The sequence below is a fragment of the Ruegeria sp. YTSC003 genome (genome assembly GCF_059609785.1).
Genome location: NZ_JBXWMK010000011.1, coordinates 111951 through 167367, shown reverse-complemented (window position 1 = coordinate 167367; position 55417 = coordinate 111951). Strand labels below are relative to the sequence as shown.

Annotated in this window: 63 protein-coding genes (2 of these 63 only partly in view); 40 read left to right on the top strand and 23 right to left on the bottom strand. The window is 57.5% G+C overall.

Going from position 1 to position 55417, the window contains the following annotated elements; translation table 11 throughout:
• Together AC2FFH_RS18965 and AC2FFH_RS18960 are read left to right on the top strand one after the other, a co-directional pair.
• Window positions 1–618, top strand: part of the annotated coding region (locus AC2FFH_RS18965; protein WP_496845087.1) for a TniQ family protein (this coding region is incomplete at its 5' end). Its footprint begins 1217 nt before the window's first position; 618 of its 1835 annotated nt are in view.
• A 111-nt stretch (window positions 619–729) separates the two neighbouring features.
• Window positions 730–1548: a nucleotidyltransferase domain-containing protein gene (locus AC2FFH_RS18960; protein WP_496770923.1), complete on the top strand. Its 819-nt coding sequence runs from the start codon at window positions 730–732 to the stop codon at window positions 1546–1548.
• 100 nt (window positions 1549–1648) lie between these two features.
• Here AC2FFH_RS18960 and AC2FFH_RS18955 read toward each other — a convergent pair whose 3' ends face one another.
• From AC2FFH_RS18955 to AC2FFH_RS18935, 5 genes are all read right to left on the bottom strand, one after another.
• On the bottom strand, window positions 1649–1906 hold the full coding sequence (locus tag AC2FFH_RS18955; RefSeq protein WP_496770925.1) for a hypothetical protein: 258 nt from the start codon (window positions 1904–1906) through the stop codon (window positions 1649–1651).
• Between the two features lie 543 nt (window positions 1907–2449).
• Complete coding sequence (locus AC2FFH_RS18950; RefSeq protein ID WP_299665347.1) at window positions 2450–3340, bottom strand: DUF2950 family protein; 891 nt, start codon at window positions 3338–3340, stop codon at window positions 2450–2452.
• Window position 3341: 1 nt separating this feature from the next.
• The gene (locus AC2FFH_RS18945) at window positions 3342–4643 is read right to left on the bottom strand and encodes a DUF3300 domain-containing protein (protein ID WP_496740826.1); all 1302 of its coding nucleotides are present in this window, start codon (window positions 4641–4643) and stop codon (window positions 3342–3344) included.
• Between the two features lie 199 nt (window positions 4644–4842).
• Window positions 4843–7026, bottom strand: coding sequence for an esterase-like activity of phytase family protein (locus AC2FFH_RS18940; protein ID WP_496845086.1), 2184 nt, complete (start codon window positions 7024–7026; stop codon window positions 4843–4845).
• Between the two features lie 128 nt (window positions 7027–7154).
• Complete coding sequence (locus AC2FFH_RS18935) at window positions 7155–8630, bottom strand: NAD-dependent succinate-semialdehyde dehydrogenase (RefSeq protein WP_496845085.1); 1476 nt, start codon at window positions 8628–8630, stop codon at window positions 7155–7157.
• A 283-nt stretch (window positions 8631–8913) separates the two neighbouring features.
• On the opposite strand from AC2FFH_RS18935, the gene AC2FFH_RS18930 reads away from it, so the two are divergent.
• The 7 genes from AC2FFH_RS18930 (at window position 8914) to AC2FFH_RS18900 (ending at window position 16637) form a co-directional block, all read left to right on the top strand.
• A complete protein-coding gene (locus AC2FFH_RS18930; RefSeq protein ID WP_496779891.1) occupies window positions 8914–9993 on the top strand; it encodes a hypothetical protein in 1080 nt (359 codons plus the stop codon).
• A gap of 409 nt (window positions 9994–10402) precedes the next feature.
• Window positions 10403–11521 carry a hypothetical protein gene (locus tag AC2FFH_RS18925; RefSeq protein WP_496845084.1) on the top strand — a complete coding sequence of 373 codons (1119 nt, stop codon included), beginning with the start codon at window positions 10403–10405 and terminating at the stop codon, window positions 11519–11521.
• Window positions 11522–11574: 53 nt separating this feature from the next.
• Window positions 11575–13509: an AAA family ATPase gene (locus AC2FFH_RS18920; RefSeq protein WP_496845083.1), complete on the top strand. Its 1935-nt coding sequence runs from the start codon at window positions 11575–11577 to the stop codon at window positions 13507–13509.
• Window positions 13502–14374: a hypothetical protein gene (locus tag AC2FFH_RS18915; protein WP_496769594.1), complete on the top strand. Its 873-nt coding sequence runs from the start codon at window positions 13502–13504 to the stop codon at window positions 14372–14374. The genes AC2FFH_RS18920 and AC2FFH_RS18915 overlap by 8 nt, the downstream gene beginning before the upstream one ends.
• Before the next feature lie 2 nt (window positions 14375–14376).
• Window positions 14377–15714: a DUF6638 family protein gene (locus AC2FFH_RS18910; protein WP_496845082.1), complete on the top strand. Its 1338-nt coding sequence runs from the start codon at window positions 14377–14379 to the stop codon at window positions 15712–15714.
• The gene (locus tag AC2FFH_RS18905; protein WP_496845081.1) at window positions 15715–15981 is read left to right on the top strand and encodes a hypothetical protein; all 267 of its coding nucleotides are present in this window, start codon (window positions 15715–15717) and stop codon (window positions 15979–15981) included.
• Window positions 15982–15992: 11 nt separating this feature from the next.
• Complete coding sequence (locus AC2FFH_RS18900) at window positions 15993–16637, top strand: DUF1523 family protein (RefSeq protein WP_496845080.1); 645 nt, start codon at window positions 15993–15995, stop codon at window positions 16635–16637.
• A gap of 62 nt (window positions 16638–16699) precedes the next feature.
• Here the strand turns inward: AC2FFH_RS18900 and AC2FFH_RS18895 are convergent, their stop codons facing one another.
• The 6 genes from AC2FFH_RS18895 to AC2FFH_RS18870 all read right to left on the bottom strand — a co-directional run bounded on the left by AC2FFH_RS18895 (window position 16700) and on the right by AC2FFH_RS18870 (window position 23921).
• Window positions 16700–17794 (bottom strand): flagellar basal body P-ring protein FlgI, encoded by a 1095-nt coding sequence (locus AC2FFH_RS18895; RefSeq protein ID WP_496779905.1) that lies wholly within the window; start codon window positions 17792–17794, stop codon window positions 16700–16702.
• A complete protein-coding gene (locus AC2FFH_RS18890; RefSeq protein WP_496845079.1) occupies window positions 17791–18798 on the bottom strand; it encodes a flagellin in 1008 nt (335 codons plus the stop codon). The genes AC2FFH_RS18895 and AC2FFH_RS18890 overlap by 4 nt, the downstream gene beginning before the upstream one ends.
• Before the next feature lie 2 nt (window positions 18799–18800).
• Window positions 18801–20252, bottom strand: coding sequence for a flagellar hook-associated protein FlgK (gene flgK, locus AC2FFH_RS18885; RefSeq protein WP_496845078.1), 1452 nt, complete (start codon window positions 20250–20252; stop codon window positions 18801–18803).
• Between the two features lie 34 nt (window positions 20253–20286).
• The gene (locus AC2FFH_RS18880) at window positions 20287–21582 is read right to left on the bottom strand and encodes a flagellar hook protein FlgE (RefSeq protein ID WP_496845077.1); all 1296 of its coding nucleotides are present in this window, start codon (window positions 21580–21582) and stop codon (window positions 20287–20289) included.
• Between the two features lie 98 nt (window positions 21583–21680).
• Window positions 21681–22517, bottom strand: a complete 837-nt coding sequence (locus AC2FFH_RS18875; RefSeq protein ID WP_496845076.1) for a flagellar motor protein MotB — start codon at window positions 22515–22517, stop codon at window positions 21681–21683.
• Between the two features lie 84 nt (window positions 22518–22601).
• Window positions 22602–23921: a FliI/YscN family ATPase gene (locus AC2FFH_RS18870; RefSeq protein ID WP_496845089.1), complete on the bottom strand. Its 1320-nt coding sequence runs from the start codon at window positions 23919–23921 to the stop codon at window positions 22602–22604.
• Window positions 23922–24025: 104 nt separating this feature from the next.
• On the opposite strand from AC2FFH_RS18870, the gene AC2FFH_RS18865 reads away from it, so the two are divergent.
• The 9 genes from AC2FFH_RS18865 to AC2FFH_RS18825 are packed head-to-tail and all read left to right on the top strand — an operon-like array spanning window position 24026 to window position 28594.
• Window positions 24026–24412, top strand: a complete 387-nt coding sequence (locus AC2FFH_RS18865) for a FlgB family protein (RefSeq protein WP_496769612.1) — start codon at window positions 24026–24028, stop codon at window positions 24410–24412.
• Between the two features lie 12 nt (window positions 24413–24424).
• Complete coding sequence (gene flgC, locus AC2FFH_RS18860) at window positions 24425–24811, top strand: flagellar basal body rod protein FlgC (protein ID WP_496769614.1); 387 nt, start codon at window positions 24425–24427, stop codon at window positions 24809–24811.
• Between the two features lie 11 nt (window positions 24812–24822).
• Complete coding sequence (gene fliE / locus AC2FFH_RS18855) at window positions 24823–25113, top strand: flagellar hook-basal body complex protein FliE (protein ID WP_496845075.1); 291 nt, start codon at window positions 24823–24825, stop codon at window positions 25111–25113.
• Between the two features lie 4 nt (window positions 25114–25117).
• Entirely contained in the window at window positions 25118–25390 is a 273-nt protein-coding gene (locus AC2FFH_RS18850; protein ID WP_496769616.1) for a flagellar biosynthetic protein FliQ, read from the top strand.
• Window positions 25390–26100 (top strand): flagellar hook-basal body complex protein, encoded by a 711-nt coding sequence (locus AC2FFH_RS18845; protein WP_496769618.1) that lies wholly within the window; start codon window positions 25390–25392, stop codon window positions 26098–26100. Before AC2FFH_RS18850 ends, AC2FFH_RS18845 begins: the two co-directional genes overlap by 1 nt.
• Before the next feature lie 21 nt (window positions 26101–26121).
• On the top strand, window positions 26122–26907 hold the full coding sequence (gene flgG, locus AC2FFH_RS18840; RefSeq protein ID WP_496769620.1) for a flagellar basal-body rod protein FlgG: 786 nt from the start codon (window positions 26122–26124) through the stop codon (window positions 26905–26907).
• On the top strand, window positions 26907–27323 hold the full coding sequence (gene flgA, locus AC2FFH_RS18835) for a flagellar basal body P-ring formation chaperone FlgA (protein ID WP_496845074.1): 417 nt from the start codon (window positions 26907–26909) through the stop codon (window positions 27321–27323). Before flgG ends, flgA begins: the two co-directional genes overlap by 1 nt.
• Window positions 27323–28054, top strand: a complete 732-nt coding sequence (flgH, locus tag AC2FFH_RS18830) for a flagellar basal body L-ring protein FlgH (RefSeq protein WP_496769625.1) — start codon at window positions 27323–27325, stop codon at window positions 28052–28054. Before flgA ends, flgH begins: the two co-directional genes overlap by 1 nt.
• Before the next feature lie 12 nt (window positions 28055–28066).
• Window positions 28067–28594, top strand: coding sequence for a flagellar basal body-associated protein FliL (locus AC2FFH_RS18825; RefSeq protein ID WP_496845073.1), 528 nt, complete (start codon window positions 28067–28069; stop codon window positions 28592–28594).
• A gap of 18 nt (window positions 28595–28612) precedes the next feature.
• On the opposite strand, the gene AC2FFH_RS18820 is transcribed toward AC2FFH_RS18825, so the two are convergent.
• The 8 genes from AC2FFH_RS18820 to AC2FFH_RS18785 form a co-directional block, all read right to left on the bottom strand.
• Window positions 28613–28975: a hypothetical protein gene (locus tag AC2FFH_RS18820; RefSeq protein WP_496779921.1), complete on the bottom strand. Its 363-nt coding sequence runs from the start codon at window positions 28973–28975 to the stop codon at window positions 28613–28615.
• Complete coding sequence (gene flhB, locus AC2FFH_RS18815; RefSeq protein ID WP_496779923.1) at window positions 28975–30060, bottom strand: flagellar type III secretion system protein FlhB; 1086 nt, start codon at window positions 30058–30060, stop codon at window positions 28975–28977. The genes AC2FFH_RS18820 and flhB overlap by 1 nt, the downstream gene beginning before the upstream one ends.
• A complete protein-coding gene (locus tag AC2FFH_RS18810; protein WP_496726690.1) occupies window positions 30057–30830 on the bottom strand; it encodes a flagellar biosynthetic protein FliR in 774 nt (257 codons plus the stop codon). The genes flhB and AC2FFH_RS18810 overlap by 4 nt, the downstream gene beginning before the upstream one ends.
• The gene (gene flhA / locus AC2FFH_RS18805) at window positions 30827–32914 is read right to left on the bottom strand and encodes a flagellar biosynthesis protein FlhA (RefSeq protein WP_496845072.1); all 2088 of its coding nucleotides are present in this window, start codon (window positions 32912–32914) and stop codon (window positions 30827–30829) included. Before flhA ends, AC2FFH_RS18810 begins: the two co-directional genes overlap by 4 nt.
• A gap of 9 nt (window positions 32915–32923) precedes the next feature.
• A complete protein-coding gene (locus AC2FFH_RS18800; RefSeq protein ID WP_496845071.1) occupies window positions 32924–33613 on the bottom strand; it encodes a lytic transglycosylase domain-containing protein in 690 nt (229 codons plus the stop codon).
• A gap of 73 nt (window positions 33614–33686) precedes the next feature.
• The gene (locus tag AC2FFH_RS18795; protein WP_109311283.1) at window positions 33687–34115 is read right to left on the bottom strand and encodes an Lrp/AsnC family transcriptional regulator; all 429 of its coding nucleotides are present in this window, start codon (window positions 34113–34115) and stop codon (window positions 33687–33689) included.
• 34 nt (window positions 34116–34149) lie between these two features.
• Window positions 34150–35382 carry an MFS transporter gene (locus tag AC2FFH_RS18790; protein ID WP_496845070.1) on the bottom strand — a complete coding sequence of 411 codons (1233 nt, stop codon included), beginning with the start codon at window positions 35380–35382 and terminating at the stop codon, window positions 34150–34152.
• Window positions 35383–35385: 3 nt separating this feature from the next.
• Window positions 35386–35649, bottom strand: a complete 264-nt coding sequence (locus tag AC2FFH_RS18785; RefSeq protein WP_496769641.1) for a metal-sensing transcriptional repressor — start codon at window positions 35647–35649, stop codon at window positions 35386–35388.
• Between the two features lie 134 nt (window positions 35650–35783).
• Here AC2FFH_RS18785 and AC2FFH_RS18780 point away from each other — a divergent pair, with 134 nt between their 5' ends.
• From AC2FFH_RS18780 to AC2FFH_RS18750, 7 genes are all read left to right on the top strand, one after another.
• Window positions 35784–36398, top strand: a complete 615-nt coding sequence (locus AC2FFH_RS18780; RefSeq protein ID WP_496726685.1) for a ribonuclease D — start codon at window positions 35784–35786, stop codon at window positions 36396–36398.
• Complete coding sequence (locus AC2FFH_RS18775; protein WP_496779932.1) at window positions 36395–37357, top strand: KpsF/GutQ family sugar-phosphate isomerase; 963 nt, start codon at window positions 36395–36397, stop codon at window positions 37355–37357. The genes AC2FFH_RS18780 and AC2FFH_RS18775 overlap by 4 nt, the downstream gene beginning before the upstream one ends.
• A 15-nt stretch (window positions 37358–37372) precedes the next feature.
• Window positions 37373–37972 (top strand): LPS export ABC transporter periplasmic protein LptC, encoded by a 600-nt coding sequence (gene lptC / locus AC2FFH_RS18770; protein WP_058272998.1) that lies wholly within the window; start codon window positions 37373–37375, stop codon window positions 37970–37972.
• Between the two features lie 3 nt (window positions 37973–37975).
• On the top strand, window positions 37976–38467 hold the full coding sequence (locus tag AC2FFH_RS18765) for an LptA/OstA family protein (RefSeq protein WP_058272997.1): 492 nt from the start codon (window positions 37976–37978) through the stop codon (window positions 38465–38467).
• Window positions 38467–39225, top strand: a complete 759-nt coding sequence (gene lptB, locus AC2FFH_RS18760) for an LPS export ABC transporter ATP-binding protein (RefSeq protein ID WP_058272996.1) — start codon at window positions 38467–38469, stop codon at window positions 39223–39225. The genes AC2FFH_RS18765 and lptB overlap by 1 nt, the downstream gene beginning before the upstream one ends.
• A gap of 253 nt (window positions 39226–39478) precedes the next feature.
• Window positions 39479–40042 carry a ribosome hibernation-promoting factor, HPF/YfiA family gene (hpf, locus tag AC2FFH_RS18755; protein WP_058273067.1) on the top strand — a complete coding sequence of 188 codons (564 nt, stop codon included), beginning with the start codon at window positions 39479–39481 and terminating at the stop codon, window positions 40040–40042.
• Window positions 40043–40102: 60 nt separating this feature from the next.
• Window positions 40103–40567, top strand: a complete 465-nt coding sequence (locus AC2FFH_RS18750) for a PTS sugar transporter subunit IIA (protein ID WP_058273066.1) — start codon at window positions 40103–40105, stop codon at window positions 40565–40567.
• A gap of 61 nt (window positions 40568–40628) precedes the next feature.
• Here AC2FFH_RS18750 and dalA read toward each other — a convergent pair whose 3' ends face one another.
• Entirely contained in the window at window positions 40629–41144 is a 516-nt protein-coding gene (gene dalA / locus AC2FFH_RS18745) for a divisome-associated lipoprotein DalA (RefSeq protein WP_058276578.1), read from the bottom strand.
• A 169-nt stretch (window positions 41145–41313) separates the two neighbouring features.
• On the opposite strand from dalA, the gene AC2FFH_RS18740 reads away from it, so the two are divergent.
• Complete coding sequence (locus AC2FFH_RS18740; RefSeq protein WP_496736884.1) at window positions 41314–41913, top strand: L,D-transpeptidase; 600 nt, start codon at window positions 41314–41316, stop codon at window positions 41911–41913.
• A 140-nt stretch (window positions 41914–42053) separates the two neighbouring features.
• Complete coding sequence (locus AC2FFH_RS18735; RefSeq protein WP_496726682.1) at window positions 42054–42236, top strand: hypothetical protein; 183 nt, start codon at window positions 42054–42056, stop codon at window positions 42234–42236.
• Window positions 42237–42312: 76 nt separating this feature from the next.
• Here AC2FFH_RS18735 and hemH read toward each other — a convergent pair whose 3' ends face one another.
• Window positions 42313–43362: a ferrochelatase gene (hemH, locus tag AC2FFH_RS18730; RefSeq protein ID WP_496769646.1), complete on the bottom strand. Its 1050-nt coding sequence runs from the start codon at window positions 43360–43362 to the stop codon at window positions 42313–42315.
• A gap of 57 nt (window positions 43363–43419) precedes the next feature.
• On the bottom strand, window positions 43420–44250 hold the full coding sequence (locus tag AC2FFH_RS18725; RefSeq protein WP_496769648.1) for a methyltransferase domain-containing protein: 831 nt from the start codon (window positions 44248–44250) through the stop codon (window positions 43420–43422).
• Window positions 44251–44266: 16 nt separating this feature from the next.
• Between AC2FFH_RS18725 and AC2FFH_RS18720 the strand changes: the two genes are divergently transcribed.
• From AC2FFH_RS18720 to AC2FFH_RS18700, 5 genes are all read left to right on the top strand, one after another.
• Complete coding sequence (locus tag AC2FFH_RS18720) at window positions 44267–44995, top strand: ComF family protein (RefSeq protein ID WP_496769650.1); 729 nt, start codon at window positions 44267–44269, stop codon at window positions 44993–44995.
• A 37-nt stretch (window positions 44996–45032) separates the two neighbouring features.
• A complete protein-coding gene (grxC, locus tag AC2FFH_RS18715) occupies window positions 45033–45290 on the top strand; it encodes a glutaredoxin 3 (protein ID WP_108861637.1) in 258 nt (85 codons plus the stop codon).
• The gene (locus AC2FFH_RS18710) at window positions 45290–46120 is read left to right on the top strand and encodes a carbon-nitrogen hydrolase family protein (RefSeq protein ID WP_496726679.1); all 831 of its coding nucleotides are present in this window, start codon (window positions 45290–45292) and stop codon (window positions 46118–46120) included. The genes grxC and AC2FFH_RS18710 overlap by 1 nt, the downstream gene beginning before the upstream one ends.
• 14 nt (window positions 46121–46134) lie before the next feature.
• The gene (locus tag AC2FFH_RS18705; RefSeq protein ID WP_496726678.1) at window positions 46135–46575 is read left to right on the top strand and encodes a MarR family winged helix-turn-helix transcriptional regulator; all 441 of its coding nucleotides are present in this window, start codon (window positions 46135–46137) and stop codon (window positions 46573–46575) included.
• Between the two features lie 382 nt (window positions 46576–46957).
• Window positions 46958–47365 (top strand): hypothetical protein, encoded by a 408-nt coding sequence (locus AC2FFH_RS18700; protein ID WP_496845069.1) that lies wholly within the window; start codon window positions 46958–46960, stop codon window positions 47363–47365.
• Between the two features lie 72 nt (window positions 47366–47437).
• On the opposite strand, the gene ubiG is transcribed toward AC2FFH_RS18700, so the two are convergent.
• Complete coding sequence (ubiG, locus tag AC2FFH_RS18695; RefSeq protein WP_496769658.1) at window positions 47438–48184, bottom strand: bifunctional 2-polyprenyl-6-hydroxyphenol methylase/3-demethylubiquinol 3-O-methyltransferase UbiG; 747 nt, start codon at window positions 48182–48184, stop codon at window positions 47438–47440.
• 48 nt (window positions 48185–48232) lie between these two features.
• On the opposite strand from ubiG, the gene pip reads away from it, so the two are divergent.
• From pip to infB, 8 genes are all read left to right on the top strand, one after another.
• Window positions 48233–49210: a prolyl aminopeptidase gene (gene pip, locus AC2FFH_RS18690; protein WP_496769661.1), complete on the top strand. Its 978-nt coding sequence runs from the start codon at window positions 48233–48235 to the stop codon at window positions 49208–49210.
• Complete coding sequence (locus AC2FFH_RS18685; protein WP_472722370.1) at window positions 49207–50028, top strand: ABC transporter substrate-binding protein; 822 nt, start codon at window positions 49207–49209, stop codon at window positions 50026–50028. Before pip ends, AC2FFH_RS18685 begins: the two co-directional genes overlap by 4 nt.
• Window positions 50029–50160: 132 nt before the next feature.
• Window positions 50161–51039 (top strand): hypothetical protein, encoded by an 879-nt coding sequence (locus tag AC2FFH_RS18680; protein WP_496845068.1) that lies wholly within the window; start codon window positions 50161–50163, stop codon window positions 51037–51039.
• 9 nt (window positions 51040–51048) lie between these two features.
• Complete coding sequence (locus AC2FFH_RS18675; RefSeq protein WP_496726673.1) at window positions 51049–51219, top strand: hypothetical protein; 171 nt, start codon at window positions 51049–51051, stop codon at window positions 51217–51219.
• A 164-nt stretch (window positions 51220–51383) separates the two neighbouring features.
• Complete coding sequence (gene rimP, locus AC2FFH_RS18670) at window positions 51384–51974, top strand: ribosome maturation factor RimP (RefSeq protein WP_058276577.1); 591 nt, start codon at window positions 51384–51386, stop codon at window positions 51972–51974.
• Window positions 51974–53581, top strand: coding sequence for a transcription termination factor NusA (nusA, locus tag AC2FFH_RS18665; RefSeq protein ID WP_058276512.1), 1608 nt, complete (start codon window positions 51974–51976; stop codon window positions 53579–53581). The genes rimP and nusA overlap by 1 nt, the downstream gene beginning before the upstream one ends.
• Before the next feature lie 22 nt (window positions 53582–53603).
• Entirely contained in the window at window positions 53604–54227 is a 624-nt protein-coding gene (locus AC2FFH_RS18660; protein ID WP_496769665.1) for an RNA-binding protein, read from the top strand.
• Window positions 54228–54235: 8 nt separating this feature from the next.
• Window positions 54236–55417: the start of a translation initiation factor IF-2 gene (gene infB, locus AC2FFH_RS18655; RefSeq protein ID WP_496845067.1), read on the top strand. The gene runs 1302 nt beyond the window's last position; the window shows 1182 of its 2484 coding nt (coding positions 1–1182); its start codon is at window positions 54236–54238; its stop codon lies off the right edge, out of view.

Below are 55417 nucleotides of genomic sequence, written 5' to 3'. Positions count from 1 at the left end.
GCCCATCGTTTTGGAACGTCTCTGCGCTATGTGACATCCTCCTCTGTGCAGACCTTGCTGACTCAGCTTGAAGGCCTGCGCGTTGCATCACCGACGCGTCATAGGCTGCCACTCGCAGAATACTGCCAACAGAGCTGGTTGCCCCTGGCTCGCGTTGTTGCTGATTGGGCAGCAGGCCGACTGACCGGTGTATCGAGAGACCCGGACGTTGACGGATTGGCAGGAATTCTGATCGACTACACTGAGACCTTGGAAAAATCGGAGCGCGTGTTTTCCGGCGATCTGTCGCTTAAGGATGCGGCGGCACGCCTGAGGATTAGCGTCGGTTCTATCCGACGGTTAAGGGATGGTGGATATCTGAAGCAGATAAAAGCACGAAACCCGGACACGCAGCACTACCGGTGTTACATCACTGAAGAGAGCATTCAGGCGTTTGCAGAGGTGTATGTGACGCTTGGCCAAATGGCAGAGCACATTGAGCTCGCAGCGATCCATTTGGCTCGGGCGTTGGACCGAAGAGAAATCGAGACGATCCCCTGTGACGCCGGGTTTGTTCGCGCTTATCCGAAAGAGACACAGGGAATAGTTCGTGAACTGGCGAACAGAGTTACGAGTTAATCTGATCCGACGGTTTCAGTAGCCACAGCGCCGTGGTTGCTCCCCCAGGTCTTGTTAACAAAACCATGATGTACCTTTCCAGATGGCCGTCTTGATACTGCGAGAAACCCAATGAACCGTCTAACTTTCGCGCCCAGCGTTTCGCCTGAGATCGAGCAGGTCATCCAATCTAAGCTTACCGCTTTAGAAGCGGATCATGATGTCCGAGTGCTGTTCGCCATTGAAAGCGGCAGCCGTGCATGGGGTTTCCCGTCTCCCGATAGCGACTACGATGTACGCTTCATCTATGTACATCGGCCAGACTGGTATCTGAGTATTGAGCCCGGTCGCGATGTCATCGAACTGCCCCTTGAGGGCGATTGGGACATAAACGGGTGGGATATTCGTAAAGCACTTGGTTTGTTGATCAAACCTAATCCCGTGATGTTGGAATGGTTGTCCAGCCCTATTAGGTACAGATGGAGTGACGCGGCATGTGAAAGGCTGATTGCCTTCGCAGCCAAGACGACTTTTGGAGAATCCTGTCTGCACCACTATCGCAACTTGGCACAGAAACAGTGGGACAAGCATGTTGGTGAGAGCCAGGAGGTGAGCTTCAAAACGTATTTCTACATACTGCGACCCGCTATGGCGATCTCGTGGATCCGGCAGATACCCGACACGCCACCGCCCATGAACCTGCATGATCTCATGAAATATCAGGACCTGTCTCCCAACCTAGTAGGGCACATTGACAGGCTTTTGACTTTAAAAAGCAAAACCAAGGAAATGGGTCGTGGACAGCGCATAGCGGTCATTGATGAATTCATACACGATCAAATAGCGTGGGCAACTGTGATGAAAAAGAACGAAGATCGCCTCGACCTTAGGGCCGAGGGCAATGACTTGCTGCGGCACATAGTGAGAAAAGACGCGGGACTCGGTTCGTGATCTAACGATGGCCGCAACGGGCCAAACTGCTTCGGTCGTCTCAACGGCCACCTGAGCCAAAGTGCGCGGCGGAGTTATGGAATGCTTCCGCCGCACATACTCACCAATAATAGTGGTGGGGCTTGCGCCCATCGGGCCAGACTAGGTCGTCAGGATCAGCGCCTTTCAGGATGCCGAACGCAAGAGCCTTGGTTTTGCGTCTCGTTGGACGCGTGTGACAGGTGATGTCGTGATAGCGTGGCCAATTGCCAAGCCACCGGACATCATCAAGGTCTTTTCCGAGACGACGGCTCAGACCTAGGCGTGAGTACCCGTTCCCAAGCACGGTACGGGGACGTTTGCGTTTGTAATGGGCCATGTCATTGGCCTTTCATGCAGTTTCTGAACTACATGGCACCCTCCATCGGTTGGCTCGTTGGTTTTGGGCTGGGCTCGGATAGACGGCCGAAAACGCAGCCGGTCTGAATATCGGACTGGGCGAACAAGATCAATGGGGCGGAAAAAAGCCGCTCAATGTGGTGTTAGGTGATTGGGCCGGTAGGCTGTGGACGGACGGACCACTCAACCAGAGATCGCTTCACATAACACCCGTACTGCGACGTTCGTGGATTGTTACGTCGCTGCAATTCATGCGGTGGTCGCGAAACCTGCCATTCGATATCCGATCGAAGAAGACCGCTCTGCGGACTTTTCAGTCTTTGACTCGAAACGTGTTAAGGCAGAAGAATGGATCAAACCGTAAGATGGGCAATTTGCTGGCCGTTACAATGTGTGTTGCAAGAGCGATCCAGGCTGAACTTGTTCGGGTACACGTAACCATCGAACTGAAGCTTGTTACACGATCCGCAAATAGTGGCCTCAGCAAAGCATCAGAGCTTAATCGCCACTATCAATCCAAACATTACTCGACCGGTGACCAATTAGTGTCTGGATCATAGGCAGTAATTTCAGCAGCAATACTGAGTGTTTCCGGGCCAAAATCTGCCTCGTAGACTATGCCGTTTTCGCCAACCAGAAAGGAATGGACACCAGTTTCTCCGTAGTCTGCCGGTATTGCCAGCAAGGCATGTCCTGCAACGAAGTGATCCCCGGCGAAATAAGGGTAGGCACCCCCGGGAGCGTTAGGGCCCTGCTCTTGCAGGATTGTGTAATAATAGCCAAGAAACGGCTCGGCTTCATAGTCAGCCTGACCGTCACTCCACCCCGAAGCTGCGGCGCGGGCAAGCGCCGCACCGACAAAGCTGTCTTTTCCAGGCCAGAAGAGACCGTTTTGCTCTTCGGGATCAGAAATGATCGTCTGAGCGAATTCCATAACGCCATTCCCATTATGGTCCACAAGCCGGAAAGCTGCCTGCAGATCAACATAGGCCTCAAGCAATTCGATCACTTCCAACTCATTCAAGCCTATTTCACGAGCTGAAAGTTCCTCGATCCCAGCTTCCAGGTCAAAGCGCCAACCATCATCTTTTCGCAAAATTGGGATAGGAAAAGGCCAACCGTCTTCACCCAGAAGAAGTACAACGCCATCGTCCTCAGGCCGGAAACGATACCCCTCGGCATACATGCCAAGCATTTCCTGCCTTCTTTCTTGATCTTCCGCCGGATCACCCGTTCCAACCAGATCCTCGGCTTCAGGCCCGAAAATTTCGATCAGCTTGCTCTGATCATTAGCCTTCAACGCATCAACAAAAGCATCCAGTGCGGTTTGCGGCGTATCAAATCTGGCTCCTTCAGAGAGAGCCGGGCTTGTGGTCGCGGCAAGCAACAAAATTGAAAATACTGATCTACGCATCTTACCGTCTCCGCTTGCCTTTAGCGGCGTGTCCACGATTGGACGCGCTTTGAGTTCTGCTGCCGGACGCCTTTTTCTTCATCGCTTGCCCTTTGGATGCCGCGGGCTTGCGCTGCGTCGATGCGGCTTTCTTCGCCTGCGGCTTTTTGGCGGTCTGCGGTCTTTGCGCGACTGGCTTTTTCGCCGCATCTGGACGTTTGGTACGATCAATGGCCTGTTGCTTTGCAGCGGCCTTATCCCGATTTGCGTTGCTCCGGTTCGCTAATGCCCCGCCTGCTACAGCCCCCGCACCGGCACCGACCGCAGCTGCTGCCGCCCCGCGGTCCCGGCTAATATCTGCAGCACCAGATTCTCGGCTCAACTTTGCACGCAGCTCATCCGTGCGACCGTCAGGACGGCTAACCGGCAAGTCGCCGCGGCCACCTTCAGGTCTTTTATGGTCCGCTATTTTGTTCCGGGCCTCCTGTTGCCGGTCAGGATCGGGGTTCCATCCGATATCCGTTCGGTCACCTAAATCTATATCATTGCCGATATTGACGTTGCCATCGACGTCTATGTCGATGTTTGGATTTCTGTAAATCGGACCACCGCCCCAGCCACCGCAATTTCGGCACCCCCAATAGTCATACCAATCATCGTCGTCGTCAAAAATTTCGTCGATCAGGGCAACGGCGCCAAACGTTAGTAGTGCTGCGCCCACAACATCCCCGGTTGACGGGCCAGTATAAACCGTCTCGGGATTGTATTGTGGGACGTATACCGTTTCGGGTTCTGTCGGTGTAATTACTACTGTGTCGTCGTCAGACACTTCGACAGTTTGCTCGGGACCTGAAACAAGAGCGCCGCTGTCAATTGCCTGATCCCGCATGACCTGCACCGCATCCATCACATCATCGGACTGGGCCAACATGGCTGTGCCGACTGTCTCGGTCCAGTCGATATGGGTGGCCATCTGACCAACAACTTCGGGAAACGCCGTCGCCAATACGCTGACAGAAGGATCCCATCCCATTGCTTCGATTTCCGGCTCAAGTTCAACGGGGTCGCGGTCGGCGTTATCCAGCAAATACCGCTCAGCCTTAACAATTTCCAATGGCTGGGTGGCCGCGACAAATATCTGTATGAGTAACGTGTCGGGATAAAGAGCAACCGGGGCGACCAATGTCTGCAACTCAGCATCAGTTAGCAGGCTGGACGAGGTTGCCGAGGTATCATCTTTTCCCGCCACATCTTCGGACGACTCTTGCGCTAACGCGAAAGTAGATACGCAAATACCGAATGCAATTAATAGAAACCTAAACATATTGCGATCCTTCGATTTCTTGAAGGATCACCTAAGACTGCGATTCTGGCAACCGGTCAGTCAAATAGACGGTTTTGGAATAATAATGTCCCCCAAACCAAGTTTGAGCGAGCGTTCGCTTTGGGCTCATAGCTGACGTCTGAAAACAAATGACCCCGCACAATTTCGTGCGGGGCTTCTCTGCATTTTCCTGTTGAGTTTAGTTCCCGCCAGTCACCGACCCAATCGACCAGAACATCGTCTCGCCCGAGGCATCGTCGACGCCGTCATTGTCGGTCATCACAAACGCCTCGCCCGAGGGCAGGATGGCCAGGCCTTCGATCTTGTCCAGAACGTAACCACCGGTCGAGGTCAGATCAGGCAGCAGGTCGCGGACCTCTTGCTTGCTGACCACGGGCAGGGGACCGCCCAACGGGGCCGGGGTCATCTCTAACAGCGGGATACGGTAGACCTTTTTGGTCACGGCGCGGTGGTCATGCTGATTGTCGCGTTCGATGACGTAGACGTGGTCGCCAAAGGCCACGATTTCCGACAGACCGACCCAGCCCTCTTCCGGGTCCGCCTTGAGATAGTGCACCGCGCCCCATTCCTTGGTCTCAAGGTTGTAGGCCACCAGTTTCACGTGGTTTTCAGGGTCGTCCTTCCATTCGCGCTGAACGGCCATCCACAGGGTGTTGCCAACGCGGGTGATGCCTTCAAACCCAAAGCGCTTTTCGACGGCCATGAGCTCAGGTGGCAGGCCGATCTCGCCTTTGCGATCCTTGATCAGGCCATCAGCGGACACGTGGTAAATCGCATGCGGGATAACACGGTCGGTACGCCCTTCGGAGGCGACGTAGAACCCGCCTTTACCGTCCAGCGTGATGCCCTCCAGATCCAGCTTCTGTGCCGGGTTGCCGTCCTGACGGTGGATGCGGATCACGTCCACGATGCGGGCGGGCTGCTGGCTGGGGTCGATCTTAAAGATCGAAGGCTGGAAGCCATAAAAGCTGTCGTTGACCGCGTAGATTATGCCGTCCTCATCAGCTACCAGACCGGACAGCGCGCCCCAGCCGATCAGCTCATCCGTGCCTGCGGACGTCAGATGCGGATAGGTGGCCGGGGCGTCCTGATATTCGTAGATCATCACGTGTGCACGCGGGCCACCGTCTTCGATCAGGTCCTTTTCATTAGCCGAGATCAGCAGGTTACGTTTCGGGATCGCAACATAGCCTTCGGGACCAATGCCTGAAGGCAGCAGCTGTTTCAGAACCGGGTTGGCCGGATCGGTGGCGTCATAGGCACCCACGACCGAGGCGCGCTCGGCTCCTACAAAGATCATTGGTGTGTCACCGAAGGTCGCTGCGGTCACACTTTCAGGCTCAACACCTTTGGCGTCCGAGCGTTTGTCAGGGTAGTGGCCGATCTGGATGATGGCTTTCTCGAAATCGGTGCCGTTTTCATATACGACTGTGCCGTCCTTGTGGAAGATCGTCCAGCCCCGCGAGCCGCCTTTGTAGTCACCTTCGTTGGCGGTTGCGAAATGGTTGTCGTCGATCCATTTCACCGCATCCGGCTCGCGCAGGCGATCCTTTTGGCTTTCGGTGAAGATCAGCGCGCCGCGCTCATCCGTGGCGTCGATACCATCCAGATCCACGCTGCCTGCCGAGAAATGGCTGATCACGTTGCCATCCTTGTCGACAACCGCGATGTGGTTGTTTTCCTGCAGGGTGATGACGGTTTCACCCAGGGTGTTGATGTCGACAAACTCAGGCTCGGGATCAGTGGGGGCAACCTCGGCCAGACCTGCCAGCGAAGCCATCTTCATGCCCGCGCATTCCAGTGCGCCGTCTTTCAGCGGCACCAGCGCCAGTGTCCCGGCGGGCAGCTGCGGGATGACCCCGTCGTTCAAGTCTTCGTCACGCTCATTCTCGATGGCTACGGAAACAAAGCTGCCATCCGGGGCAATCGCGACACTGTCGGGCTGACCACCCAAATCACAGGCGCCGGTTTCGGTCTTGCCCGCAATATCGACCGAGATCAGTTTGCCCGACGGGGCGGTGTAGCTTACCGATGTGTTCACGCCCACAAAAGCCGTCGTGCCAACGACCCCAACCGAGGTCGGTTCACCGCCCACCTCCATTGCGCCCAGAGGCGCCGGGTTCGAAGGGTCGGTGATGTCGACCATGCCAATCATGCCCAGCGGGCTGTCCGTATAGACCAGCGTCATGCCATCAGCAGTCGCTGCGATGATCTCGGGCGAGGTTTCGCGGGTGGTATCCGCGCCCTCGGCCATGTTCTTGACGACGGGGAAAGATGCAATTCGGTTGAAATTCATTTCTGCCACAGCCTGACCGGCGGTCAGGGCAAGGGCAGATGTCAGGCAGACACAGCGCAACGACATCGGGTGGTATCCTCTCTCACTTGGATGAGAGGGGGATGAACGGAAGGCATTGCAGGGATGTGACGGTTTGTTTGCACTTTTGTGACAAACGTAGTGGCCCCGGCGCTGTGCTCCGGGGCCTTTTCAGATCAGACCGACAGGCAGACGTACTTCATTTCAAGATAATCTTCCATGCCGTGATGGCTGCCTTCGCGGCCCAGGCCGGATTGTTTGACACCTCCAAACGGGCCAAGCTCGGTCGAGATGATACCGGTGTTCACGCCGACGATGCCGTATTCCAGCGCCTCGGCCACTTTGTATACGCGGCTCAGGTCCTTGGCATAGAAGTAGGACGCCAGACCAAAGATGGTGTCATTGGCCATCGCGATCACATCGTCTTCGTCCTCGAACTTGAACAGCGGTGCCAGCGGGCCAAAGGTCTCGTCCTGCGCGACCATCATGTCCTGAGTCACGCCAGTCACAATCGTCGGCTGGAAGAAGGTGCCACCCAGATCATGCGGTAGACCGCCGGTCAGAACCGCGCCGCCCTTGTCGGTGACGTCCTTGATGTGCTCTTCAACCTTGACCACTGCTTCGGCGTTGATCAGCGGGCCGGTGGTTGTGCCTTCGGCCAGGCCGTCGCCGATCTTCAGTGCTTCGACCGCCGCTTTCAGCTTGGCCGCGAATTCGTCGTAAACACCGGCCTGCACATAGATGCGGTTAGCGCAGACGCAGGTCTGGCCGTTGTTGCGGAATTTGCACATCATCGCGCCTTCGACGGCCGCATCCAGATCGGCATCGTCAAACACGATGAACGGCGCGTTGCCGCCTAGTTCCATCGAGCATTTCATCACCTGATCAGCGGCCTGTTTCAGCAGGATACGACCCACTTCGGTCGAGCCGGTGAAGGTCAGCTTGCGCACGCCGGGATTTTCGCAGAATTCCTTCCCAATCTCGCTGGCGCTGGAGGACGGCAGAACGTTGAACACGCCTGCCGGGATACCAGCCTGTTCGGCCAGAACGCCCATGACCAATGCAGACAGCGGTGTTTCCTTGGCCGGGCGCGCAACAAATGCGCAACCTGCTGCCAGCGCCGGAGCTGCCTTGCGGGTGATCATCGCATTGGGGAAGTTCCAGGGCGTGATCGAGGCCGCAACACCGATCGGCTGTTTCAGCACCATGATCCGCTTGTCGCGCTGGTGACCGGGGATCGTCTCGCCATAAACGCGCTTTGCCTCTTCGCCGAAGAACTCGATGAAGGACGCGCCATAGCCTATCTCGCCAACGGCCTCGGCCAGCGGCTTGCCTTGCTCGGCGGTCAGGATCTTGCCCAGATCTTCGGCGTTTTCCATCATCAGGTCGTACCAACGACGCAGAATCACGGCGCGTTCCTTGCCGGTCAGCTTGGCCCATTCCTTTTGCGCGGCCTCAGCTTGTGCGATCGCGCCGGCGACCTGCGCGCGGCTCAGGTCTGCGACTTCGGCTAAGACGTCGCCGCGCGCCGGGTTGGTCACGGCAAAGGTGCCATTGTCCCCGTCGACCCACTGACCGCCGATATAGGCTTTGGTTACAAGCAGATCGGGGTTTTTCAGGATTGATTTCAGGTCGGTTGTCGCGTCCAGCATGGGTCAGCCTCCGGCAATAAAAATTTGTTAGCACTCAAACATGTGTCTCCCGGATTGTCTATGGCCACCCGTGGGGTCAGATCAATCCAGTTTTCGTTTGGTAAACGTGACGTTTTTTGCCTACCGGGGCGCATTCATGCGATCTGAGGCCAAAGTGTCAACCCGCCTATCTTTTTTTGGCGGAGTTTGCCAAAGTTCCACAGGATTGGATGCCCAAGGGGATGTAAATGATCGTAACATCTCCTATCTTGTTGGGTGCATAATTTAAAAAGGAATAGGACAGATGTCGAACCAGCAGTTTGATGCGTTGATTGAGGAAACGCAGCAAAAAGTGCGCGAAAGCCAGTCTCAGATCGAAGGGCTGACATCCCGGATTGAAGCCGCGCGCTCTAAGATCGGCTCTGCCGAGGCCGACATCGACATCGAAAACGCCACGCTTGAGGATGTGCACGCCCATACCGAGGTGATGAACGCCAATATCGCTGAGCTGATCATGGGTCTGGACGACGTCACCAGCGCCTTTTCCAAGGATTTCGACGAGATGCGCTCGAAATCCGGGTGGGAGACGTTTGTCGGCATCTTCTCGAAAGGAAAATCCGAGTCGATGCGGCAGGAACGCATGCGCACGGCCAATATCGACGACAAGTTGCAGGACCTGATCGCCAAATCCGACGTAATCGTTCAATTGCTGCAAGGGCAGCTATCCTTGTTGGAAGAACAGCGGGTGAAGGTCGAGGAAAACCTGACCGGTACGCTGGACGACCGCGAGGCTACTGTTGCTGAACTAGAGGCGCTGCGGGCTGAGATTCAGGATATGGATCCGACGATCATCACTCTGGAAAACAAGATCAGTGTCGAACAGGACGCGGCCGCGCGGACCCAATTGGAAACCGAACTGGCCGAGCTGAACAAGCAATACAATGCCAAGGTTCAGGAAGAGCAGGTCAAGCTGGCCAAGTCACAAACGCTGGAGCGCTACATCGAAAAGGGCAAGACCTGGGTCGACTCCCTACAGAACCAGGCGGCGACGCAGATGGTGCTGATCAACAAACTGCAGACAGACACGCAACAACGCGTTGTGCTGTATGACGCCCTGACCAAATCGCTGAAAACCGCGCAACAGCAGGACGTGGCCCACCGCATCAACGAGATCGGCGTGCAGACCGACCAAGAGGCGCAAACCGCCATGGCCGCCATCGGCACCGCGACCAACCAGAAAATGGCCGATATGCTTGAGGCGCATGAGGACCATATGGTCTTTGCCCGTGATGTGCTGGAGAAAAAGGCTAAGGCAGATGAACGCTTTGCCCGCCGGTTCGCCTCGATTGTGGAGAAGCACGATAAGAATCTGTATGGGGGCTGAGGTAGTTGTTTACCAAAACCGTTCGCAACAAGATCGCCCGCATAGTTGGGTACTCATCGCTTTTTCTGTGCCTGTTAGGGATTTTCTTGGGGACCAACGCGGTTCTTGTCATTGGAATTTGGGGTTGCGCGTTCGCGTTTTGCATCGTGTCGCCAATACCGAGTGGCTCAGATGCAAGAGAGATTGGCGAAGAGCACAAAATTAGTTTCGCCAATGCAATTGCGGTCAAAGCCGTTTGGGGTTCAATGTTGAGGAAATATGGCTTTTCCATTGTTTGTTTGGCCATCGGCACCTTTGCGCTGCTCCGTTGGGGCGTACCGTGGATTGGAATTCTGGGAATCTATGCGACTGCATTTCTGAGCTTTTTCAAATCAGCCATAGTCGAAGTTGAGCAATCGCAAGTCAGCACATGACAGACCCCACCCAAGACCATGTCGGCCTGACCGACACCTTCGCCTCGCGCCGCTATTTCCGCAAATTTGAGGTGATCACCGTGCACCTCCTGCGCGTGGCCGCGACGATGGAGGCTGAGGGCGCGATCAGCAAGCAAGAGGTGCGGATCGTATCGCGCTACCTCTCGGGGCTGCTCTACACTTTTCGCGCGCTCAGCATGAAATACCTGCTGGTCGGGCGCGATACGGGCCGGTTCTTTGGCAGCCTGGCTATGGACAAGCGCGACAGCGGCTTTCCGGTGGCGGCCGAGCTGCTGACCATGGCCAATGACGCGCAGCAGGCGCAGGTGCATCTGGCGAATATGCCCTCGGAAGACGACCTGAAAACCGACATGGTGCGGACGATCATTGGCAATCAAGAAATCCCCACCAAACTGCAATTCGCCCTGTCGCAAAGGCTCTATTACGAGGAATTGCTGAAGGGTCAGCTGTTCTGGGCCCGCAACGATCCCGAATGCCACTGGATCGGGAATGAGGGCGAACGGCGCAAGTTCATGATCCACTGGGCGGTCTATGACAGCCAAATCAACCTTCCGGTCATCTACCTGATGCAACTTGAGGACAGCGGCAAAACCGCCCTGCCTAAAGACCAGCGCCGCTGGCCTGTAGTGCAGGCGCATCTGATGGCGCAAAGCTTAGGCGGTCTGAAACTGGTGACCATTGCCAAAGGCTTCGATCAGGATTTCGACGACCTGCACCCCAAACATCTGCGCCGCATCCACGTGGGTCCGATGTATTCCTCAGCCTATACCGAGCAAACCGGCCCGTTGCGGCAAGTGCTTGAGGACGCACAGGCACCGCAAGGTCAGGACTGGGCACTGGCCTGGACCACCGAAGAGCTGCAAAGCGAAGAGGTGATCGAAGAACGTGCCGGGTGGTTTTCCACCGTCGAGCGCGAGGTCTTCGCGCTGGACCCGTTCGGCGGGCAGGGGGCCGAAACCGGGGCCACACGCACACAGCGATCAATCATCCTGCCCCAACGCCCGTTTCAGGTGCTGGCCGAGCGCAACCCGCCGGGATTTGGTGATGTGCGCAAATTCGTGGTCAGCAAGAGCGGGCAGGTGCTGCGCTATTAGTTTGGCCTCCGGCGGGAGTATTTTTGAAAAGATGAAGCAAGGGCGGTTTTGAAATGAGTTTGACGTCAGATCAGATGGAATTGCGCGAGGACGATATTCGCAAGCATTATCCGGCAGCGACCGCCTTGCTGAATGGGTTCGAACACGCGCCTCGGATAGCCAAAGCGGTTGAGGTGGCGACCGAACGGTCTCCGGGCGTTTCCACTGGAGGGCGGTTCCGCTCCACAACGCCGGGGCTGGTGACACGCCGAACCGTGCGCGCAGCCGGGGTGCATCTGGTCGAACGGATCGAGGCCTCGGATGATGGCGATGCGCTAGTTTCACCACCGCAGGCGACCACGCAGCAGGCCATCCGCCGCGCCATTGCCATCGCCTTGGCTGTGGCTGAGACCTATGCGGAACAGACGTCGCTGGCTGATCTGAAACGCGCGAATCTTGCCGGAGACCTGCCCGCCGCGCGCAAGACCGAATTCTCGGAACTGCTGACGGCCGAGGCGCTGATCACCTCGCACACCTTCGGCAATGCGCTGGCGTACTTGATGTCCTCGCATCTTGGAGAGACCACTGTCGATATCGGTGAGGTCGAAGAGGTCCTGACCGACAACGGCCAACTCGCCCTGCACGGCGCGCTGTGGGAACTGGACCAGACCCTCGCCAAACATGCCCCCGACGATGCTCATCTGATTGCCGCCACCAGCGCCTATGCCGAGCAACTGATGGAAAAGGCCGCGCTGCGCGCGCAGTCAGCAGGCCATCTGGCCCCGTTCCAGAATGCCGCATGGCACATCGAGGCTGATGATCTGACGATCCGGGGGTTCGAACCGGCCTCCAAGGCCAAATCCACCACCCTCACCATGACGTTCAAGAAACCGAACGAGGTGGTCGGCAACCATATCGCTAAATATCAGGCGATGAAGCTGGCCAAGATGGTGATGGCCTATGACTTCGACCGCCGCCTGAACCCGTTTGCGGAACTCGGCGGGTTCATCTTCACCTTCATGGGCGACGGCAAACCGGGCACTGGCAAGACCACCCTGATCCAGATGATGGCCGGGCTGATCAACGACTATTGCCAGAACGCGGGCTATCCGTTCCGCTATCAAAACCTAAGCACCGATAATATCGACAGTTATCAGGGCAAGTCTGGCCAGAACGCCAAGGCCTTTATCAACACGATCATCGACCCCTCGGTCATCGGCTTTGGTACCATCGACGACATCGACCAATTGGCGGGCAAGCGCGGCGACCGGCAGTCGTCAGCCGGGCAGCTGGAAATCACCGCCGTGCTGATGGAGAGCTTTGCAGGTGCCAACACCGTCGTGCGCGGCAACTGCACCTTTGGTATGTTCTCGAACTACCCCGAGAATGTGGATGACGCTCTGCGCCAGCGGGCGGGCGCTCGGTTCCTGGTGGATGGTCCGCAAACGCGCGAGGATTACATCGACATCCTGCACCTGCTGATGGGCCGCAACCACGACATCCCGTTGGGCGAACACGAGGCCTATGCCGCGCAGGAAATCAAGAAGGCTGTCGCTGCCAGTTTCGAAAGTCATTCCCGCCCGCACGAAGAGGCTCTGCTGCAGGTCTATGACCGGGTCTCCGGCGATATCGGCCAGATGGATACGATTGCCAAGATGGGCACCTATCTCAAGGCAATCCAGCAGGCGGATGAGCGCTTTACCGGCCGCGCGATCAAGAACATCACCGACGCGGTCAAGGTCCGCGCGATGGATTTCGAACTGCCCGACGAATGGATGGAAAACCCCGACCTGTTCCTGTTCCGCGACTACGACACCAAAAAGGCGATGATCGAAGAGCTGCGCCAGCCGATCACGGTTGAGATGGTGATACAAGAGATCAACCGCTACGCCGACAGTGAGTTCCGCTATGCCGACAAGAGCGACGAGGTAGCCATCGAAAACGCCGTTCGCGAGATGGGCCGGATGGAAGAGGCCAAGCGGCGGTATTTGGAGGGGAAGAATGCGTAGCGTTATCGCGGCAACCATTACCCTACTCTGCTTACCGCAAAAATTCGAAAAATGGACTTTAGAAAAGAGGTTTAGGTATTCTCAGCGGTTATGGAGAAACTTAGACTCAACCATAAAATTTGCTATTTGGATAACAGCTAGCTTTCTTGTGCTGATTTTTCTTTTTTCCTTCGCGTCGGGTTGCCCAGAGGGGGCAGAGTGCTCCGGGTCAAAGTACTCTTATTTTTGGTCGGCCAGACCCAATGAGGTCGGTGACACGCTTGCTGGCGTAGCTGGTTCATTGGCCTTCTTTTGGTTGATTGTGACAGTAATGCTGCAGGGAAAAGAACTGGCCGCCCAAAGGAAAGAACTGCGTTTGTCGCGTCAGGAGTCAGCAAAGATGGCGGATGCACTTCAGGAGCAGGCTGGAGTGTTTCGGGACGAGCTGAAGCAACGTCAGTTCCTGCAGAAGAAAGAAGAGTTGGATGAGCTTCTTAAGGCGTTAATAAATAAATCAAAAATGGCTCGGAAGGAGAAGTATGTCTGGCACTTCCATGACCAGCCCAATTCGTTGATCAAAAGGAAGCGTTCTCTTTTGATCGTCCCGGATGATGAACCTATTGATCAAGTCGTAAGGAGAATATCTTTATATGTTAAAGGGACTTACCACATTTTGGATGAGGTTGCTTTTCAAGGTAAATTCTTGGAGAAGCCAAAGTATCCCGAACGGTTGTACGACCTCTTGGAGGTGTTGGAGAAAATAATACTTTTAAAGCGAGAGTTGTCGGCGGCCCAAAGAACCAGATTTTCGGAGCTTGAGGTCGAAGCGTTTTATGCCTCTTTGAGAGATATTCACGGCAACGACAGTTTTTGGGAGAGCGCATAACTGTGATCCGCCTCATCGAAAAAGGCCTGATGTTCGGCAACCTCGTCCACATCTCCAGCCCGGCTCTGGTCGAGCGGTATAACCGCGCGTTGCAGCATCTGGCGGGCAAGACCACGGCGCTGACGGATTTCCATGTCGATATCTCCGGCTATTCGCCGGAGGTGGGGATTGAGCTGGAGGATGAGCTCTACCTCAACCCCAACGGGGTCAACCGGCAGTTCATCCTCCTGACAACCGAGCAGAAACGCGCGCCGCTGCTGAACGTCAAATTCTCAACCTCGCGCGATATCCTGCGCGAATTCATCGAGATGAACGAGGCGCAACTGTTTGCCCTGACCGCCACCGATGCGGTGGCCGGAGAGCTGGTGAACTCGGTCATCAAACTCACCACCCCGCGCGATCTGCTAAACCTGCGCAAGATTGAGGTTGAGGCTGACACCGCTGGCGGCACCCTGCGCAAGGCACAGCAACTAGCGGGCATGGTCGAACGGTTCAAAACCGAAGAGGATGCCTGGTTCGACGATGTTCTGATCGCCAAGATGATCGAAACGGCCAAAGAAACCGGCGACGTCACCCGCAACCCCGTCCGCCTACGTCATACCGCGTTCGAGCAGCGCAATTTCTGGACAGCGCATTTCGACGGGCTCTACCTGTTCCCGGATCTGGATCACCCGGCGGTGATCTGTATGGGCGCCAGACCCGACGATATGCCGATCAAATACGTTTTTGACCCATCTCAGCGGAACCAGATTGCCAAGTTCCTCGGGCTAAACGGCTTGGTCGAAACGATCATCGAGGCGCGCGGTGTCAATTCCGCCGCAATCCTGCAGCAAAAAATGGACTTCCTGACCGTGGATGCCGCTGCAGATGCTGGCGTTGACCTGACAGGGTTGGACCGTGGCGATATGCGACGACTGGCTCGAAACCACTCGGACCGTCTGCCCGACGCCTATCACGGTCTGGCGCAGCTGTTGCGCTGGGCAAAGGATGGCGGGCCGTGGCCGCGCATCACCTCGGATCACCCGGCCTATTTCTATACGCTACGGGCGACCAACACACCGAACCGTGATCTGGTGAACATGTTGCTGGCGGAACTGGCCCCGTTGGACCCGCGTCAGGTGTTCATTTGCCATAAGGAGCTGTTCTACCGCACCTATGCGACTTGGCCCGAGGCCAAAAAAGCCTATGTTGCCGACTTCCTTGCGCGCGAGTATCAGGTGGATAAGGCTGGCGCCCGGGCCGCACTATTCGGCCACGAACCGGACATGAGCGGCAATGACCGGATCAGCGAAGACATCATCGCACGCGTCGGCCCCTGGGGCGCAGTAGGGAGAAGTTAAATGTTCGTCGCACTGCGCTTTTTGATCCCGTTGCTGGTCGTTCTGACGGTCATTTACGTGGGCGTATCAATCTATTCCCGTCGGGTGCGACGTGGCAAACTGATCGCCCATTGGGAGAAAAAGGGTCTGACCGGCGACCGCGATGCCTTTGTCCAGCGCGGGCTAAAAAAATACGACGGATCGTTTCGACGCAAACTGATCCTTGGGGTTTACGTGGTGCCGCTGGGCCTGATCGCAATCCTGATTTATGTTACGAATTTCATGTGAGGGTTTCGCTGATGCGTTACGTCAAATGGGCTATCATCATCATGTTCTGGGGCACGATTGCGGCGGTGTTGAATTACACCCTGCCGCAGCACGATGTGGTTCGGATTTCGGATACCTATGAGAAACGGATCGACCCCGGTGAGAACAGCATCTTCTGGTCGGTTCATGACGTCGGCAGTGATGCGACAACACCAAACCGCGATGTGTTTTTCATTCAGACCCGCAAGACCAACGGCAAGGTCATGGTTTATCGGAACGAAGACACCGGCTGGGGCTGGCCACCTTATTTCAAACTAAACTCGTCGAACCTGCAGGCCGAAGCAGCAGACTTGAAATCAACAGCCGAAGCGCCTCGCTGGGTGGTTGTTCGCCACTACGGTTGGCGCAGTGAGTTCCTGTCAATTTTCCCGAATGCAGTAAAGATTTGGTCAGTAGACAGCCAAGGCGTTCGGATCATTCCCTGGTTCAATATCATTTTTCTGACCGTTTTCTTCGCGATTGTTTGGGCCCTTTGGGTCCGCTGGCGCCGGTTTCGCGAGGCGCGGGTCGATCCCGTGATCGAGAATATGGAAGATGGCCTTTATGCCGCCGGCGACGCCATAGAAGAGCAGGGCAGCAGGTTCAGAAAATGGCTAAACAGCTGGAAATCCAAATAGGTTTTGGCGGGGCCATTTGGCCCCTCCGTCAGCCTTGGCGGTGACCTGTTGGGCTGAGTTCCTCAGCGTACGATAAATTCGGCGTGCAACGCTCCGGCGGCTTTGATCGTCTTCAGAATGTCGATCATGTCCCGGGGCGACACCCCTAGCGCGTTCAGGCCTGCCACGACTTCGGACAGGGTTGCCGCTTCGGGTATTTCAGCCAGCCCGGTGCCTTCCTCTTCTTCTATTCCAGCGATTGTTCTAGGCACCACAACGGTTTCACCGCGCGCGAAGGGGTTGGGTTGAACCGCAATCGGCGCCTCTTCAACCGTGAGTGTAAGATTGCCCTGCGAGACCGCCACGCGGGATATCCGCACTTCCTGCCCCATCACTATCGTGCCCGAACGCTGATCGACCGCGACGCGGGCCTTGGTTTCGGGTTCGACCAGAATGTTCTCGATTCGCCCAAGAGCGTGGGCAGTCGAAATTGCCCGCGTTGCCGCTATGTTCAGCTCAACTGTCCCGGAATCCCGCATGATGGCCACTGCACTGTTGAATTCGGAATTAATGGCAAGCTCGATCCTGCCTGCCGTAGTAAAATCAGGCTCTCGCAAAGCAAGGCGCATCTGGGTAAGCGCCGATAGTTCGAAATCGATTTCACGTTCCACCCTTGCCCCAGAGGGGATCACGCCGGATGTGGGAACGCCCTGCACCACCGAGGCAGCCTCTCCCTCAGCCGACACGCCGCCTGCCAAAACGGTGCCTTGCGCAACAGCGTAAATCTGCCCGTCGGCGGCGTTCAATGGGGTCATTATCAACGTTCCACCCAACAGGCTTTTGGAATCTCCGATGGCAGAGACCGTCACGTCGATTTGCCCGCCAACACGTGAGAAAGGCGGCAGGCTTGCTGTCACCAGAACGGCGGCCACATTTTTGGGGCGAAAATCCTCACCGTTGACGTTGACGCCCAACCTTTCGAGAATGTTGGACATGATCTCTTCGGTAAAGGGTGAATTTCTTAGCCCGTCACCGGTTCCATTCAGCCCTACAACCAGACCGTAACCGACCAGATCGTTTCCGCGGACTCCGTCGAAGTCCACCAAATCTTTCAGTCGGATAGCGCCGGCGGAGGCCAGGCCAGGAAGCAACATCAGAAGAAAAACAAGAACTCTCATCTCAGGAAATTCACTAGTGACAGGTTCGCGTTGCGAACGGTGACCGAATACAGGCTTTCCAGTTGGAACTGCACGGTTTGCAACTGAGTGGCGGTTTCATAGGGATCCGCCGCGATCAATGTGCTTCGGCTGCTTTGTAGGCTAGTCCGCGCCGCGTTATTTCGTGTTTGCGCCTGTTCGAATCGGGCCTCGGTCGCGCCGACATCGGCGCGCAGCCCCACCAACTGATCCTTGGCGTTGACCAGATCGACGCCCAATTGTTTGAACAAGGCCGTTCTTTGTTGCATCGGGACATTCAGACCGCTGTCCGCGACCACGGCTGCGACCGCGATGTCGCGAAGTGCAGCTTTGATGGCTGGGTCGGTCGCTGTCACAGGAATTGAAACGCTTTCATTCTCGGATATCTGCATGGGGGCCAGTTTTGTGCCGGATCCCTGATAAATTACCGCATCGAACCCGGTAGGATCGTTGAACCAATCCTCTGCCCTCTGCCGGATGTCCGCGACAGTAGCTGCGCCCGTCAACTCGGCCTCTAGCGCGGTGACCAGCGTGTCAGCGGACGGAAGCGGAGAAACATCCGTTGCGGTGCCCGAGTAAAGGCTGCGCCCTCCGGCGCGGGTGTTCAACGCGGACACGATTGCGTCCAGTTCGTTTCTGGCCTGAGCCGACGCGTTTTCGTGGGTCACCGCCTGATTCGAGGTGCCAAAGGACAGAAGTGAGGCGGTAATCCCCTCAACAGCGCCGGCAACTGTGTTCAGGCTCAGCTGCATCGCATCCGTGAACAACCCGGCTTCGGCGGTCGATACTTTGAACGCATCCAGTCTGGACAGGCTGCGATCCAGATCCAGCAGATGAGAGTAATCACCGTCCAGATGGCCAGGCAAGTCCTGAACCCGTCCGGATGACAATTCGTAGGACAGTGTTTCGATCTGGTTTTTGATCTCGGTCGACCGGGTTCTCAGCGTCAAACCACGCGCCAGATCACCAATGGATGTCAAATTCATCGTCATAACCTCAGCAAAGTGTCCATCATCTCATCCAGGGTCGAGATGAGCCGCGCATTCGCGGCGTATGTCTTTTCGATCTGCATCAGGTTTTGCAGTTCGGTGTCGGTATCCACGCCACGTTCAGCTTCGATCTTGGCCATTTCCAGTTGCGAGTGCTTGGCGAATGTCATGCGCCCCTCGGCGGCATGGGCGTTTGCCCCAGCCTTAGACAGCAGTGCCTCGGCAATTTCCGCAGCTCGCATGTTGCCGGTGCCATATAACCCCCCGGCAACAGGACGGGCATCGTTCAGGACCGCGCTAAAGGCCCTCAGCTGCGTTGCATCGCCTGGATCCCCCGGAGTGGCGGCGCCGAGGCCCGTCCGCAATTTCCAGCTGTCACCACCGGCATCGGGGTCCAACGCCACGTTCAAGCGTATGCGCGAAGCCAATCCGATTGCCGCAGTTGCGTCGTAGCGATTGCCATCATCGGTGAACACGCCGGGATCAGTTGCCGCGACGGTCGGATCAAGACCGGCGGTCTCGAACCGTTCGATCAGGTCTTGGGCGGCGGTGTCCAAGTGTACTTGAGCCTCAACCGCCAGTTCATCGCGAATCTCGAACTGAGCCGCCAGCGCACCGCCCCTAAGCTGCGCACTATTGCCGCCGGTACGCACAGGCTGCCCGTTCATTTCAAGACCTGACAAAAGGCTGTTGGCAAATGTCATGTGCGGCTTGGTTTCGCCGGTAGTCGTAAAACTGAATTCTGCTGCCTGCCCCTCTAAAAGGATCAGGCCGCCGTCTGAATATAGCGACACACGGTCGTTATCCCGCGCTACGACTTTGACCGGCATCAGCTCGTTCACTTGATCAATCAATACTTGACGCTGATCGAGCAAGGCATTGATATCGCTGCCGGAGTTCTTGATGCTGGGGATCTTATTGTTCAGCTTTTCGATATCCTGCAAGGACTGGTTCAGGCGGTTGACCTGCTTGCCGATGGTCCTGTCTGCGTCCGACCGCGCCTGACGTAAACCTTCGGATGCCGCGTTAAGGCTGTCCGCCAAATCCCGGGCAGCGCGGGCCGCCTGATCCAGCCGCACTTTGGAATCGGGCAAGCTGGCGGCCGTTGTCATATCGTTCTCAAATTCGGTCAACCGAGAGGCAAAGGATTTGGGGTCATCAACCGAACCCACAGCCTTATCAAAACGGGTGTAGAACTCTGAGATTGCGCTGGCACCGGCAAGACTTGCGTCGGAATCGCGCCGGTTGGCGATCAGGGCCGGGTCCTGATGGCGCGTCACACCGACGGTGCGCACGCCGTTGCCTGAGATCGGACTTGTTGCCAATTCCAGCGAGCGACGCGCATAGCCCGGTGTCAGGGCGTTGGCGATATTGCCCGAGACAACTGCGGCCCCGCGGCTTGCGGCGGTCAGACCGCCCAACGCGTTGTTCAATGCTGTCGTCATGTTCATCGGACAGGTCCTTTCCCTAGCTCAAAGCCCCGGATCAACGTTTGATGTTTGTGGTTTCCTGCAGCATCTCGTCGACGGTCTGGATCACTTTGGCGCTTGACGAAAATGCCCGTTGCGTCTGGATCATTGATGTCAGTTCAGTTGCAACATCTGTCGTCGATTCTTCGCGCGCAAAGGACACCAGATCGCCCGTTGGCCCATCGCCCGCGTTCCAAAGGAAGAACGTTCCGCTGTCGTGGGATGGGGCATGGGTCTGATTATCCAACGCCGTTAGCCCATTCGGGTTGGGAACATCGACAAGCGGAATCTGGTACACGCGCCGGCTAACACCGCTGTCGTATTGCGCGTAGACATACCCGTTTTCATCCACTTTCACGCCTGTCATCGTTGCAACGGGGGCACCGTCGCGCGTGATCGATACGGGGGCAAATGTATCCGACAGCTGGGTAATTCCATCTTTGTCGCCAATCTGACCGATATTAATCTCCATCGGCCCGCCATCCACGTTCACCACAAAACTGCCATTTGCCGGATCGTAAGCACCACCCGAAATGGTGGTCACGCTGGCCAGCGTGCCGCCTGCGGTTCGGCTGTCGGTGAAGGTCAGGCGGTACTCTCCGATCACCGCACCGCCAGATGCGGTATCGCGCAGTGTCATCGTCCATTCATTGCTGGAGCCCGTACCGGGCACGGTCGGGACCAATTCAATATTCACGGATTCCGATTTTCCGAGGTTGTCAAAATACTCAACAGACAAAGGCTGTGCGTCACCCGGTGCGCCGGCATCCGTCGCCGTAGCCGGAAGGTTCATGCGAAGGTTCATGCTTGTGGTCGGTGAACCGGTTAGTTGGTTGACGCTGAGTTTGACGGGTTCCAGCGCAGCTGCCGTATCCCTTGGCACATTAGGGATCGATCCGTCCGGGCCAGCGGGCCAACCCAACAAAACAAGCCCCGATTGCGTCACCAGATGACCCTGCTCATTGGTGCGGAACGAGCCAGTTGTGGTCAGAAGCATCTCATTCGAGTTTGACGCCACCTGAGAGCTGGGTCGCACGGGCAGCAGGCCACGGCCGCGCACTGCCAAATCGGTTGAATTGTTCGTTGTGACCAGCGATCCACGCTGGTCGATCATGCGTTGACTCGTGGTTCTGACGCCGCCTGCCGAATAGCTTCCACCCTGACCGGAGGTGACCATCGAGTGAAAGTCGGTCTCAACCCGTTTGTAGCCAAAGGTGGACGAGTTGGCGATATTGTCAGAGATGGTCGCCAGCCGGTTCGCGTTGGCCTTCAAAGCGGCCACACCGGCATTCAGCGAAGAGGAAATTGTCATTGGCACGCCCTTCTGTTGCGTCAAAACGTGATGCAACAGCTAACGTGCTGGCCCTTAACAGCACGCTAACAGGTAAAATGCGTTCTATCCTTTTGGGTCTAGGGCGTGCGCAGAAAAATGATCTCGATCCGGTTGTTGCGAACCGCCATTGGGTTTTTTGCCGTCAACTCGCGGTCCGCGTGGCCCGTGACCCGATCCAGCCTTTCGGCGGACAAACCCTTGCCTTGCAGCATCTGACGCGCTGCCTGCGCGCGGGCCGTCGACAGATCCCAGGCCGGGTTTTGCGCCAGGACAACCGGCGACGCACGCACATGTCCTTCGACGGCGACTGCATTCTGCACCAGGTCCGAAGACCGCGCCACCAGCAACGCCAGTGCGCGCATCATGGCGGTGGGCTTATCGGTCCCCGATTCGAACAGCGGCTGATCCTCGGTATCGAACAGTTCGACAACCAAACCTTCATCTGTGACCCGCGTGACGATGTGTTTCAGGACCTTGTCCGAGACCAGGCTTTCACCGGTGCGCCCCAAAAGCTTGGCTTCAAGCGTCGAGAAATCCTCAAGGTTTTCCTTGCCGCCCTCGGCGTTCACGCCAACCGAACCACGCGCCTGCCGCGCAACGGTTGGGCTTTTCTGGCTGGCACCCGAGCCGTCCATCACCATGGTTTTTTCCGAGAACATATTGTTGCCACCAAAGGCCCCGTCCCCGCCGCCTGACACCGGGTTCACGGGGATTGTCGGAGAAAAGTAATCCGCCAGTCCTTTGCGTTGTTTTTCCGTCGTTGCATTCAGCAGCCACATCAACATGAAGAACGCCATCATGGCCGTGACAAAGTCGGCATATGCGACTTTCCACGCGCCACCGTGGTGACCATCGCCACCGGACACACGTTTCTTCTTGATGATGATTGGCGCCGCATTGGATTGCGCACCCATCTCCACCACCTTTTTATCACCCGATACCGAGGTATCAGCGCAGGTCTTAAGGCAGGCTTAACGTTTAAAACTGTCGAGATATCTCTACTGAGCCAAAACGGTTCCTGCCCTACGCAGGATCAGCTGCAGGTGGTTGAAGCTGTTCTGGATGTCTTCCGTTTCGGTTTTGGCAAAAAAGCCGTCCAGGTCATCATGAACACGCACCGCTTGATCGAGAAGTGGGTCCGCGCCCTCGGAGTAAAGCCCGGCCCTGATCATAACTTCGGATTGCTCATAGCTGCCAACCAGTCGGCGGGTTTGGGATATCAACAGGTTCTCTTCCGCCGTGGCCGCACTCGGCAGGCTGCGCGAGACCGAGCGGCTCAGGTCAATGGCCGGAAACCGGCCGCGTTCGGCGATCTCACGGCTCAGGACAATGTGGCCGTCCAGAACGCCACGCAGGATATCGGCAATGGGTTCATCCATATCAGATCCTGCAACCAGAACGCTGAACACTGCTGTGATGTCGCCCTGCTCTTCCGTGCCTGTCCCGGCCCGCTCGCACAGGGCGGCAATTAAAGGGGTTACAGAAGGGGGAAATCCGCGCAGCGAAGGCCGTTCGCCCATAGCCACGGCAATCTCACGATGCGCCTCGGCAAACCGAGTGACCGAATCCGCCAGAAACAGCACGTTCAGACCCTGATTGCGCAGGTATTCTGCCACCGACATCGCGGACCAGGCACATCGGCGGCGGGCCAAGGCGGACTGATCAGACGTTGCGGCCACAACGACTGACCGCTTCATTACCTCGGAACCCAGTGCATGTTCGACAAACTCGTTGACCTCGCGCCCACGCTCACCCACCAGCGCGACGACGACTGCATCCGCCTGCATAGATCGCGCCAGAGTTGCCAGCAAAGTGGACTTTCCCACGCCCGAACCTGCAAACAAACCAACGCGCTGTCCCTGAACCAATGGCAGCATGGTGTTCAGCATAGCAAGACCAGTTTCCATTCGGCCACCCAGAGGTTTGCGATCGACTGCCGCTGGCGGGGATCGCATGATGTCGTACGTTTGGATGCCCTGCAGCAGCGGTTTTCCGTCCAGCGGCTGACCGAACGGGTCAATCACCCGTCCCAACCAGTACATACCCGGCGCAAAGGCGGGTGTTTGCAGCAGAATCACCCTGTCGCCAAGGCAGACCCCGTCTGGTGCCATGGCGGGCAGCACGTGGATCATATCCGATTCGACACGTAGAACTTCGCCTGCCAGATCCGGCCCATTGCGTCGGCGTAAAGTCACATGATCCCCGATCCGGGCATGGGTTTCGAGGCCCTCAACCTCTATGACCCCGCGCGCGACACTGGCCACTCGTCCCATATGGTGCATGGCAGTAAGGCGGTCGAATTCGCATTTCAAAAGCATCGGGTCAAGATCGGACATCGTGGGTTCTCCAACGGTTTCTGAAAACGGTTTTTAAAGGAATCGGGGTTAAGCCTTGATTGAAATTGATCGAGGGAGAAGCCCCGATGTTCTATGACCTGAACGTCTTTAAGACCGCGTACGCAATGGCAACCCATGCCGGGCAACGGCAATCCGTCATTGCACGAAACATGGCCAATGCGGATACGCCAGGCTACCAGCCCCGCGATATCGAGGATTTTCAGAAAGCCTTCGAAAGCTCGGGTCGTGAGGTCGCCATGACTGCGACGCGGGCGGGTCACCTCAACGGTATTGGCGGCCCAAAACCTTGGGCTGAGATTGAAGCCTCGCCTTCGGGTGACCCAAATGGCAATGGCGTTTCTGTCGAGGAAGAGATGCTAAAAGGCGTTGAGGTCAAGCGTCAGCATGACCGTGCCCTGGCGATCTACAAATCTTCAATGAACATTCTGCGCAGCAGCGTCGGCCGGGCATAAGGGGGCCATAGGATGAGTGACTTTTCCCATTCTCTGACGGCCTCTGCCAGCGCCTTGCGCGCACAGGCCGCGCGTTTGCGCCATGTGTCCGAAAACATCTCGAACGCGGATACGCCGGGTTATCGGCGCAAGACGGTTCCGTTTGAGGCCGTGAACAAAGGCGGCAACGAAATGGTGCAGGCTGGGCGGGTCAAGCTGGACCGCCGCGCGCTGTTTCGCATTTACGACCCAAGTCATCCGATGGCCGATGACACGGGTCACTATCGTGGCTCGAACGTCGATCTGATGATCGAGATCGCCGACGCCCGCGAGGCGCAACGCAGTTACGAAGCCAACCTAAAGATGTTCGATCAGACTCGTCAGATGTCGTCGAGCCTGATGGACCTTCTTAGAAAATAAAGGACACCAAAATGGATATCCGAGCAATCAATGCGGCCCAGAGTTATGCGGGCGCGCGCCCCGCAACGCAAGCTGACCCAGACCATGCCGGAATGGCCCAGGGGCTGCGGGCAGGGTTTCAGGACTTTGCCGCGACGCTGAAACAGTCCGAGCAGATGTCGCAGGCCGCAATGACCGGGCAGGCCGATCCGCATGCATTGGTGCAGGCGCTGGCGCAGACCGAACTGGCGGTGGAAACAACTGTGATCGTGCGCAACAAGGTGGTCGAGGCTTACCAGGAAATCCTGCGGATGCCGGTCTGACGCAATGCTCAGCGAAGGTCTGTTCTATGACATCGTACGTCAGGCGCTTTGGGTCGCGGTCATCACCTCGGTTCCGATCCTGGCGGTGGCGCTGGTTTCGGGCCTGATCGTTGGCCTGTTCCAGGCGCTGACCTCGGTGCAGGAGATGACGCTGACCTTCGTGCCCAAGCTGATCGCCATCGTCATCGTGTTCTGGATCTCAATGGGCTTCATGACCCAGACGCTGGTCACGTTCTTCGCAGGAACACTGATCCCTTTAATCGCAGAAGGTCGCTGATGGATACCGCCTATGTCACCCTGTCCCGGCAATCGGGTCTGATGAACGAAATGCGCCTGGTGGCGAACAATATCGCCAATGCCAACACCACCGGCTACCGCGCGCAAGGTTTGGTTTTCTCGGAATTCGTACGCGATATGTCCGGAAACCCGTCCCTGTCCATGAGCCGCGCCGAAGTGCGCAATACGTCGCTGCAGCAAGGCGTGCTGACCGAAACCGGAGGGCAGTTCGACTTCGCCATCGAAGGGGATGGGTTCTTTATGGTTGAATCCCCCGCGGGCAACCGTCTGACCCGAGCTGGTGCGTTCTCATCCAACGCGGACGGAGATCTGGTGACAATGGACGGGCACCGTGTGCTGGATAGCAATGGCGCGCCCGTTTTTATCCCGCCGGACGCGGCAACCATTGATGTCGGCAGCGACGGTACGCTGAGTGTCGACGGGCAATTGCTGGGACAAATCGGTGTTTACCGCGTTGCCGATCCCAAAACACTGGTGCGCGAAGGCAGCACGCAGTTTCGGGCCGAGGGCGATATTGAACCAGTCGAAGAACCTGTGGTCGTTCACCGTTTTCTCGAAGGATCGAATGTGAATGCCATCGCCCAGGTCTCGCGCATGGTCGAGATCCAGCGCGCCTATGAATTGGGGCAGAGCTTTCTGGAGGCCGAAGACGAACGTGTGCGCGGTGCGCTCAAGGCGCTGATGCGCTGATTTGTACAAGGAGAATTTGACATGCGGGCTTTAAAAATCGCGGCGACGGGAATGACGGCGCAACAGATGCGAGTCGAGACGATCTCGAACAACCTTGCGAATATGAACACCACGGGTTTCAACGCAAGGCGCGCCGAATTCGCCGATCTGCACTATCAGCAGATGGCACGAGCAGGCGCGGTCAATGCCAATGACGGTACGGTTTTGCCAACAGGTATCCAGTTAGGTCTTGGGGTTCGCCCGGCGGCGGTGACCGTGCAGCTATCGCAGGGTGCTTTGTCAGCCACCGGAAGCGATCTGGACATCGCCATCGAAGGGCGCGGTTATCTGGAAGTGACGCTGCCCAACGGCCAGTCCGGCTATACCCGCGATGGCAGCCTGAAACGATCAGCCGAGGGGCTGATCGTAACATCGGACGGGTTTGCCGTAGCGCCCGAGATCACCATTCCCGACGATGCGCGGTCGATCTCGATTAACCCCGCGGGTGAAGTTTACGCCTATTTCGATGACGCGCCAGAGGGGCAACTGCTGGGAGAGTTCACTTTGGCCAGTTTTTCCAACGCCAAGGGGCTCGAGGCGATTGGCAGCAACCTGTTCAAAGAAACCGAAGCTTCGGGCGCGCCCGTGGTTGGCGCACCCGGAGAGGATGGGATGGGCACGCTGCGGCAGGGCTATCTCGAGGACAGTTCGGTCGATGCGGTGCGCGAGGTTACCGAACTGATTGAGGCACAGCGAGGATATGAAATGAATGCCAAGGTCATATCCGCCGTCGATCAGATGATGGGCGCAACGACGCAGGTGCGGTGATGCGGGCTCTGAGTTTTGTTCTGGCCTTGACGGCTCCGATCCCGGCAATGGCTGAAATTGTGGTGTCGAAACGCACCATTCGGGCCAAGGAAATCATTTCAGCCACTGACCTGGAAACCAAGGTTCAGATGGTTCCAAACGCGGTGAGCAATGTGGACTTTCTTGTTGGGCAAGAGGCGCGCGTCGCCCTCTACCCCGGGCGTCCTATTCGTGAGGGCGATTTCGGTCCGCCTGCAATTGTGGATCGAAACGATCTTGTCGTTCTTGTTTTTGACCGCCGCCCCCTGTCCATCACCGCCGAGGGTCGCGCGTTGGGCCGTGGCGCGGTCGGGGATCGAATCCGGGTCATGAACCTGTCGTCACGCACAACCGTAACCGGACGTATCCGGTCGAACGGCCAGATCGAGGTAAAATGATGTCAGTACTTCCTAAAACTCTGTTGGTTGCCGTTCTCACCTTGTCGGGCTGTGGCCGTGTGGATCACCTTGGCAAACCACCAAGCTTTACGTCCAATGATGAGTCGCCGGAACATGTGGCGATGCTTTGGCCCGGCTTGCCTTTGCATACGCAGCCGGCGCGCAGTGTCGACAAATCCTCGCTTTGGAGCGGTGGTCAGCAGTCTCTGCTGGGAGATCAGCGCGCGATCAAGAAAGGGGACATCATGACGGTCGTGATCGAGCTGGACGAAAAGGCCGAGATATCGAATGACACCAACCGATCCCGTAGCGGCTCGGAAAGTCTTGAGGTGCCGGGGCTGTTTGGCTTACCGCAACGCGCGGCCGAGCACCTGCCAAATGGCGCATCCCTGGACGAAGCCGTGTCGATCGATTCCTCGTCGACCAGCAAAGGCAAAGGATCAGTGAAGCGAAAAGAAAAGCTGACATTGCGGGTGGCCGCGACCGTGATTGATGTTTTGCCAAACGGTGTGCTTTCGATCTCGGGCTCGCAGGAATTGCGCGTCAACTTTGAACTGCGTGAGCTTTTGGTCGCGGGCTATGTGCGCCCTCAGGATATCTCGCGTCAGAATGAGATTACCTACGACAAGATCGCGTCGGCGCGTGTGTCTTACGGTGGTCGCGGTCAGATCACTGACGTTCAGCAGCCCCGTTACGGGCAGCAAATTCTGGATTCCATTCTACCATTCTGAGGGGAGGGAGTGATGAAAATACTGATCCCGGTCGTCCTTCTTTTCGCGGGCTTGGGTGGTGGCATTGCGGCAGGCGTGTTTCTGGCCCCTTCGGACAAAAAGGCAGAAGGTGCCAAAGATATGAACGTCGAGTCAAAACAAGACAAGACTAAGAAGAAAGACCCGAAAGCCACGGCAAAAAAATCCGGCAAAGCGGACAAAAAGGACGGTTTGGGTTCTTATGAGTATCTGAAGCTGACCAAGCAATTCGTGGTTCCGATCGTGGAATCGGATCGGATTGCTGCACTTGTCACCATGTCGCTAAGCCTTGAGGTCACACCTGGAATGGCCGAGCCGTTCTATGCCTCGGAACCCAAACTGCGTGACCGCTTTTTACAGGTACTGTTCGACCACGCCAATACCGGTGGTTTTGACGGGAACTTCACCCGCTCGGATAACCTGGGGGTCTTACGCGAGGCGTTGCTGGATGAGGCGCGCAAGGATTTAGGGGACGATGTTTCAAAGGTTCTGATCATGAGTGTGAACCGTCAGGATACGTGACGGGTCGACCGGCCCTGGTTAGATCACGGGCAAGTCCTTATTGGGTTTTTTGCATAAATTGGAAACCGCCTGCTTGCGCCCGAATGCGACGCGCAGATTCGTAAGGGCTGTCAGCTTTTGTGCTCGTAACCGCGCAAGCTGCATGTTGAGCTGTCTGCGTGCCGCCGATTCCCACCCGTTCCAAAGAACATCCGTTCCGGTAATACGGTAACCTTCCGCAGACGCTGTCTCTTGCCGGGTTTGTTGGACTTGGGCGTCAAGTCGGGCCAATTGTTGTTGTACCCGTGCCTCGGCCTCGAGCAACGGGCGCAGGGATTGGAATTCTCGCTGAAACGCGGCTTCGGTCACTTTTGCCAGATCCTGCAGCTGCTTGCGTTTCATCAGATCTGCTCCTTCGCCCGTTTGCGCATTGCCTCAGCAAACCGGATCGCGGCGGCAACGGGGCGGTAATGTTCTTCCGAGATCTGCTGCCCGATCTCGACCGTGGCATGCAATGCACGTGCTGTTGGCGGATCCGGGTGGATTGGGACGCCGGCCTGCCCGGCGGCCTCGCGAATGGCGGCTGCAACTGAATCCACGCCCTTGGCCACGCAAACAGGTGCCGATCCGGCGGTCCGGGACCATTTCAGCGCGACGGCAAAATGGGTTGGGTTCACGATCACGACATCGGCTTTTGGCACCTCGGCCATCATTTGATTGGTTGCGATATCCTGGGCGCGCTGACGACGTTGCTGTTTTACATGCGGGTCGCCTTCGGCATCTTTGGTCTCATCCTGGATTTCCTTGCGCGACATCCGGTTCTTGCGCATGTGTTCGGCGTATTGCCAGATGTAGTCGACCACACCGATGGTCAGAGCCACCGCAATGACGATGAACATGAACCGAAACAGCAGATTCATCATAAGCATCACTGAAGACTGGGCTTGAGTCGCGCTTGCGGACAGAATCTCGCTGAGGTTGGCCCGCAGGAAAAGCGCCAGGCATGTGCAGTAAATCACCAGTTTTGCAAAGCTCTTGGCAAATTCGAACAAGCCGCTGCGCCCGAATTTGTTCTTGGCATTGGACGGTATCGAAATGCGCGACATCTTGGGTTTCAGCTTGGTGGGCGCAAAAACCAGCGCACGTTGTGAAATCAGGCTGAGCAGGACGGCGGCGGCGGGCAGGCCAAACAGGATCGAAACAGACAATGCAGCCGTCTGCAGCATCCCCCCGACGGGGCTGGACGCCGAACCTGTTGTCAGCAGTTGGCCAAAATCATCTGCCTGATCAATCAACACGACAAACAACGTTCCTATGTTGCGCACCGCGAATTGCCCCGCAGCAAGCATAGCAACCAGCAAACCGACATAGGCCGCCACAACGTTCAGGTCGTTGGACTTGGCGATTTCCCCTTTTTCGCGCGCTTTCTGCAGCTTTTGCGGTGTCGCCTCAAAGGACTTGTCACTGTCGTCGTCCTGACCGCTCATCTTTTGACCTCAAGCGGGTTCACAATGAAGGCGAACAAGGCATCGGACCACACTGACAAGATCAAAGGGATGCCAGCAAACAGCAGAAACAAACCCGCGAAGGTGATCGCGGGGGCACCGACAAAGGCCACCATCAACTGAGGCATCGCCCGGTTTATGACCCCAAGCGCAAGGTTATAGATCAGCGACGCGATGACGAAGGGCATGGCCAGGCTGAACGCTAGACCAAAACTGCGCGCGATGTGTTTCACGCCCCATTGCGACATATCCGGTGCCAGCGGAGCAACGCCCATTGGAAACAGCGTGTAGCTGTGGATCAGAAATTGCGCGATGCGGATGTGCAGGCCTAGCAGAACCGCCAATGTCAGACCTGCGAGTGTCAACAGATATCCCATTGCAGGAACAGGATCGACAGCGGCCCCGCCCAGAATCTGCGACAGAGATGCCGATTGTGCCGCGATGGACCCCGCAGTTTGCAAGGCCAGCACGAACAGGCGCAGTCCAATGCCCAGTGCCAGCCCGACAAGTGTTTCGGAGCCAATCATCCGCGCCAAAGGCAATAACCCTTGCCCGTGGTCAGGCGCTGGAACGGCGGGCGTCACGATCAGTGTAAATGCCGCGGCGATCCCCAGCTTGACGCGGGTTGGAATGCTGCGTTCCCCGAAGGCGGGTAACAGCGATACCAGCGCCGACACGCGCAGGAAGACGGCAAAGAGGTGCCACAGACCATCTGCCAGTTCCGGCAGCAACGCTGGAGGCACAGCGATCATGCGGGTATCGTTCCGACCAATGCGGGTCTGGCCTCGAGCCCGATTTCCTCAAAGGACAGGACCGGATTCGACACCCCCCGCGCCTGCATGATCTTGCGCAGCAATCGACGTCGGCGGGTTGAGGTTACGACTGCCGGGAACACCCCGTGATCGGCGGATTGCGAGACGGTTTCGACGACACCATCTGCCAGTTTGTTGAACAGGTTCGGCGGCAGGGCGACATCCAATCCAGCGTTGGGCGCGTCGATCTGGTACGAGGCAAACGTGTCTTCCCATTCAGGCGCAAGCTGGATCAGCGGAATGGAACCGTCCCCCCGCTTCATGTCGGCAACCAACTGGAATCCCAATCTTTGCCTGACCAACTCGCAAATCCCTTCGGGTTGCGTCGTGGTCAAGCGCGCCTCGGCCACAGTTTCAAGGATCAGGGCCATGTTACGGATCGAGACTTTTTCCTCCAGCAGCAGGCGCAAAACAGAATGTAACGTGTCGATTGGCACCTTGTCCGGGATCAGCTCGTCCAGCAGCTTGCGGTTCGCTTCGGCCCGAACCGGATCGCTAAGCCGTGTCATCTCGGACAGCAGGCGGCGCAGGCATTTCAAAGTCAGCAGCCGCGCGAAGTTCTGTTTGATGATCTCAAGCAGATGTGTCGCCAAAATCTCGGGGGGAGAAACGATGGTCGCGCCGCTCAGCGCCGCGGCTTCCTGATCCTTTGGTAGAATCCAGCGCGCCGGAGCGCCATAAACAGGTTCGGTCACATCATTGCCTTCAGGCAGCATGTCATGGCCGTCCTGCACCAGCGCCAGTACCAGATCAGGGTTGAGAACACCGCGTGCCTGTTCGACCCCCTGTACCTTGATCACATAGGTTCCCAGTGGAAGTTCCGCCCGGTCGGTCAGGCGGATGTCAGGCAGGATCAGTCCAAAGCCTGAGGCGACATATGTGCGCATATTGGCAATTCGTGCGTCCAGCCCGGTGCCAGGGTTGAGAACCATGCTGACAAGATCAGGGGCGAATTCCAGGTGGACGTCGTCCAGATCCAGAATGTCCCCGATGGCCTGCGAGACCGGGGTCTCATCCTGCGTCGAGGGCGCATGTTCCGCGTCGGCCTCGGCCTTCTGTTTGCGGTGCACCGAATAGGCCGCATAGCCCAGAACGCCTGCGCCAAGGATGAAGGGCAAAAAGGGCAGGCCGGGCACCAACGCAAATAACACCATCAGCATCGCCACTGTGCCCAGCGCCGCAGGGTGGCGCCCCAGTTGGGAGAAGATCGCGCTGTCGGTCGCACCCTGGGTTCCGCCCCGCGCCAGCAAAAGTGCCGAAGCGATCGAGATGATCACGGCGGGAATTTGCGAGACCAGTCCGTCGCCAACAGTCAGAATGGCATAGGTCTCAAACGCGGCAGAGATGGGCATTCCCTGCACGATCACGCCCATAATCAGGCCCATCACAAGGTTCAGAAGCGTGATCAACAGCCCGGCAACCGCATCACCTTTGACGAATTTCGAGGCCCCGTCGAGCGAGCCGAAGAACGTGGTTTCCTGTTGTTCACGTTCGCGGCGCTCTTTCGCTTGTTGATGATCAATGGCCCCGGCGGACATGTCGCTGTCGATGGCCAGCTGTTTGCCGGGCATTCCGTCCAGAGCAAATCGCGCGCCGACTTCGGCCATGCGGGCCGCGCCCTTGGTGATGACCATAAAATTCACGATCAGCAGCACACCAAACACGACAAGGCCCAGAAAGATGCTGCCGCCCATGACGAAGTTCGCAAAGCCTTCGATCACATCTCCGGCTGCGTTAGGGCCGGTATGCCCCTGACCGATGATCAGCTTGGTCGAGGACACGTTCAGCGACAGTCGCAGCATCAGCGAGGCCAGCAGGATGGTTGGGAATGACGAAAAATCCAGCGGGCGTTCGATGAACAACGTCAGTGTGAAGATCAGAATCGCCAGCGCGAATGAGGCGGACAGGCCAACATCCAGAACCCATGCGGGCATAGGCAGGATCATCATTACGATGACAGTCATCAACGCCAGCGCCAGCAGCACGGTCGGAGAGAAAAGCGAACGGGCGTCGATCTTGGGCACACAAAGCTCCTAGTTGAACTGTATGAAGGCCGTCGCGGCACCAGCCACCGGTACTAGCGATCCCATCGCGCCAGTGTTGGCAGGCTCTGCCCGACGTGGAATTAATGGATCGGCAGCCCCGGTAAACGGATCGCGCGTCGCAAATGCGTTTGGAGTTTGCTGATCCAACTGAGTCAGAACGGTTTGAAAACGCGCCACATAGGCGTTCGCCAAAGCGGGTGTGCGCGAGTGATAGGCCCCGGCGGCAGCTTTCCACGAGCCCAGCTCGGCATATAGATCTTTCAGAAACCGCGCGGCATATGTGGCGTTTTCATCTGGGTCGAACATGGCGTCGATCGAGCGGAACGCCTTGCCGTGCCAACGGTAATTGATCTGGAAGCACCCGATATCAAAGCTGCGTTTGCCTGCTTTGAAGATGTCGAACACATATGATTTTGCCTCGAACTCTGAGGTGAACCAAATGCCCTTTCCTTCAACATTGATCGTCCAGGGCCAGGGTTGCAGTGCCCCGTCAGCTGTGCGGCCCGTTTCAACGCGGACAATGGCGCGCATGACATCTTGTGGCACACCTTCGGACCGGGCGGCGCGCTGGGCGGCGTGGTCGCAGATGCGGGCTGTTCGGGTGTTGGGCATGGCAAAACCCTGCGGCGCAGCCAACAGCGTCACCAAGGTCAGTCCTAAGATCGTTCGATATGGCATTCTGCCGGTCCGGGATTCTGATCAGTCCGGGCCAAGCTAGCTGTGTCAGGGTTTACAGAGGGTTATCGGCCGCTCAGTTTCGGTCGATCCGGCGGCCGAACACGACACTGGTGTTGGTTCGCAAAACCCCGGGGATCTTTGCCAATTCGTCGACCAGAATGTCCAGATCCTCGATCCTGGGGGCTTCGGCGGACAGCAGCAGGTCGAATTCCCCATTGATCGACAGGCAGAGTTTGACCTCGGGATAAGTTTCCAGCCGCTTGATAATACGTTTGGTCTCTTTTTGCTGAACCTCAAGCAAGACAACGACCTGAACGCGCGGGGCGTCTTCGGGCTCGCTCAGAACCACCGAATACCCGGCAATCACGCCGCGTTCTTCCATCCGTTGGATGCGTTCATGCACGGTGGTCCGGGCCACACCGAGTTTCGCCGCGATCTTAGTCGTAGATTCGCGGGCGTTGTGCTGCAGGGCTGTGATGATGCGGCGGTCAAGCTGATCCATAGGGCCAAGGTGTAGTGCAAATACCTTGGGATGCTCAAGGTTTGTCAGCGTGTTCGCCCGACGTGATTTTCTGCCTGGAGCGCGGCCAGATCAGAAGCGCAACACCAAGCCCCAAAAGGGCCGCCACAGTCATCCAGATCAATGTCTGTTCGGTTCCTTTGGTGGTCATCAGCCACCCGGCCATCGGGTACAGTACCAGCCAGCAGGCATGGGACAGGGTGAACTGCGCGGCGAAAACTGCTGGTCGGTCTTCCGGGCGGGCCGTGCGTGTCAGCAGACGGCCGGAGGGTGTCAGAGTGGCTGAATAGCCAAAGCCAGCACCTGCCCATAACACTGCGAGCCCCCACAAAGTCATCTGGGTCGAGGCGAACAACCCCGCTGCAACGGCCATCGTAAGTGTCCCGAATGCTGCACCAGCCAGCATAACGCTGCGATCCTCGTAGTTGTTCAGAAGAGACGGCAGGATGAAGGCCGCCACCATCGAGCCGCCCCCATACCCGGCCAATGCTACGGCCACAGCGCTTTCCGACAGCCCAAGATCAGCGCGCACGATTACGACAGTGTTGACGATAACCATCGCGCTGACTGACGCGGCCGTCCAGGTCAACGCCAGCAAGCCGCGCAACCGTGTCGTACCAAGGTATAGGCGGATGCCACGGGTCGTCCGGTCGTAAATCCCCCTCCGTTTCGTCGGTTTGGGCCAAGGCAGGGCGACCGACACGACAAGGATTGCCGATGCAATGAACCCAAAGCTTGTGCCCCAGAACAGGCTGTCGAAGCTCATGATCAACAACAGCGCTGCAGCCAGAGCGGGACTGAGCAGGCTTTCGAGGTCATAGGCCAGCCGGGACAGCGAGAGGGCTTTGGTATAGTCCTGCTCATCTGTCAGAACATCCGGGATCGTTGCCTGAAAGGCAGGGGTGAAACCGGCAGAGGCCGATTGCAGCAGGAAGATCAACACATAGATCTGCCAGATCTCGGTTACGAACGGCAGACAAAGCGCAACGGCCGCACGCACCAGATCTAGCACCACCAACATTTTGCGTCGGTCCAGCCGCTCCGCAAACGCAGCGGCGAGCGGGGCGACAACCACGTAGGCCACCATCTTGATGGTCAGGGCGGTTCCCAGAACCATACCTGCCGCGTCACCGGCCAAATCAAAGGCGAGCAACCCCAAGGCAACCGTCGCCAGCCCGGTTCCCATCAACGCGACCACCTGAGCCGCCAGTAAATGCCGATAGACACGGTTCTTCAGGACGCTCAGCATCGGTCAGAGGTACTTTGTGATGGTTTTGAAGTCTTCCACGTCCGGGTCTTTGGCTGCGGTGGTTGGCGACAGGCAATGATCAATATGATCGTGGATCAAGGCCCGTTTGGCGTTGGTAATCGCCTTTTCAACCGCAAAAAGCTGCTGTGCGATGTCGGTGCAGGGCTCTTGATCTTCGAGCATGGATATGACCCTGGCCAAATGTCCGTGCGCCCGTTTCAAACGCGCATGGATCTGCGGGTGCGACTCGTGTTTGTGCTGTGTCATGTAATAACCCTATCCCCCCCATAGGGATATCGTCAACGTATCGTACGGGTCCCTGCCGCCCCGTTATGGATGGCGTTGAGTTTAGGGACCAAACCTCCTATCTCGGGGACGATACCGGACAAAGGACAAGCCCCGTGGCAAATCATCTTTACAAAAACGACCTGCCGGACGGGTTGGATATGGGCCCTGTTGTGGCCATCGACTGCGAGACCATGGGTCTGAATCCGCATCGGGACCGGCTGTGCGTGATCCAGATGTCAGGCGGCGACGGAAACAGCCACATCGTCCAGGTCGAAAAGGGGCAGACCGAGGCCCCGAACCTGTGTGCGATGCTGGAAAACCCCGACGTGCTGAAACTGTTCCACTTTGGGCGTTTCGATATCGCTGCGATGTACCACGCGTTTGGCGCGCTGGCGGCTCCGGTCTATTGCACCAAGATCGCCAGCCGGTTGGTGCGAACCTATACGGATCGCCACGGGCTGAAGAACCTGTGTCAGGAGTTGATCGGTGTCGATATCTCCAAACAGCAACAAATGAGCGACTGGGGCGCCGAAGCCCTGACAAATGCGCAGCTGGATTATGCGGCTTCGGACGTACTGTACCTGCATCAGCTGCGCGAGGCGTTGGACGGGCGCTTGGCCCGCGAAGGCCGCACCGAAATGGCGCAGGCCTGTTTTGAATTCCTGCCGATGCGTGCGAAACTGGACCTCGCCGGTTGGCCCGAAACGGATATTTTTGCGCACTCATGACCGATACCGAAGCATTCCTGAGAACCGCACGTCAGGTCATCACCGACGAAGCCCGCGCGTTGGACGTGCTGGCCGAAAGCCTGAATGAAGATTTTGCTGATGCTGTGCAGATGATCCTGCAGGCTCCGGGCCGCATCATCATCAGCGGTATCGGCAAATCGGGTCATATTGGCCACAAGATTGCCGCCACGCTGGCCAGCACCGGCACGCCGGCCTATTTCGTACACCCTGCCGAGGCCAGCCATGGCGATCTGGGCATGGTGTCGAAAGGCGATGTGGTTCTGGCCATCTCAAACTCGGGCGAAGCGCCGGAACTGGTCAATCTGCTGGCCTTTACCCGCCGCTTTGGCATTCCGTTGATCGGCTTGTCCAGCAAACCGGAAAGCACGCTAATGACGCAGGCGGATGTGCATCTGCTGATCCCGTCGCTGGGCGAGGCTTGCGGTTTTGGCATGGTGCCCTCGATCTCGACCACTTTGACCTTGGCGATGGGGGACGCGCTGGCCATTGCGTTGATGAAGTACCGTGATTTCAAGCCCGAGGACTTCCGCGCCTTCCACCCCGGCGGCAAGCTGGGCGCGCAGCTTTCAAAGGTGCGGGATTTGATGCACGCCGATCTGCCAGTTGTGTCTGAGGGTACCCCAATGAGCGAGGCGCTGCTGGTCATGAGCCAGAAAAGCTTTGGCGTTGTCGGCGTGACGGATGAGACGGGCCGCCTGATTGGCATCGTGACTGACGGCGATTTGCGCCGGAATATGGACGGCCTTCTGGACAAGACCACCAAAGAGGTCATGACCACCAATCCGCTGACCATTTCCCCGAATGCAATGGCGGAAGAGGCGGTGGCGATCATGAACGACCGCAAGATCACTTCGCTGTTCGTGGTAGACCCCGAGACACAGGGCCCAGCCGAGGGGCTGTTGCATATCCACGACTGCCTGCGCGTCGGATTGGGCTAAGCGGAGGGTAGTGCGGTGGACGGACACTCACGCAGGGTACAGTTCTTCAAGGTGGTGCTGCCACTGGTGGCTATCGCTATGCTGTCGACCGTGTTCCTACTGTCGCGCAGCATCGAAACCAATGTGTCCGTGCCCTTCAACCAGCAGGATATCGATGAACGTTTGGCGGATCAGGTGGTGACGCAGCCCAACTACCAAGGAACAACCCGCAAGGGTGAAGACGTTCAAATCGAGGCAAGCCGGGCAACGCAGGGTACTGAGGGCGAAGCGCCAACAGCGGCCGAGTTTCGGGGTCGTTTTGGCCTGCTGAATGGCGGCGTGATCACTTTGGATTCCAACTCTGGCATGATCCGTCCGGACAAGAATACGGCTACCTTTGTCGGGGATGTGGTTATAACAACAACGGACGGCATCGTCGTCACAACGGATCTGTTGAACACCGCGCTGGACGAAATTCAGGGCGACACGCCCGGTCAGGTCGACGGAACCGGTATTATTGGTGATTTTACTGCGGGCAGAATGACTTTTGGGACTGAAAAAAAAGATGGACCGGTCCATATTATTTTTACAGATGGCGTGAAGTTGGTGTATGAGCCTCAAAAAGCAGAAAGATAACCTGTGTTCTATTTTCGATTAGCCCTTGTAAGCGCTGCTCTGGTAACTGGTGCGATCTCTGCGACAGCGCAGGAAACTCAGGTTGCTTTCGGTTCGGCCAATGCCGACCCAAGCCTGCCGGTCGAGGTAACCTCGGAAAAGCTGAACGTAAATCAGGAAGACGGCTCGGCCGAGTTTCTGGGGAACGTGATCGTCATTCAGGGCGAAATGCGTCTGACGGCGGAACGCGTGCTAGTCATTTATAACGAAGACCGTTCAGGCATCGAACGGATGGAAGCGACCGAAGATGTGATTCTGGTCAGCCCTCCGGATGCGGCCGAAGGCGACTGGGCGGAATACACCATCGATTCAGGTGAGATCGTCATGAAGGGCAACGTTCTACTGTTGCAGGGTCCAAGCACGATCAGCGGCGACCAGATGAACGCCAACCTGACCACCGGCAAAGCGACGATGACCGGCAACGTGAAGACCATCCTGCAGCAGGGGGCCAACTGATGGCTCAGCCAAACCTGACGGTAGCCGAAGGCGCGTCTGGCCTGAAAATCGAAAAACTTCGCAAGTCGTACCGAAAAAAGACGGTGATACGCGACGTTTCCATGACCTTGGGTCGATCCGAGGTGGTGGCGCTGTTGGGTCCGAACGGGTCAGGCAAGACCACCACATTCTACTCGGTCGCGGGACTTGTGTTTCCTGAGGCCGGCACTGTTACGATTGACGGTCAGGTTGTCACAACGCTGCCTATGTATCGCCGTGCGCGACTTGGGATCGGATATCTGCCGCAAGAGATGTCGATTTTCCGTGGCATGAGTGTCGAGGACAATATCGCCGCCGTTCTGGATATTACCGTCAACCATGCTCACCGCCGAAAGGAGCGGCTGGAAGAACTGTTGTCCGATTTCTCGATCGAACACCTGCGCCGCGCACCCGCGCTGGCCTTGTCGGGCGGTGAACGCCGCAGGGTCGAGATCGCGCGCTGTTTGGCAGCAGACCCGAAATATCTGTTGTTGGATGAACCCTTTGCAGGTGTCGACCCGATCAGCGTCGGGGATATTCGCCATCTGGTTGCGGACCTGAAAAAGCGTGGAATCGGCGTGTTGATCACCGATCACAACGTGCGCGAAACACTAGAGATCGTGGATCGTGCCTACATCCTGCATGACGGTCAGGTCCTGATGTCCGGCACACCCGACGAAGTGGTGGAAAACGAAAACGTGCGCCGGGTCTACCTGGGCGAAAACTTCCGTATTTCATAAGCTTGCGCAGATTTTCGCCAGGCGCATGGCGGAAATCACGTATATACACGCCTGTTTTGATTGACTCTCCCGCCGTCTCTTGCCTCAATTGGACTATGGCATTTCTTCGGTTCCCGACTGGATCACGACGTCCCTTCCTGGAAGGGGGGCCGGTGCGGTTACCGCAGGATTTGCCGATGTCCCCCACCCGATAAAAACAAGCGCGTCGCATTACGTGACGTCAGAAATGGGTGTGAATTGTGAAGGAGATCACATGCGTTACCAAATCAGCGGAAAACAGATCGACATCGGTGCGGCCCTGCAGACTCATGTGCAGACCGAACTGGGCGAGGTCGTGGGCAAATATGCCCAACGTCCGACAGATGCCAACGTCGTCTTTTCCCGTTCAGCGCATGAATATGTATGCGAAACCACAGTGCATCTTTCCACTGGTCTGACCGCTCAGGCCAAGGCACACGCAACCGAGATTTACGCGGCGTTTGAGGGATGCTGCGACAAGATGGAAACGCAACTGCGCCGTTATAAGCGCCGACTGAAAGACCACCACAAGGATCGGTCCGAGCCTGTTGAACTCTTCGGAGCGTCGTCTTATATCCTCGCCTCTGACGAATCGGAGACGGCTGACGAGCCCGATACTCTGCAGCCCATGATCGTGGCTGAGATGGAAACCAAGATCCCATCGCTGAGTGTTGGAGAGGCGGTCATGCAGATGGAACTTGCCGGTGCGCCGGTGTTGGTGTTCCGGAACGAAAACAAGGACGGATTGAATGTCGTGTACCGTCGCGAAGATGGTAATATCGGCTGGATTGATCCGTAACAGGCAAGACTAGCAAGGCACGCCCCTGCAATTGCAGGGGCCCCGCCGTGGAGCGTGATGATGGAGCTTTCGAGCATATTAAAGCCCGAAGCAGTACGTGTGTTGTCCGCCGCTTCTAGTAAGAAGCGGTTGTTTCAGGAAATTGGAGATGTTGCCGCCGGAACTTTGCATCTGGATGCGCAGACTGTCGTCGATTGCTTGTTGGAGCGCGAAAGCCTTGGACCGACCGGGGTTGGACACGGTGTCGCCTTGCCACACGCTCGGCTGACAGATCTGGACTCTGTTTCGGGTGTGTTTGTAATGCTTGAAAAACCGATTGATTTTGGATCGGTCGACCGGCAGCCGGTGGACATCGCTTTTGCACTGTTTGCGCCGGAAGAGGCGGGTGTCGATCACCTTAAGGCGCTTGCGCTGGTGTCACGTACACTGCGTGATACGTCTGTTTGCACAAAGCTGCGGGCCAACCCTGATCCGGTCAAGCTTTACGCGATTCTGACCGAAGCGCAGTCCATGCAGGCCGCCTGACCTTGCTGAAATAAAAAAGCCCCCGAAAGGTGGGGGCTTTTTTCTTCGAGGCGGCTTTTGGTTACCCGCCTGCTCCCATTTCCAGCGTCCACCAGATTTTCCCGCCACTTTCCTGATGCCAAGAAAAGCCCATTTGTGAGGCTTTCGGGTCCATGATCACGGCTCGGGGGCCAGGTTCCTGCATCCAGGCGGCCAAGGTTTCGGTTTCGGTCTCATAGGTTTCCGAAATCGCCTCACCCAGGAAAGTTCCGTAATAACCAACGCGTTGCGCGCGATCTATGGGCGACGATCCGTCCGAACCGAAGTGCCATGGGCGGTTCTGGCGCGCCATGTCCTTAGAGTGGGTCGCGGCCGCGGCATTCAGCTGCGAGTTCAGCTGCACCGCCTGTAAACCCTGAGCCTGGCGCAAGGCATTTACCGAATCCAGCATACGGAACTGGAGCTTTTCGGGGTTGCCGCGGATTTTGTAGACCGACGGCAGTGGACGGCCATCCGATCCGTAAGTTGGGGTGCTGCTTGGGGTACATGCAGCCAGCGCAACAAAGCAAAGAAACAGTAATGTGATAATACGCGTCATGATCGACCTGATTATTGTGTCGACATACGGCATAGCGCGCCATGCAGCCTTCGGCAAACCTGCAATGGCTGATTCTTGCATGTTTCTGCCGGTTTGATTTGCGATTGACGCATTCTGGCAATAAAATACGTGAAAATTTCAGGACAACTTTCGCAAAGGACCGGTCACTATGGTCAAGAAACCCATTCATTCATCTAGCCGCCGAGCATTTCTGGCCGGCGCTTCGGCCTTGTTGGCATCGCCGGCGATTGCCCAGTACGTTCCTGGTGACCCACTGCGCCCAGCCCCCGAGGCCGAGCCAGACGTGCGTCGCAATGTCTCGGGGTTCCGCGCCCTGGATTGGCAGCCTTATTTCTCGAATACGAGAAATGGGGCCATTCTGGTCGATACGGTGTCCCGAGCGCTGCATTATTGGTCAGATGATCAATCTGTATACAAACTCTACCCCTCATCCGTTCCGCTGACCGAAGAATTGACCCGCCGGGGCCGCACCAGCGTCATCCGCAAAGTTGAGGGTCCCAGTTGGTCGCCGACACCTTCTATGAAGAAACGAAATCCCGAATGGCCGGACCATATTCCACCGGGCCCTGATAACCCATTGGGAACACATGCTTTATACCTGAGTTGGAAATACTACCGGATTCACGGAACGCATGACACGCGCAAAATCGGTCGCCGGTCGTCGAACGGATGCATCGGCCTGTTCAACGAAGATATCGCTGAACTGTTCTCGATGGCGAAGGTCGGCACGCAAGTGTTGCTAATATGACGACATTTTCGCGCACGAACCCGCTTGTGGCTCAAGTTGCAATTGCATTCCAGCCATATAGCTGATTAGAAAAAAACCACGAGGTAAGTCTTAGGTGTGCGGATCCGATTGATGGAGCCGTGCAAACTCTGGAGGTTAATATGAAAAAACTCGTTCTCGCCGCTGCATTTACTGCTGCTGCTTCGACCGCTTATGCCGGTAACCTGGAAGAGCCGGTTGTTGAAGCACCGGTTGTTGTAGAGGAAACTCAGGGTTCGTCGCAGGGTATCATCCTGCCGCTGGTCCTGCTGGTCGTAGTTGCCGCAGCTGTTGCAGCAAGCTAATTTGACGAGCTAAATCTAGAGAAAAGGCGGTGGAGTGATCCACCGCCTTTTTTCATATTTATTTGGTGGGAATCGGTCAGTCGAGCCAGCCCTTTAGATTGTCTTCGATTACCTTGCCCAGTGCGCCAATGTGCGAATCATCGTCATTGAGGCAGGGGATATAGGTAAAGGTCTGACCGCCAGCCTCTTCAAAGCTTTCCTTGATCTCTTCGTTGATCTCTTCAAGCGTCTCGATGCAATCGGCGGAAAACGCGGGCGCTATCACGGCGATGTTCTTCTTTCCCTGCCGCGCCAGATCAGCCACGTGATCCACGGTATAGGGTTTCAGCCATTCCTCGGGACCGAATCGCGATTGGAAGGTTGAGACCAGCTGATCGTCCGACCAGCCCAGCCGTTCCTTCAGCAATCGGCTCGTTTTCGCGCATTGGCAATGATAGGGGTCGCCCTGCTGCAAATAGCGCTCTGGCATGCCGTGATAAGAACAAACCAAGATATCCGGTTTGGTCTCCAGCGCGGAATAGGCTTTTTCCACTGACCCGGCCAAAGCGTCGATATAAGCAGGCTCGTCGAAGTAGGCTGAAACGGTGCGAGACGCAGGTTGCCAGGCTTCGTCCATCAGCGCGCGGAAGAACTGATCATTGGCTGTTGCAGTCGTCGCGCCCGCATATTGCGGGTAGAGCGGGAAGAATAGGATGCGGTCGCAGCCTGCGGCAACCATCTCACGCACTTTGGATTTGGTCGAAGGGTTACCATAGCGCATGCAGAAATCGACCATCACCTGATCGCCATAACGTTCCTGCATTGCGTCTCGCAACTTGGCTGTCTGGTCCTTGGTGATCGTCATAAGCGGGCTTTCGCCCTTGTCGTGGTTCCAGATCGACTTGTAGGCCTCACCCGAGCTGAACGGGCGCTTGGACAGGATGATGCCTTGCAGAATCGGCTGCCACTTCCACTTGGGATAGTCGATTACGCGCTGGTCCGACAAAAACTCATTCAGATACCGGCGCATCGGCCAATAGCTGTAGTCATCCGGCGTACCGAGATTGGCCAGCAGAATGCCGACGCGGCCCATTTTGACCTTTGGATGGTCTGCGGCGGCATGATCGGGGCGAGTGGCGTCAAACATCTGTTGCTTCCTGAGATTTCTCTGTACTGGCCTGAGATAACCGGAAAAGCCCGGTCGTCAATTGGACAGTTTACCTTCTTTTGTGCCCAGCGCATCCGCAAGCCGGGCTTTGGCTGATCCGGGGCGCAATGGTTTCTGTTGGCTGTCATCGGGAGACCAGCCGGTCAGGCAGATCAATTCATAGGTGGCGGCCAACCGCCCCCCGGGCGTTGAGAAGTTGTCGGCATAGACCTGCTGTGCGCGCGTAAAAACCTGTCGCTTGGTGGGTTGTTTCATGCGCCCGGACAGGCTGTTGGTCTCACCCATGGCGCGCAGGTCATGCATCAGGTGCAGTATGTCGCGGTATTCCGCCGTCAGGCGCGCGGTGTCGGCGACCGGCAGCGCAAACCCCGCCCGTTGCAGCAACCCGCCAAGATCGCGCAGCTCGGCCATCGGGACGATACGGGGGCTGAGGCCTCCGGTCACTTCGATTTCGGCCTGTCCCAGTGCGGCGCGCAGCTCGTGCAGTGTTTCACCGCCCAGACACACAACCAACAGCAACCCGTCGGGGCGCAGAGCACGGCGACATTGGATCAGTTGCCCAACAGGATCATTGGCCCAATGCAGCGCCATGGCGTGGATGACCAAATCATGCGCACCGGGGGTCAGATCCAGAACCTCATCATCCGCAACGATCCGCGTCCCGGGCAGCACGTCCTGCCAGATATGAGCAAATGGCGTCACGATCGCCGGGGCCGTAAAGGTTTTGTTAACCATGGAGAGCCGATCCTGCACTTCGTCCACAGCGGCACGATGCAGGAACAGGGCCTCATCCTTCGCGCGGGCGCGGTGCTGGGTAAGGACCTGGCGATCAAACAAAGAGGGTGTATTGGACTCAGGCAGTTTCATAGGGCGCAATTATCGCATGTGGCACCGGATTCAAACCGCTGTCGCGCTGATCTATCCGCCGCGCTGTCTGGGATGCGGGGACCTGACCGAATCGGATTTCGGGCTGTGTGGGCCCTGCTGGCGCGAGACGCTCTTTATCGGTGGAGTTGTTTGCGAAAGCTGCGGGGTGCCGCTACCGGGGGTTTCAGACGGTCACCGGATTGAGTGCGACGATTGCTTGGCTGCGCCGCGCCCCTGGCAAGATGGGCGTTCGGCCCTTTTGTACGATGGCAAAGCGCGGTCGCTGGTGCTGGCCTTGAAACATGGTGACAGGCCCGAACTGGCGCGCCCCGCCGCACGCTGGCTGGCGCGGGCCGGGCAAGAGATGTTCCGCGAAGGGATGCTGCTTGCGCCGGTGCCTTTACACTGGTCCCGGTTGTTGAAACGCCGGTACAACCAGTCCGCCCTACTGGCGCAGCACCTTGGGAAAGAGGCAGGGCTTGAGGTGTGCCCGGACCTTTTGCTTCGCCACCGAAAGACGCCTGTTCTGGATGGCAAAACAGCGGCAGAGCGGGCTGAAGTCCTTAAAAGCGCGATCATCGCCCATCCAAAGCGGCAAGACCGCTTGCGGGGCCGCGATATCCTGCTGGTGGATGATGTGATGACGTCCGGCGCAACACTGGCGGCTTGCGCGCGTGTCTGCCTTGCATCCGGAGCAAATCATATTTCCGTGTTGACCCTAGCGCGCGTTGCCAAGGATGCCTAATTCGCCCAAGATTATGCGAAACGCGAAGGTACGGAATATGAAACCGGTAGAAATCTACACCTCGCCGCTCTGCGGCTTTTGTCACGCGGCCAAACGCTTGCTGAAACAGAAAGGCGTCGAATTCAAGGAAGTCGACGTGCTGATGCACCCCAAGCGCAAGCCCGAGATGATCCAGCGCGCCGGTGGCAAACGAACCGTGCCACAAATCTTTATCGGTGCGCAGCACGTGGGCGGCTGTGACGAACTGTATGAGTTGGAGCGTCAGGGCAAGCTGGATCGCCTGCTCGCAGCTTGATGAAGACCGCGCTGCTGCAAATCACCTCGTCGGACGATCCGGTCGAAAACCTGGACAGGGTGCGCGCCATGATGGCCGAGGCTGCGGCACAAGGCGCGCGGTTCATCCTGACGCCTGAGGTGACGAACTGCGTGTCCACCAGCACAACGCGGCAGCGCGAGGTTCTGCAGCACGAAGAAGACGACCAGACGTTGGCGGGCCTGCGGGATCAGGCCGCCGCGCTGGGTGTCTGGCTGATGATCGGGTCTTTAGCGATCAAGACCCATGACGCGGACGGGCGGTTTGCCAACCGATCCTTCATGATTGACCCGCAGGGGCAGATCGTGGCGCGGTATGACAAGATTCACATGTTTGACGTGCAGGTTACCGAAACCGAGACCTTCCGCGAATCGAAAAACTACCGGCCCGGCGACAAGGCGGTGATTGCCGACACCGATTTTGGCAAGGTTGGCATGACGGTGTGTTACGACATCCGGTTCCCGGCGCTTTACGCGGCGCTGGCGCAGGCGGGTGCACGTATCCTGACGGTTCCGGCGGCGTTTTCGCCGGTGACCGGGGCTGCGCACTGGGAATCGCTGCTGCGTGCGCGGGCGATCGAGACCGGCTGTTGGGTGCTGGCCCCGGCGCAAACCGGCGAACATCCGAAAACCCGAGGAAAAACGCGCCATACCTATGGCCACAGCATGGTAATTGCCCCTTGGGGAGAGGTTGTCATCGACGCAGGGACCGATCCGGGCATTCACATTTTCGATTTGCGTGATAGTTCTGTGTCTGAGGCGCGCCGACGGGTGCCCTCACTTACTCACACCCGTCGCTTTGACGGACCCTGATCCAGAACCGGACCATGACTGACGAACACAATGCCCTTGCGGTCACGCTGTTCAGCGAAATCCTGACCGCCGATCAGCTGTTGCGCAACCGGCTTAGCCGAGTGCTGCCCAAGGGCATGGAGATTTCGCATTTCTCGGTGCTGAACCATCTGGTGTTCGTCGGAGATGAGCGCAGCCCGGCCCAACTGGCGGACACATTCCACGTGACCCGAGGGGCGATGACCAACACTTTGGCCAAGCTGGAATGGGCCGGATACATCCACATCCGCCCCGACTGGGACGACGCCCGCCGCAAGATGGTGGCGATCAGCCCGGCTGGCCGGAGAGCGCGCGATCAGGCGATTGCGTCGATCGCCCCACTGATCAACCGCGTGGTCGGAGAACTGGGGCTGGAGCGGGTCCGCAGCACGCTGCCCGTGCTGCGGGATTTGAGGTTGCAGTTGGAGGGGGAGTAGGAAGGTCATGCGTTGGTTTAGGAAGCGACGGAAATCCAGTGTGCTTTCAGAGAACGTGACTTCGCCAACCTCCGCTAACGAAGATCAACAAAATCGATCTCACCTGAAGACTTCAAAACCGAGTGGCGCAATCTGGGTTAGCGATGTTTACCAAAGACATGAGCTCAGCATTGGTTTTGTCACTGAACCAATGTGAAACAAGATCACTTCGATCAAGTTTCGCGACGAAGATGTCGAAATCGCTAAGAAACATAGTGACGGAAATAAGAAGAATGCCCGTGGCGAGCATGTCGACTCAGAAGCAGTGCCGAATGAACTCTATTGGAACCTAAGCGAGGCACCACCGAGCACTATACTTCCGGTGTTCAGTGCAGGGCACCCAATGTTACGTGCGGATGTTGCGGAGATTTTTGAGCACTATGATTTGGGCCAGGCACGCCTGCAAAAAACGCAACTTTTTGGTAATGATACAGAGGCCCCGCCTGATGGTGTGGCATATGCTCTAATTTTCAAGAATCAAGGTCATGCAATCGATATTGCAAAGAGCGATGTTGTGCATGTGTGGCCTGGGCGCGAGGTGTTTAAGCCTAAGCCTAAGCCTAAGCCTAAGCCTAAGCCTGATGCCTCACTTGCTGATTGCCTTGTGCCGGATACCAGATCGGTAAATGGTCCAGCAGTCTGGATTGATCCCAATATGTTCAGGTATTTTTTCCTTAGTGACGCACTTGGCAGCGAGCTAACAGCTGCTGGTTTTGGCCCTGCTTTTGGACTGACCCGTTTAGAGTTTTAAGAAATCGTAGGATGGGTGCTTGTACCCATCGCGTCTGTATTGTCGTTGGAATAATGGCTGCAAGCACCCATCCTACCCCGGTTTCACACTCGCCGTCACATAATTCACGCTCAGATCTCGGTCCGAGATCGACCAGCTCCACAGGATCGGGTTGAATACGAACCCTTTGCGATCCACCGGTTCCAGTCCAGCCTGACGCAGCAGGTCGAACAACTCATCCGGGGTGATGAACTTGTTCCACTCATGCGTGCCGCGCGGCAGCCAGCGCATGACGACCTCGGCCCCGAAAATGGCCATCGCATAAGATTTCGGGTTGCGGTTGATCGTGGAACAGATCAGCAAACCGCCGGGTTTCAGCAAGTCTTGCGATGCGGTCAGAAAACCAAGGGGGTCGGCCACATGCTCAACCACCTCCATGTTCAGCACCACGTCGAACTGTTCGCCTGCAGCGGCCATGTCCTCGGCAGTGGTGTGGCGGTAGTCGATCTCAAGCCCGGATTGTTCCGCGTGGATGCGCGCGACGGGCAGGTTGCCTTCGGCGGCATCCGCTCCGACCACTTCGGCCCCAAGGCGGGCCATCGGTTCGCTCAGCAGCCCGCCGCCGCAGCCGATATCCAGCAAACGCAGGCCCTCGAACGGCTTTGCGGCCTTCAAATCGCGATCGAATTCGCCCGCGATCTGCTGTGTGATATAATCCAGCCGACAGGGATTCAGCATGTGCAAAGGTTTGAATTTTCCGTGAGGATCCCACCATTCTGCGGCCATCGCTTCGAATTTTGCGATCTCAGAAGGGTCAACCGTGTTCGGATGCGCTTGCATTCCTGTCTCCGTATGCTCTTTTACGCTTAAGGACTATATAGGGCCATAATGGACAAGTACCCGGACCAAAAGCGCGCAGTTCAATATCTGTACCCGCCGATCGATCCTTTCGATCAGCGTATGGTCGATGTGGGCGACGGACACCGTATCTATATGGAACAATGCGGCAATCCCAACGGCATTCCGGTGGTGATTCTGCACGGAGGCCCGGGCGGTGGCTGCAGCCCCGCGATGCGGCGCTATTTTGATCCGGACGTCTATCGGGTGATTCTGTTTGATCAGCGTGGATGTGGACGGTCACGCCCGCATGCCTCGGTCACGGATAACACCACATGGCATCTGGTGGACGATATCGAACGTCTGCGAACTCTGCTGGATATCGACGACTGGATTGTCTTTGGCGGCAGCTGGGGGGCAACGCTTGCGCTGGTCTATGCGCAGTCCCACCCGGATCGGGTCAATCGCCTGGTGCTGCGCGGTGTGTTCCTAGCGACGCAGGCCGAGTTGGATTGGTTTTACGGCGGCGGCGCGGGAAAGTTTTGGCCCGAGCAATGGGCGAAGTTCACCGCTCTTCTTTCCGACAATGAGCTGAGTGACACCATAGGCGCATTTAACAAGCGCCTGTTCTCGGGGGATCGCGCGACCGAGATCCTGTATGCCCGGGCCTGGTCCAGTTGGGAAAATGCGCTGGCCTCAATCCATTCACATGGCGCAACCGGGGAAAGCCCCGGAGAATACGCGCGCGCCTTTGCGCGGCTTGAGAATCACTATTTCATCAACCGCGCGTTCCTTGAACGGGACGGGCAGATTCTGGACCAGATGGACAGAATCGCACATATCCCCGGCCATATCGTGCAGGGTCGGTATGACATGATCTGTCCGCCTCAGGCCGCGTGGAACCTTGCCCAGCAGTGGCCCAATGGCGAGCTGAAGATGGTGCGTCAGGCCGGGCATGCGCTGTCCGAACCCGGAATTAGCGCGGAATTGGTTCGCATCATGGACCGCGTGGCGGAGGGCGCATTATGACACGCATCGACCGTCGCGCTTTGTTTGCGTCTGGTGCTGCTGCCGCCTTGTTGGCGGCGACGGGCGCTTCGCTGGCGGATACGCCCAAAGTGGGTGGTACGCTGCGCCTTGCCGTGCCCCGCGATGACAGTTTGGAGCAGGTGGCCCGTGGGGCCGTGTTCGACACCCTGACCGAGATTGCACCTGACGGCACCCTGCGCGGAGAGCTTGCGACCGGTTGGCAAACTGATTCCCAAGCCCGCATCTGGAGCTTTGATCTGCGCGAGAACGCTCGTTTTCACGATGGTGCAGTCCTTGATGTAAGGGATGTGATGGCGGTTCTGGGCGATGTCGGGCAGGTCGACGCCTTGTCAGATAATCGCGTGCGTCTGGAGTTGGCTCAGGCCAACCCGGGTCTACCCTTCCTTTTGGCCGACAGCAGGTTCGTTATTACGCGCAACGGGCAAGGTGTCACGCCCTTGCAGGCGGCGAACGGCACCGGATGCTACCGAGTTGAACGGGCGGAGGATGATCGTCATTTCCTTGGGCGCCGTGTGGCGGGCCACTACAAGGATGGATTGGCTGGCTGGGCCGAAACCCTGGAAGTTATCGTGATTCCCGACGCTCGCGTGCGTACCGAGGCGTTGCGAGACGGCTTTGTGGATATCGCGGCACTGCCGCAGGGCGAAGGGTTCAGCCCGCACCGCGGATTGCGCTTTTTTCCAAGCGAATCCGATATGGCGCTGGCTGTAGCAGGGCATGTCGGCATGCCCCGTCAGATCGGAACGGATCGCCCCCTGGATGATGGCCGCGTTGCCGAGCGTTGGTGGTTGATTTAAACGCCGAAAATTCGCCTGACTTCTACTTTGTGCAAAATTTTGCTATTGTACGCGCTGTATTAGCTTAGTTGTTTCGAAAATGGGAGAATTCCCATGAGGGTTGAAAGCTTAAAGAATATATCAATATCCATTTTGTCCGTAGCATTGGCGGTTGTTGCGGTGTTTGCCCTGAAATCAGGTAAAGACGTTACCGTAAAAGTCAGCAAAAACGGGACGATAGAGCTGGATGCCCGCGAAGGGCAGTCGCTGACTCAGTTGCTGGACAAGGGTTTTGAGGCCGTAGAGGCGAACCCCGAAGATAGTGCAGAGACGACAGCGCGGAAACTGTCCGATATGCGGGCTCTGACCCGCACGCTGAAGTCGCATGGTTACTATGCGTTGAACGATTCGGATCTGGTTCACGAGATTAGAGGGCTGGAAAAGGAGGATCCCCTGTCGGCCGGGCTGCGCGACGTGCTGTATGATCTGGAAGGTCCGTTTTCGCTGCCCGGAACACTGCGTGGGGCGGACTCAAGGATGTGGCAGGCCATCGCTGATCTGTACGAGGGTATAAAGTCGGAACCGCGTGGTGACAGCCAGCTATTTGCGACGCTTTACACCAACTTCATTCAGCAAGAGACCGTGTTCAGCCCCTTCAAGCACGAGGTAACGGCCGAGGGTGTGTTATTGCATGACGCAAACGGAAACGAAAAACCGATGGTGTACACCTGCCCTGACAGTTTTTTGAAACCGGGGATTACCGTCCTGATCAAACCGACCGGCGGGTCATCCAATATCATGCGTCAGTTCACGGTGCGGCAAGATCCTGTTTTTCATGCCTGTGCCGCGCGGACACCGTTCGAGTTTTTGTCGGGTTCGGAAATGAAGCTGGGGCTGAACCGGGTGGCCTTTGATCAACTCTTCCCACCGCGGACGGCGAATGCCGAGCAGTTTCAGGGCAGGGGCACTCTTTCGGTGATTATCTACCCACGCAACACGCAGCCTGCGCTTTTTGCATCTTCGGCGGAATAGGAGCTTTCCATGAATAAACTTGCTGTTCTCGCTGCCACTATTGCACTTGTGACCGTCGCTCTGTCAGGCGTGGCACATGCCCAGGGACGTCAATGCCTGTTTGACGGCGAAGTCTACGAAGACGGGGACCGCGTTGGTCCTTACCTGTGTGAAAATGGCGAGTGGATTCTGTCAGACTGATATTGTGATTGCCCATCCGGGCGCTTGGGCTTGCAATCTTGCAGTCGCTTGGCTATATGGCCGTTAACAGCGGCGCGTCGGGCTTCGGTCCGGGGCTCCACCGGAAAAGATCGACGGGCCGCGCGCCCGTTTTTTTGTGCCCGACTGACAGGGTAGAGTACCAGATGACAAATGACCTGATAGCCAAAGCAGCCATCGACCGGCGACTGGCCGAGATCATCACCCCCGTGATCGAGGATCTGGGGTATGAGCTTGTGCGTATTCGCCTGATGAGCGGCAAACAAACCACGCTGCAGATCATGGCTGACAAGCCTGATGGCGGTATCGAAGTGGATGATTGCGCCGAGATTTCGAACGCGGTCAGCGCCACGTTGGATGTCGAGGATCCGATCCTTGACGCCTATGCGCTGGAAGTGTCCAGCCCCGGCATCGACCGCCCCTTGACCCGTCTTAAGGATTTTGAGGCGTTCGAAGGATATGAGGCCAAGATCGAAACCGCCGAACTGATCGACGGGCGCCGCCGTTTTAAGGGTGAGCTGGCCGGGATCGAGGGAGATGAGGTCTTGATCAATCTCGCCGAGGGGGACGAGACGATCACCATCGGACTGCAATTCGACTGGCTAAGCGATGCCAAGCTGGTCCTGACCGATGACCTGATCAAGGAAATGCTGCGCCAGCGCAAAGACGCCGGTGCCCTGAACGAAAACGCTTTCGACGAGATTGAGACCGAAGGGTCCGAAGAGGAGACGAACTGATGGCAATCACCTCAGCCAACCAGCTGGAGCTGCTGCAGACCGCCGAGGCCGTGGCCCGCGAAAAGATGATCGACCCCGGTCTGGTTGTCGAAGCGATGGAAGAATCGCTCGCCCGCGCCGCCAAGAGCCGTTACGGCGCCGAGATGGACATCCGCGTCAGCATCGATCGCAAGACCGGTAAAGCGACATTCACCCGCGTCCGCACCGTGGTCGAGGATGAAGAGCTGGAAAACTATCAGGCCGAGATGACCGTCGAGCAGGCCAAGCAGTATATGGAAACGCCTTCGGTTGGTGACGTCTTCGTCGAAGAAGTGCCGCCGGTTGAAATGGGCCGTATCGCGGCACAATCCGCAAAGCAGGTGATCCTGCAGAAGGTTCGCGAAGCCGAGCGTGACCGTCAGTACGAGGATTTCAAGGATCGTGCAGGCACCATCATCAACGGTGCGGTCAAGCGCGAAGAGTTTGGCAATGTCATCGTCGATCTGGGCGGTGCTGAGGCCGTTCTACGCCGCAATGACAAGATCGGTCGCGAAAGCTATCGTCCGAATGACCGTGTGCGTGCCTATATCAAGGAAGTGCGTCGCGAAGTTCGTGGACACCAGATCTTCCTGTCGCGCACCGCGCCGGAATTCATGGCCGAGCTGTTCAAGATGGAAGTGCCGGAAATCTATGACGGCATCATCGAGGTCAAAGCTGTTGCCCGTGACCCCGGTTCGCGCGCCAAGATCGCCGTGATTTCCTATGACGGTTCGATCGATCCTGTTGGTGCTTGCGTTGGTATGCGCGGCAGCCGCGTGCAGGCCGTTGTAAACGAGCTGCAGGGTGAAAAGATCGACATCATCCCGTGGAACGAAGATCAGCCGACCTTCCTGGTGAACGCGCTGCAGCCTGCTGAGGTTTCCAAGGTGGTTCTGGATGAAGAAGCCGGCAAAATCGAGGTTGTGGTTCCCGAGGAACAGCTTTCGCTGGCCATCGGTCGCCGCGGTCAGAACGTGCGTCTGGCCAGCCAGCTGACCAATCTGGATATCGATATCATGACCGAGGCCGAAGAATCGGCGCGTCGTCAGAAAGAATTCGAAGCCCGCACCCAGCTGTTCATGGACAGCCTGGATCTGGATGAGTTCTTTGCCCAGTTGCTGGTGTCCGAAGGCTTCACCAACCTCGAAGAGGTAGCCTATGTGGAAATCGAAGAACTGCTGGTGATCGACGGCGTTGACGAAGGCACCGCGCAAGAGCTGCAAACACGGGCGCGCGAATATCTGGAAGCACAGGCCAAGGCTGCGTTGGAAAGTGCCCGCGCGTTGGGTGCCGAAGACAGTCTCATTGAATTCGAAGGCCTGACACCCCAGATGGTTGAGGCGCTGGCCAAGGACGATGTGAAGAACCTGGAAGACTTCGCCACCTGCGCTGACTGGGAACTGGCCGGTGGTTGGACCACGGTCGACGGCCAGCGAATCAAAGATGACGGTGTTCTGGAACCTTTCGGAGTAACGCTGGAAGAGGCGCAGGATCTGGTCATGACAGCTCGGATCATGCTGGGCTGGGTCGATCCTGCTGAGTTGGAGCAGGCCGAAGAAGAAGTTACCGAAGAGGAGGCCGAGGCCTGATCTCAGGCTTCGGGTGGCGCAAATGGGTCGCGGTGGCGTCCATAAGGATCGGTCCGAAGGACCTGAACGCAAGTGCATCGCCACGGGCGAGGTTCAACCTAAATATGGGTTGATCCGCTTTGTGACGGGGCCGGATGGTCAGGTCTTTCCGGATGTCGCGGCGAAACTGCCGGGGCGCGGTGTCTATGTCGCGGCGGATCGAAGCGCGTTGGACAAGGCCGTGGGCAAAAAGTTGTTTGCACGTGGTTTCAAGGCACAAGTCAGCGTGCCTAACGATCTCGCGGATGAAGTTGAACGTCAGATTGCGCGCCGTGTGATCGAGTTGGTGAGCCTTGCGCGTAAATCCGGTGATGCGATCGCCGGTTACGAAAAGGTCAAGACGTGGCTGGACCGGGAAGAGGCCCAGATACTGATACAAGCCTCTGATGGATCGGGGCGCGGCAAGTCGAAACTGAGCACGCCGCACTTCGGAACATACATCGGCTGGCTGACGGCGGACGAGCTGGGACAGGCATTTGGGCGCCAAACCGTGATTCATGCGGCGCTCGCCTCTGGCGGACTCGCCAAACGTGTTGTAGAGGAAGCGCAGCGCCTGCGTGGCTTGCGCGAAACGGATGACGGCGGCAGGGGCCGCGCGGAAGGGTAAGAAGCTTTATGAGCGATAATGACGGCAAAAAGACATTGGGTCTTCGTGGCGGGGCACGCCCCGGAAATGTGAAACAGAGTTTCAGCCACGGACGTACCAAGAATGTCGTGGTGGAAACCAAACGCAAGCGCGTGGTGGTTCCCAAGCCGGGTGCCGGCAAGCCGGGTGGCGGAGCAACGCCCTCGGGTGATCCGTCGCGCCGCCCTGCCGGGATTTCCGATGCGGAGATGGCCCGCCGGATGAAGGCGCTGCAGGCTGCCAAAGCCCGCGAGGTCGAAGAGGCCGCCGCCCGAGAGGCAGCGGAAAAGGCGCGTGAAGAAGAACGCGCCCGTCGCCGCGCGGAGCAAGAGGCCAAGGAACGCGAACAGCGTGAGGCCGAAGAACGCGCACGCGCCAAGGCCGAAGAAGAAGAACGCAAGCGCAAAGAGGCTGAAATTGCGGCCCAACGCGCAGCTGCTCCGGCTGCTCCGGCAGAGCCCAAGGCGGCCGCTCCGCGCAGCCCAGCCAACAAGCCTGCTCCGGCTGCAACGCCGCGGAAAAACGATCGCGAGCGTGAACAGCGCGGAAATCGTGGCAAAGGCCGTGATGACAACCGCCGGTCCGGCAAGCTGACACTGGGTCAGGCAACGGGCGGCGAAGGTAATCGGCACCGCTCTATGGCGGCGATGAAGCGTAAGCAGGAGCGGGCGCGTCAGAAAGCCATGGGTGGCACGGTCGAGCGCGAAAAGGTAATCCGCGACGTGCAGCTGCCCGAGGCGATCACGGTGTCCGAGCTGGCCAACCGTATGGCCGAGCGTGTGGCTGATGTTGTCAAATCGCTCATGAACATGGGCATGATGGTCACGCAGAACCAGACCATTGACGCCGATACAGCCGAGCTGATCATCGAAGAATTCGGTCACAAAGTGACTCGCGTCTCTGATTCGGATGTCGAGGACGTCATCAAAGAGGTCGAGGACGACGAAGCCGATCTGAAACCGCGTCCGCCGGTCATCACCATCATGGGTCACGTTGACCACGGCAAAACCTCGCTGCTGGATGCGATCCGCGATGCGCGGGTTGTGGCAGGCGAAGCGGGTGGCATCACTCAGCACATCGGTGCCTATCAGGTGACAACCGATAGCGGCACCACGCTGTCTTTCCTGGATACGCCGGGCCACGCGGCCTTTACTTCGATGCGCTCGCGCGGT

Excerpts from the sequence above, each read along its gene's own strand:
- AC2FFH_RS18790 (WP_496845070.1), bottom strand. The coding sequence starts at position 35,382 with ATGCTGAGCGTCCTGAAGAACCGTGTCTATCGGCATTTACTGGCGGCT.
- AC2FFH_RS18935 (WP_496845085.1), bottom strand. The coding sequence starts at position 8,630 with ATGCTGGACGCGACAACCGACCTGAAATCAATCCTGAAAAACCCCGAT.
- AC2FFH_RS18905 (WP_496845081.1), top strand. The coding sequence starts at position 15,715 with ATGTTCGTCGCACTGCGCTTTTTGATCCCGTTGCTGGTCGTTCTGACG.
- AC2FFH_RS18895 (WP_496779905.1), bottom strand. The coding sequence starts at position 17,794 with ATGAGAGTTCTTGTTTTTCTTCTGATGTTGCTTCCTGGCCTGGCCTCC.
- AC2FFH_RS18880 (WP_496845077.1), bottom strand. The coding sequence starts at position 21,582 with ATGACAATTTCCTCTTCGCTGAATGCCGGTGTGGCCGCTTTGAAGGCC.
- flgK (WP_496845078.1), bottom strand. The coding sequence starts at position 20,252 with ATGAACATGACGACAGCATTGAACAACGCGTTGGGCGGTCTGACCGCC.
- AC2FFH_RS18945 (WP_496740826.1), bottom strand. The coding sequence starts at position 4,643 with ATGTTTAGGTTTCTATTAATTGCATTCGGTATTTGCGTATCTACTTTC.
- AC2FFH_RS18700 (WP_496845069.1), top strand. The coding sequence starts at position 46,958 with ATGTTACGTGCGGATGTTGCGGAGATTTTTGAGCACTATGATTTGGGC.
- AC2FFH_RS18930 (WP_496779891.1), top strand. The coding sequence starts at position 8,914 with ATGTCGAACCAGCAGTTTGATGCGTTGATTGAGGAAACGCAGCAAAAA.
- rimP (WP_058276577.1), top strand. The coding sequence starts at position 51,384 with ATGACAAATGACCTGATAGCCAAAGCAGCCATCGACCGGCGACTGGCC.
- AC2FFH_RS18820 (WP_496779921.1), bottom strand. The coding sequence starts at position 28,975 with ATGAAACGCAAGCAGCTGCAGGATCTGGCAAAAGTGACCGAAGCCGCG.
- AC2FFH_RS18685 (WP_472722370.1), top strand. The coding sequence starts at position 49,207 with ATGACACGCATCGACCGTCGCGCTTTGTTTGCGTCTGGTGCTGCTGCC.
- hpf (WP_058273067.1), top strand. The coding sequence starts at position 39,479 with ATGCGTTACCAAATCAGCGGAAAACAGATCGACATCGGTGCGGCCCTG.
- AC2FFH_RS18890 (WP_496845079.1), bottom strand. The coding sequence starts at position 18,798 with ATGAATTTGACATCCATTGGTGATCTGGCGCGTGGTTTGACGCTGAGA.
- AC2FFH_RS18900 (WP_496845080.1), top strand. The coding sequence starts at position 15,993 with ATGCGTTACGTCAAATGGGCTATCATCATCATGTTCTGGGGCACGATT.
- pip (WP_496769661.1), top strand. The coding sequence starts at position 48,233 with ATGGACAAGTACCCGGACCAAAAGCGCGCAGTTCAATATCTGTACCCG.
- lptB (WP_058272996.1), top strand. The coding sequence starts at position 38,467 with ATGGCTCAGCCAAACCTGACGGTAGCCGAAGGCGCGTCTGGCCTGAAA.
- AC2FFH_RS18875 (WP_496845076.1), bottom strand. The coding sequence starts at position 22,517 with ATGGGTGCGCAATCCAATGCGGCGCCAATCATCATCAAGAAGAAACGT.
- AC2FFH_RS18845 (WP_496769618.1), top strand. The coding sequence starts at position 25,390 with ATGGATACCGCCTATGTCACCCTGTCCCGGCAATCGGGTCTGATGAAC.
- fliE (WP_496845075.1), top strand. The coding sequence starts at position 24,823 with ATGGATATCCGAGCAATCAATGCGGCCCAGAGTTATGCGGGCGCGCGC.
- AC2FFH_RS18955 (WP_496770925.1), bottom strand. The coding sequence starts at position 1,906 with ATGGCCCATTACAAACGCAAACGTCCCCGTACCGTGCTTGGGAACGGG.
- flgA (WP_496845074.1), top strand. The coding sequence starts at position 26,907 with ATGCGGGCTCTGAGTTTTGTTCTGGCCTTGACGGCTCCGATCCCGGCA.
- AC2FFH_RS18925 (WP_496845084.1), top strand. The coding sequence starts at position 10,403 with ATGACAGACCCCACCCAAGACCATGTCGGCCTGACCGACACCTTCGCC.
- AC2FFH_RS18750 (WP_058273066.1), top strand. The coding sequence starts at position 40,103 with ATGGAGCTTTCGAGCATATTAAAGCCCGAAGCAGTACGTGTGTTGTCC.
- AC2FFH_RS18850 (WP_496769616.1), top strand. The coding sequence starts at position 25,118 with ATGCTCAGCGAAGGTCTGTTCTATGACATCGTACGTCAGGCGCTTTGG.
- AC2FFH_RS18920 (WP_496845083.1), top strand. The coding sequence starts at position 11,575 with ATGAGTTTGACGTCAGATCAGATGGAATTGCGCGAGGACGATATTCGC.
- AC2FFH_RS18960 (WP_496770923.1), top strand. The coding sequence starts at position 730 with ATGAACCGTCTAACTTTCGCGCCCAGCGTTTCGCCTGAGATCGAGCAG.
- dalA (WP_058276578.1), bottom strand. The coding sequence starts at position 41,144 with ATGACGCGTATTATCACATTACTGTTTCTTTGCTTTGTTGCGCTGGCT.
- grxC (WP_108861637.1), top strand. The coding sequence starts at position 45,033 with ATGAAACCGGTAGAAATCTACACCTCGCCGCTCTGCGGCTTTTGTCAC.
- flhB (WP_496779923.1), bottom strand. The coding sequence starts at position 30,060 with ATGAGCGGTCAGGACGACGACAGTGACAAGTCCTTTGAGGCGACACCG.
- flgG (WP_496769620.1), top strand. The coding sequence starts at position 26,122 with ATGCGGGCTTTAAAAATCGCGGCGACGGGAATGACGGCGCAACAGATG.
- AC2FFH_RS18705 (WP_496726678.1), top strand. The coding sequence starts at position 46,135 with ATGACTGACGAACACAATGCCCTTGCGGTCACGCTGTTCAGCGAAATC.
- AC2FFH_RS18950 (WP_299665347.1), bottom strand. The coding sequence starts at position 3,340 with ATGCGTAGATCAGTATTTTCAATTTTGTTGCTTGCCGCGACCACAAGC.
- AC2FFH_RS18940 (WP_496845086.1), bottom strand. The coding sequence starts at position 7,026 with ATGTCGTTGCGCTGTGTCTGCCTGACATCTGCCCTTGCCCTGACCGCC.
- hemH (WP_496769646.1), bottom strand. The coding sequence starts at position 43,362 with ATGTTTGACGCCACTCGCCCCGATCATGCCGCCGCAGACCATCCAAAG.
- AC2FFH_RS18800 (WP_496845071.1), bottom strand. The coding sequence starts at position 33,613 with ATGCCATATCGAACGATCTTAGGACTGACCTTGGTGACGCTGTTGGCT.
- AC2FFH_RS18725 (WP_496769648.1), bottom strand. The coding sequence starts at position 44,250 with ATGAAACTGCCTGAGTCCAATACACCCTCTTTGTTTGATCGCCAGGTC.
- nusA (WP_058276512.1), top strand. The coding sequence starts at position 51,974 with ATGGCAATCACCTCAGCCAACCAGCTGGAGCTGCTGCAGACCGCCGAG.
- flgC (WP_496769614.1), top strand. The coding sequence starts at position 24,425 with ATGAGTGACTTTTCCCATTCTCTGACGGCCTCTGCCAGCGCCTTGCGC.
- ubiG (WP_496769658.1), bottom strand. The coding sequence starts at position 48,184 with ATGCAAGCGCATCCGAACACGGTTGACCCTTCTGAGATCGCAAAATTC.
- flgH (WP_496769625.1), top strand. The coding sequence starts at position 27,323 with ATGTCAGTACTTCCTAAAACTCTGTTGGTTGCCGTTCTCACCTTGTCG.
- AC2FFH_RS18795 (WP_109311283.1), bottom strand. The coding sequence starts at position 34,115 with ATGGATCAGCTTGACCGCCGCATCATCACAGCCCTGCAGCACAACGCC.
- AC2FFH_RS18915 (WP_496769594.1), top strand. The coding sequence starts at position 13,502 with ATGCGTAGCGTTATCGCGGCAACCATTACCCTACTCTGCTTACCGCAA.
- AC2FFH_RS18865 (WP_496769612.1), top strand. The coding sequence starts at position 24,026 with ATGTTCTATGACCTGAACGTCTTTAAGACCGCGTACGCAATGGCAACC.
- AC2FFH_RS18775 (WP_496779932.1), top strand. The coding sequence starts at position 36,395 with ATGACCGATACCGAAGCATTCCTGAGAACCGCACGTCAGGTCATCACC.
- AC2FFH_RS18870 (WP_496845089.1), bottom strand. The coding sequence starts at position 23,921 with ATGCTTTTGAAATGCGAATTCGACCGCCTTACTGCCATGCACCATATG.
- AC2FFH_RS18785 (WP_496769641.1), bottom strand. The coding sequence starts at position 35,649 with ATGACACAGCACAAACACGAGTCGCACCCGCAGATCCATGCGCGTTTG.
- AC2FFH_RS18675 (WP_496726673.1), top strand. The coding sequence starts at position 51,049 with ATGAATAAACTTGCTGTTCTCGCTGCCACTATTGCACTTGTGACCGTC.
- AC2FFH_RS18825 (WP_496845073.1), top strand. The coding sequence starts at position 28,067 with ATGAAAATACTGATCCCGGTCGTCCTTCTTTTCGCGGGCTTGGGTGGT.
- AC2FFH_RS18660 (WP_496769665.1), top strand. The coding sequence starts at position 53,604 with ATGGGTCGCGGTGGCGTCCATAAGGATCGGTCCGAAGGACCTGAACGC.
- AC2FFH_RS18810 (WP_496726690.1), bottom strand. The coding sequence starts at position 30,830 with ATGATCGCTGTGCCTCCAGCGTTGCTGCCGGAACTGGCAGATGGTCTG.
- AC2FFH_RS18710 (WP_496726679.1), top strand. The coding sequence starts at position 45,290 with ATGAAGACCGCGCTGCTGCAAATCACCTCGTCGGACGATCCGGTCGAA.
- AC2FFH_RS18740 (WP_496736884.1), top strand. The coding sequence starts at position 41,314 with ATGGTCAAGAAACCCATTCATTCATCTAGCCGCCGAGCATTTCTGGCC.
- AC2FFH_RS18735 (WP_496726682.1), top strand. The coding sequence starts at position 42,054 with ATGAAAAAACTCGTTCTCGCCGCTGCATTTACTGCTGCTGCTTCGACC.
- AC2FFH_RS18720 (WP_496769650.1), top strand. The coding sequence starts at position 44,267 with ATGTGGCACCGGATTCAAACCGCTGTCGCGCTGATCTATCCGCCGCGC.